Here is a 57,356-nt window from a genome sequence, read left to right as displayed (position 1 = left end):
ACGCCCCACGGACGTCGGCAGGCGTCGGGCGGGTCACCGGAGCAGGGCGGGGCACCGGGGGTCGAGCGGCACGGCGACGCCTCCGCCCGGCGCACGCTGCGGATCGCGGCGCGGGGAGACGTGCCCCGGGTGCCCAAGGGGCGGCGCGTGTCGCAGCCGGGGCCCGCCGGGGGCGAGACGCACACGGGCCGCGGTCACCTCGACGAGGGGTTCGGCGTCGGCCCCGTCCCCCCGGGACACCGCGCTCCCGACACGACCCACGGCGACTCCCTGGACGAGGCCCCCACGGCCGCCCAGGGCCGGGCACCCCACGGTGCCACGCGCGACGGCCACCACGGCAGGTCACCCGGCCCCGGATCCGTCCGCGCGCCCGGAGCCCCCACCCCGGACACCACCGGCGCGCCCGGGGGCCCCGCGGACCCCACCGGCCGTACGACCGGCACCGCTCGCGACGGTCGCTACGGCGGTTCCGCCGGCCCCGAAGGGCCCACCGTCGGCACGACCGGTGACGCACGCGACCCGCACTACGGCCACGCACCCAACGGAACCGGCGCCGAAGCCGCCCCCGGCTCCCGCAAAGGCACCCCCGTCCGCGGCACCGAACCACCCCAGCCGTCCGGCGGGCGCAAGCGGGGCGGCATCGGGGCCTGGGCCCGGCGGCTGGCCGGGGGACGGCAGGAGCGGGATGCGGCAGCGGACGCGCGGGGTGGCTACGGCGACGATCCGGGCGGGCGCGCGCCCGAGTCCGCCCTGGCCGCCCCCGTGCTCCCCGAGACCTGGCCGGACCCGGCCACGCTGCTGCTGACCGCGCTCGGCCCGGGCCCCCGGCTGTGGGAGCGCGGGCCGGGTCACCCGGAGGCGCTCGCGGTGCGGCTCGGCACCACGGACCGGACCGCGCCGGACGGCTCGGGTCTGCTGCCCGCCGTACCGGTCACCTCGGGGCTGCGCGAGGTCGGCTCGCTGGGACTGGCGGGCCCGCGCGCACGCCTCGCCGGGCTGGCCCGCGCGGTGCTGGCCCAGCTCGCGGCGCTGCACTCCCCCGACTCCCTGGAGATCGTCCTGATCGCGGCGGACCACTCCCGCCCCCTGGAGGAGCGCACCGCGGAGTGGTCCTGGCTCGGCTGGCTGCCGCACGTACGCCCGGGGCACGGCCAGGACTGCCGCCTACTGCTCGCGCACGACCGGGAACAGGCCACGGCCCGTACCGAGGAACTGCTACGCCGCCTGGCGGACCACGACCACGCGGCCGCGGCCGGCCCGGCCGACGCCGTACCGGCGGGCGACGGCCCGTACACCGTGGTCGTCGTGGACGGCGACCCCGGCGGCGCGGACCTCCGCGAGGCGGTCGCCCGGCTGGCCCAGGACGGCGCGCGGGCGGGCATCCATCTCCTGTGTCTCGCCGAGACGGCCGCCGCCTCGCCCGCGTCCCCGGTGACGGAGACGTACGAGGCGGCCTGCGCGGTGGCGCCGACGTTCCGGGAGTGCGGGGCCGTCGCCCTGCTCAGCGGTGACGTGGCGACCGCCCTGCGGCTGCTCCGGGTGGCCGCGACCGGCTCCGGGACGCCCCCGGGCCCCGTCGGCCACGGCACCCTCGCCACCGTCGACGCGGTCTCCCGGGCCTGGGCCGAGCGGTTCGCCCGGGCGCTCGCGCCGCTGCGCACCGACGGCACCGCGGGCGAAGGGCACGCGCGCGTGTCCGCGCCGCTGCCCCAGTCGGCGCGGCTGCTGGACGAGCTGGGCCTGGCCCGAGCCACCCCGGCCTCGCTGATGGCCCGCTGGGCGGACGCGGCCGACGACACCCAGGCGCTCGGCGGACGCGTCACCGCCATACTGGGCGCCGGACCGCGTGGCCCGGTCGTCGCCGACCTCGCCGCCGAAGGGCCGCATCTGGTGATCGAGGGGCCGCCGGGCAGCGGCCGTTCGGAGCTGCTGCGGGCGGTCGTGGCCTCGCTTGCCGCTGCCGAGCGCCCCGACCGGCTGGGCATCGTGCTGGTCGACGGCCGGGGGGACCCCGCGACCTCCGCCGGGCACGGCGAGGGCCTGCGGGTGTGCACGGACGTGCCCCATGTCACGACGCATCTCGGGGCCAACGACCCGGTGCGGATGCGGGAGTTCGCGCAGTCCCTGAGCGCCGAGCTGAAGCGGCGTGCGGAGCTGCTGGGCCGCTCCGACTTCGCCGAGTGGCACACCGGACGCGAGCTGTCGGACCGCATGGTCGCCCAGCGCACGGCCGCCTCCCGCGCGGGGGCGGGCGCCGGTGAGCAGAACGGCGACCTGGACGCCCCGCCCAGTTCGACGCTGCGACTGCGGCCGGGCGCGGACCGGCGCAGGACGGAGGCCGCGCCGCCGCTGCCCCGCCTTGTGGTGGTCGTGGACGACCTGGACACGCTGGTCTCCCCCGCACTCGGCTCGCCGGGGCGGCCCGCCGCGGGATCGGTGATGCGGGCGTTGGAGGCCGTGGCCCGGGACGGCGAGCGTCTGGGGGTGCACCTGGTGACGGCCACCGGCCCCTGCCCCCGGACCGCGCAGACCGAGCCGGTGCGGCAGGCGTCGCTGCGCGTCACGCTGGACGCCCCCGTGCCGGGCGGCGGCCCCGAAGACCCGGCGCCGGGCCGTGGCCGGCTGGCCCGCCCCGACGGTCGGGAGACGGCGTTCCAGGGCGGCCGGGTCACGGGCCGCATCCCACGGACGGCGACCCTGCGCCCGACGGTCGTCCACCTGGAGTGGCACCGGATGGGCGACCCCCCGGCCCGCCGCCAAGTACGCGAACTAGGCAACGGCCCCACCGACCTGGCCCTGCTCGCCAGCGCGCTGGAACGAGCGGCCCGGCAGGTCTCGGCGGCCGAAGTGCCCTCGCTCCTATGACCCGGGCCCGGGAAGGCCGGTCAGTGACCTCCCCGGTTCTCAACGCACGGCCCGCAACCGGGCTGCGGCTCGGCACCAGCCCGGCAGGTCTCGGCGGCCGAAGTGCCCTCGCTCCTGTGACCCGGGCCGGGCAGGCCGGTCAGTGGCCTCCCCGGTTTTCGACGCAGGGGCCGGTGCCGGGCTGGGGTTCGGCGTAGGCGCCGTGTACCCGGACCGTCAGGTCGTCCTCCGTCACTCGGCCGGACACACAGGCGTCCCCCGTGTGCACGCTGTAGAAGCCGTTGCCGATGTAGACCCCGTGCTTCTCGCCGCAGCCGAGCCGGGCCAGGGCCGCCGCGATCCGCTTCTCGTCGTAGACGCCGTACGCGCCGGCCCCGCCCTCCTCGCGCACCCTCTCCAGCTCCGCGCGGATGAGCCCCGCCGATGCTTCTCCCCAGGCCCGGCTCTCCGGGGTCAGCGACCCCTGCATCCGATAGGCGTGGTTCTCGGCGTGGTGCGGTGCGCCGTCCCCCTCCTGCTCCCTGCCGGCGGAGGCCGGGGCAGAGGGTGACGGGGGCACCGTGGGTGCCTCGGCGGGCTGCGCGCACTTCGGCCGGGGGCTCTCCGACGGCCGGGCGCTTCCCGCCCCCGCCGCCTGCCGGCCGCTCGGCTCGGTCCCGCACGCGGTCAGGGTGGCCGTGAGGAGAGCTACCGCGGTGACTGATCGTCTGATGAACATGTCCTCAGCATTCCGCCCCGTGCCAGGGGGCGTCATGAGCCCGGGTACTCAGGCCGCCGGTGACGCCTGGTCACGACGGGGTCACGATCCCGGACTTGACACGGGACGCGCTCTTGCCACCCCCATCCCCCGGGCGTAGACCAGAGCGCACGGGACAGCGCTCGAACGTTCGGCCAAGTACGACGGAGTACGACGGAGTACGAAGAACGGGGCAGTGATGCGCAGGACGAGCAGGTTCATCCGAGTACGCAGGTCGCCCGACAACCATGTGACAACTCCCCACACCCGCAAGGCCACAAGAGCGGCCGCCGCGATCGCCGCGGGTGTGCTCGCGGTGTCGCTCACCGCCTGCGGAGGCGACGACGACAGCGGCGGCGACAAGGACAAGGACGGCGGCAACGGCGACACCGGCACCACCGTCACGCTCCCCGAGCTGGACGGCGAGAGCCTGGAGGTCGCCGCCGTCTGGACCGGCGCCGAACAGGCCAACTTCAAGAAGGTCCTCGCGGAGTTCGAGAAGCGCACCGGCGCCAAGGTGACCTTCGTCCCCGCCCAGGACCCCATCATCAACTTCCTCGGTTCGAAGGTCGCGGGCGGCGCCCCGCCGGACGTGGCGATGCTGCCGCAGCCGGGCGCCATCAAACAGGCCGTGGAGAAGGGCTGGGCAAAGCCGCTGGGCGCCAAGGCGCGGGCGGAGCTCGCCAAGAACTACTCGCAGGGCTGGCAGGACATCGGCACGGTCGACGGCAAGCAGTACGGCGTCTACTACAAGGCCGCCAACAAGTCGCTGGTCTGGTACAACGCCCAGGTCTTCGAGAACGCCGGCGCGGCCGAGCCGAAGACATGGGACGAACTGCTCACGGCCGCGCAGACGGTGTACGACTCGGGTGTCACCCCGTTCTCGGTCGGCGGCGCCGACGGCTGGACGCTGACCGACTGGTTCGAGAACGTCTATCTGTCCCAGGCGGGTCCGGAGAAGTACGACCAGCTCGCCCGGCACGAGATCAAGTGGACGGACCCCTCCGTCAAGGAGGCGCTGACCACGCTCGCCGAGATTTGGGGCAAGAAGGACTACGTGGCGGGCGGCGCGTCCGGGGCCCTCCAGACCGACTTCCCGACATCGGTGACGCAGACCTTCACGGGCGGCGACCAGCCCAAGGCCGGCATGGTCTACGAGGGCGACTTCGTGCAGGTCAACATCGGCGAGACCAAGGCGAAGGTGGGCACCGACGCCAAGGTGTTCCCGTTCCCGGCGGTCGGTGACGCCCCGCCGGTGGTGTCCGGCGGTGACGCGGCGGTGATCCTGGAGGACTCCGAGGCCTCCCAGGCGCTGGCGACCTTCCTCGCCTCACCGGACGCGGCGAGCATCCACGCCGGGCTGGGCGGCTACCTCTCGCCGAACAAGAACGTGCCGAACTCGGCGTACCCGAACGAGGTCCAGCAGAGGATGGCGAAGGCGCTGATCGACGCCGGGGACGACTTCCGCTTCGACATGTCCGACCAGGCCCCGCAGGCCTTCGGCGGCACGCCCGGCAAGGGCGAGTGGAAGGCGCTGCAGGACTTCCTGAAGAAACCCGGGGACATCGCGGGGACCCAGGCGAAGCTGGAGGCCGAAGCGGCCGCGGCGTACGGGAACTGATCCGGCCATGGCGTCGGACACGGCGGCAGGGGCGCTCAAGCCGGCCCCTGCCGCTCCCAAGTCGCGCGGAAGCGTCACCGGCACACGCAGAACGGTGGCGGCGCTGTTCCTGTTGCCCGCGCTCGTGCTGCTCGGTGCGCTCGTGGTCTACCCGATCGGGTACTCCGTCGTCCGCAGTTTCTACGACCAGTCCGGTGACGGCTTCGCCGGATTCGACAACTACCAGGCGCTGTTCACCGACGACGGCATCCGCGCCGCCCTGAAGAACAACATCATCTGGGTGGTGTTCGCGCCGACCGTCGCGACCGCGCTCGGTCTGATCTTCGCGGTGCTGACCGAACGGGTGCGCTGGGGCACGGCGTTCAAGCTGGTCGTCTTCATGCCGATGGCGATCTCCATGCTGGCGGCCGGGATCATCTTCCGTCTGGTGTACGACCAGGACCCGGACAAGGGCGTGGCGAACGCGGTGTGGGTGGGGGTGCACGACACCTTCGCCCAGTCCTCGGCGCTCCCGAAGGCGCACCCGGGCCGTGAGTCGCCGCTGGAGCCGGCCGGCGGCGGCGCGTTCATCACCAGGTCGCCCGTGAGCACGGGTGACACGGTGACGCTGCCGCTGGTCGGGGTGGCCCCGGATCTGATGCCGGACGACGCCGCGCGGGCAGCGGCACCCGAGCCCGAGGGCGACCGGATCACCGGGACGACCTGGCAGGACTTCACCCGGGGCAAGGGGGTCGGCACGCTCAACGAGGTCGACCCCTCCGAGCTGGGATATCCGGGGATGCGGATCGAGGCCGTCAAGGACGGCAAGGTCGTCGAGACGGCCACAGCGGGCGACGACGGCACGTTCTCCCTGTCGTCGAAGGCCGACGGTGCGCATCTGCGGCTCCCGGCGAGCAACTTCGCGGCGCCGTACAACGGCATCGACTGGCTCGGCCCGTCGCTGGTCACGCCGGCCATCATCGGCTCGTACATCTGGATGTGGGCGGGCTTCGCGATGGTGCTGATCGCGGCGGGGCTCGCGGGCATGCCCCGGGAGCTGCTGGAGGCCGCGCGGGTGGACGGCGCCAACGAGTGGCAGGTGTTCCGGCGGGTCACGGTGCCCCTGCTGGCGCCGGTCCTCGCGGTGGTCACCGTCACCCTGATGATCAACGTGCTGAAGGTGTTCGACCTGGTCTTCATCATCGCGCCGGGCTCCTCCCAGGACGACGCCAACGTCCTGGCGCTGGAGCTCTACCGCAAGGGCTTCTCCGAGGACCAGCCGGGCATCGCCAGCGCGATCGCGGTGTTCCTGCTGCTGCTGGTGATCCCGGTGATGTGGTTCAACGTACGACGGCTGCGGCGGGAGGTGCGGCGATGAGCGCGGGCGCCGGGAGTGTCACCACCAGGGCGGGCGCTCCGCCCGTTCCCGCCACCCGGGCGGAGCGGTCGCTCGGCTCCCGGCTCAGCCAGTGGGTGAGCGGTGGTCTGGTCCGCGTGTTCCTGATCGTGGTGGGCCTGTTCTGGCTGGTCCCGACGCTGGGGCTGCTGCTGGCCAGTCTGCGCACCCCGGAGGACATGGCCGCCGACGGCTGGTGGACGGTGTTCACCGAGCCCTCCCAGCTCACCTTCGACGCCTACGAGACGCTGCTGAAGAACGACGACATCACCGGATCACTGCTGAACACGGCGTACATCACGGTCCCGGCGACCGTGCTGGTCGTGGTGATCGGCTCGCTCGCGGGATACGCCTTCGCCTGGATGGAGTTCCCGGGCCGCGACTGGTGGTTCCTGGCGGTCGTGGGGCTGCTGGTGGTGCCGGTGCAGGTGGCGCTGATCCCGATCGCCGAACTCTTCGGCAGCCTGGGCATCTTCGGCTCGGTGACGGGCGTGGTCCTCTTCCACGTCGGTTTCGGTCTGCCGTTCGCGGTGTTCCTGCTGCGGAACTTCTTCGCGGAGATCCCGAGGGAGCTGCTGGAGGCGGCCCGGCTGGACGGAGCGGGCGAACTCCGGCTGTTCGTGCGGGTCGTGATGCCGCTGGCCGGGCCGGCCATCGCCGCGCTCGGCATCTTCCAGTTCCTGTGGGTGTGGAACGACATGCTGGTCGCGCTGATCTTCACCGACTCGGGGAGCCAGCCGATCACGGTCGCCCTGCAGACGCAGGTACGGCAGTTCGGCAACAACATCGACGTACTGGCGCCGGGCGCTTTCATCTCGATGGTGGTCCCGCTGGTCGTGTTCTTCGCGTTCCAGCGGCAGTTCGTCTCCGGTGTGATGGCGGGCGCGGTCAAGTAGCAGAAGCGGTCACCGAGTTGAAGGGGCGGACCGGTCAGGTCCGCCCCTTCGTGTGACGGCGGTCCCCCGGATGCCGCAGGAGGCGTAACCAAGTCGGCCCAGCGGCCGTTGCCGGGCAGAACGCCCGCACCGACCGTTGGATGCCCCTTGCCCAGGTTCAGTGTCATTGTCCCCGCGTACCAGGTTCAGGCGTATCTGCACGAGTGCCTGGAATCGGTGCTGTCCCAGTCGTATCCCGATCTCGAACTGATCGCCGTCGACGACTGCTCGCCGGACGCCTGCGGTGCGGTGATCGACGAGTTCGCGGCCCGCGACCCGCGCGTACGGGTGGTGCATCTGCCGGAGAACACCGGCCTCGGGCCGGCCCGTAACGCGGGGATCGACCGGGCCACCGGCGACTACCTGGTCTTCCTGGACGGCGACGACACCCTCACCCCCGGCACACTCCACGCCGTCGCCGACCGGCTGAAGGAGACCGGCGACCCGGACGTGCTGGTCTACGACTACGCGCGCACGTACTGGTCGGGCGAGGCCGTGCGCAATCGGGTCGCCGCCGAGCTCACCGAGCGCGGCCCGGCGCCGTTCCGGCTCGACGACCGGCCGGGGCTGCTGAACCTGCTGATGGTGGCCTGGAACAAGGCCTACCGCCGGGAGTTCGTCCAGCGCGCGGGGCTCGCCTTCCCGCCCGGCTACTACGAGGACACCCCGTGGACGTACCCGGCCCTGATGACGGCGGAGACGATCGCCACGCTGGACCGGGTGTGCGTGCACTACCGGCAGCGACGGTCCGGCTGCATCCTGCGCACCACCAGTGAGCGGCACTTCGACGTCTTCGACCAGTACGACCGCGTGTTCGCGTTCGTCGACGAGCGGCCCGAACTGGCCCGCTGGCGGCCGGTGCTGTACCGGCGCATGGTCGACCATCTGGTGACGGTGTACACGCGGCGGGAACGGCTGCCGCGCGGTTCGCGGGCCGCGTTCCTGCGCCGGGCCCGCGCCCACTGCCGGCGCCATTGGACACCGGGCGCGCCCGTCCCCCCGCGCGCCCGCGTCCACCACGCGCTGGTCCGCTTCGGTCTGCACCGCACCTACCGGGCGCTCCGTCTCACGGCGGCCCTGTGCCGCAGAACGGCCCGGCTCACCGGGAGGCTGCTGCGCGCCCTGCGCCTCGCCGCCCTGCGCGGGCACTACCGCTTCCAGCGGCTGCTCCCGCTCCGCACCGACCGGGCCCTCTTCACGGCCCACGCGGGCCGCGGGGGCGACGCGGGCGCCCTGGAGTCGGCGGTGCGCGACCTCGCCCCGCACATCCGCACCGCCTGGGTGGCCGGCCCGGAACACCATCACACCCTCGCTCCGGGCACCCGCCGCCTCGTCCCCGGTACGGCGGCCCACTGGACCGCGCTCGCCCGGTCCGCCTATCTGGTGACCGACACGGAGACCGAGCCCGGTCTGGTGAAGCGGCGGGGCCAGATCCTCGTACGGGCCCAGCGCGGCACCCCGCTCGGGCACGAGGGCCTGGACCTCCGGGAGCGGCCGGCGGCGGCCCGGGACACAGACATCGCCCGGCTGCTCAAGGACGTCGACCGCTGGGACTACGTCGTCTCCGCCGACCGCCACTCCACCCTGACCTGGGAGCGGGTGTACCCCGGCAGCTACACCACCCTGGAGTACGGCAGGCCGCGCACCGACCGCTTCCAGCGGGCGAGTGGTGCGCAGGTGGCCGCGCTGCGGGAGTCGCTGGGCGTCCCGAAGGGGGCGGTGGCGATCCTGTACGCGCCGGCCCACCGCGACTACCTGCGCACCCAGCCCCGGCTGCTCGATCTCGAGCGCGTGGTGCGCCGGCTCGGACCGCGGTTCGTCGTCCTGGCCCTGGGGCCCGCCCGCGGCCCGCACGACGGTCCGCGCGGGGCCGTCTCCGGCCGGGTCCTGGACGTCACCGGGCACCCGGACGTGACGTCCCTCTGCCTCGCCTCGGACGCCCTGGTCACGGACTTCTCGCCGCTGATGTTCGACTACGCGGGCCTGGACCGGCCGGTGGTCCTGCACACCGAGGGCCGGGAGGCGTACGAGGCGGCCCGCGGCCTCTACTTCGACCCGCGGACCTTCCCACCGGGCGCGCTCGCCTGCGACGAGGACGAACTGATCGACATCTTCGCGTCCGGCCACTGGTGCGGGGCGCGCTCCGCCCGGCTGCGGGCGGCGTTCCGCGACCGCTTCTGCCCGCACGACGACGGCCGGGCCGCCGAGCGCGTCGTACGGCGGGTCGTGCTCGGCGAGACCGCCGTGCCCCCGGTCCTCCCCCTGGACGAGCGCCGTCCGGCGCCGCCGGCGGCGGCAGCCGTGCCCGACGCGCCGCCGCTCGTGTCGCTGCCGCCCCGGCAGACCGCCGGCCTGGTGACCGTCACCGACGGCGGCTGACCGTCGTTTCCCCTTCGGGAGTTCCCATGCCCCCCGGCTCGTCGCGGCCCACCCCGGCCCGGCCGTCCACCCGGCGGCCGGCGGGGCGGCCCGGCCGGCGTTCCGCACGCCGACACGGCCGGCGCCACGACATCCCTACGGAAAGAGCAGCATGCCCCGCTTCAGCATCATCGTCCCGTCCCATGGGGTCGCCGGCCGGCTGGGCCAGGCGCTGGACTCGGTCCTCGCCCAGTCCTTCGGTGACTTCGAGCTGATCCCGGTCTGTGACGCGCCCGGTTCCCCGGCGGCCGACGTGGCCGGCGAGCACGCCGAGCGGGACTCCCGGGTGGCGCCCGTGCACGCACCGCCGTCGGAGGGGCTGGCGGGGGCGCGCAACGCGGGGATGCGGGCGGCGACCGGGACGTATCTGCTGTTCCTGGACGGCGACGACGTCCTGGTCCCGGGCGCGCTGGCCGCCCTGGACGCGCGGCTGGCGGCAACCGGACCGGTAGACGTGCTGCACTTCGAGCACGAGCGGGTGCCCTGGTGGGAGGGCGAGACCGGCAACCCGGCCGCACCCCTGCTGGCGGGCACCCCGGACGGCGCGTTCGCCCCCGAACGCGCCCCGCACCTCACCGGAGTGGGCCTGCCGGCGTGGAGCGCGGCCTGGCGCCGTACCTTCGCCGCCGAGCAGTGCCTGGTCTTCCCCCGGGGCCACTTCACGGACATCGGCTGGGGCGGCCTGGCGATGCTCGGCGCCGAGCGCGTGGCCGTGCTCCGCGCGGTGGTCGTACGGCATCTGGTGCGCCGCCAGGGCAACCGGCTGAACCTGCCCGGTGAGCACCAGGCCGAACTGCTGGACCAGGTGGCGCTGGTGCTCGGCCGGGCCGCCGACCTGGAGGTCTCCGCCGTCCGGTCGGGGCCGCTGTTCGAGCAGCTGTTCGCGGCCGTCCTGAAGACGGCCGCCCACCCCCGGCGGCTCCCCTCGGGCCGCCGGGCGTTCTTCCGACGCGCGAGCGCCCTGTACCGCCGTCACCGCCCCGCCGGGTTCCGGCCGCCGGGTGGCAGCCTGGGCGTGCAGCACCGGCTGCTGGCGGCCGGCTCCTACGCGGCCTTCGCCGCCGTGCGCGGCACCCGCCGCGCGGCGGGCCGTGCGGCGGCGCTCCCACGTCCGCGGGGCCTGCGCACCCGGCTGCGGTACCGGATGCAGCTGCGCCGCCCGCTGGATCCGAACCTCGCCGTGTACTGCGCGTACTGGGGCCGCGGCTACGCCTGCAACCCGGCCGCGATCCACGCCAAGGCCCGCGAACTCGCCCCGCACATCCGCTCGGTGTTCCTGGTGGAGGCCGACCAGGCGCACACCGTGCCGAAGGGCGTGGAGTACGCGGTCATCGGCAGCCACCGCTCCTGGGAGCTGCTCGCCCGCGCCACGTACCTCATCAACAACGCCAACTTCGCGGAGGGCGTCGTCAAGCGCCCCGGCAGCGTCCACCTCCAGACCCAGCACGGCACCCCGCTGAAGACCATGGGCGTCGACCAGTCGGTGTACCCGGTGGTGGCCGCCGCCACCGGCAGCTTCGGCAAGCTGCTGGGCCGGGTGGACCGCTGGGACTACAACCTCTCCTCCAACCCGCACTCCACCCGCGTGTGGGAGCGCGCCTTCCCCGGCTCCTACGAGCACCTGGAGTACGGCTATCCGCGCAACGACGTCTATCTGACGGCCGGCGCCGACGACGTGGCCCGGATCCGCGCGGAGCTGGGCGTCCCCGAGGGGGCGCGGGCCGTGCTGTACGCGCCCACCCACCGCGACCACCACACCGGCTTCGAACCCGGCCTGGATCTGGAGGCGTTCTGCGAGGCGGCCGGCGAGGACGTCGTGGTGCTGCTGCGCGCCCACTACTTCTACGACCGAGGCGGGCGCGGCACCACGGGCCGGGTCATCGACGTCACCGCTCACCGCTCCTCCGAGGACGTGTGCCTGGCCGCCGACGCGCTGATCACCGACTACTCGTCCATCATGTTCGACTACGCCAACCTGGACCGTCCGATCGTCGTGTACGCAGATGACTGGGACGTCTACCGGGAGACCCGGGGCGTCTGCTTCGACCTGATGGCCGGTCCGCCGGGGCCGGTGGTCCGCACCCCCGACGAGCTGGCCCGGGTGTTCCGCGACGGGTCGTACGCGGGCGCGGAGTCGGCCGCGCTGCGGGCCCGGTTCCGTGAGCGGTTCTGCGCCTTCGACGACGGGCGGGCCGCCGAACGGGTCGTACGCCGGGTGCTGCTCGGCGAGCCGCCCGAGGCCCTGCCGCCCGTGATCCCGCTCGCGGAGCGTGCCCCCGCCCCCGCGGCCGCCACCCTGGTGAGGAGCTGACGTGCCCCGCTTCACCATCATCGTCCCCGTCCACAAGGTGCAGGGGTACCTGCACGCCTGCCTCGACTCGGTGCTCGGGCAGTCGTACCGCGACCTCGAGGTGATCGCCGTCGACGACCGCTCGCCCGACGGCTGCGGAGAGATCCTCGACGGGTACGCGGCCCGCGACGAGCGGGTCCGGGTGCTGCATCTGCCGGAGAACGTGGGCCTCGGGCGGGCCCGCAACGCCGGGATGCCGCACGCGACGGGCGACTACCTGTTCTTCCTGGACAGCGACGACACGCTCACGCCGGGCGCGCTGCGCGCCCTGGCCGACCGCCTCGACGAGACCGGCGACCCGGACGTGCTGGTCTTCGACTACGCGCGCACCCACTGGTGGGGCGGCACCCGCCGCAACGCGCTGGCCCATGTGCTGGCGGAGGCGGGCGAGGGGACCTTCACGGCCGCCGAGCGGCCCGGGATCCTCGATCTGCTGATGGTGGTGTGGAACAAGGTCTACCGCCGCGACTTCGTCGACCGGGAGGGCTTCACCTTCCCGCCCGGCTACTACGAGGACACGCCTTGGACGTTCCCGGTGCTGCTCAGCGCCGAGCGCATCGCCACCCTGGACCGGATCTGCCTGTACTACCGGCAGCGCCGCCAGGGCAACATCCTGTCCACCACCAGCCGCAAGCACTTCGACGTCCACGAGCAGTACGCGCGGGTGTTCCGGTTCGTCGACGCCCGCCCTGCGCTGGCGCACTGGCGGCCCTTCCTGCACACCAAGATGGGCGAGCACTGTCTCGACATCCTCTCCAAGCCGGACCGGCTGCCCCCGACCGACCGGGGCGAGTTCTTCCGCCGTACGTCCGAGATGTTCCGGGCGCACCGTCCCGAGGGCGTCCGGGTCCCCGCCGAGCTGCGGGTGCTCGAGGGCGGCTACGCCGGCTATGTGCTGCGGCGGCAGGCCGGGCGGGCCGGCCGGGAGCTGGAGCGGCGGGCCCGGCAGGCCCGCGCGGCAACGGCGGCCCGGGCGGCCCGGGCCCGGTCCGTTCTGCGCCGCCCGCTGGATCCGCGGCTCGCCGTGTACTCGGCCTTCTCGCACCGGGGGGTGCTCGGCGACCCGGCGGCGGTCTACCGCGCGGCGCGTGAACTCGCCCCGCACATCCGGGGCGTGTGGGTGCTGGCCGACGAGGAGACGGCGGCCGGGCTGCCCCCTGACACCGAGTACGTGCTCCTGAACTCGCCCGGCTACCGGAGAGCGACCGAGCGGGCCACGTACTTCGTCAACAACGTCAACTGGTCGGGTGCGCTGGTCAAACGCCCGGGGAGCGTGCACATCCACACCCATCAGGGCACCCCGCTGAAGTGCATGGGCGCCGATCTGCTGGACAAGCCCGGCGCCCGGCTCGGCTTCGACGTGCCGCAGATGCTGCGCCGGGCCGACCGCTGGGACTACAGCCTGGTCGCCAACCGGCACTCCGAGCTGGTGTGGGAGCGGGCCTACCCCTGTCACTTCACCTCCCTGCGCAGCGGCAGCCCCCGTAACGACGTCCTGGCCGGCGCGGGCCCGGACAGCGGCCGTGAGGTCCGTGCGCGGCTCGGCGTCCCGGACGGCCACACGGTGGTGCTGTACGCGCCGACCCGCCGGGACTACCGCAGGGACGGGCTGGTGGAGCGGATCGACCTGGCCCGGTTCGCCGCAGACCTGGGTGAGGGCCGCACCCTCGTGGTCCGGCTGCACCCCTCGCTCGCCGACGGTCCGGCGCGCGGTCTGGGCCTCGCGGAGCTGCACCGGCGGGGCGTGCTGATCGACGCGACGGACGAGCCGGAGGTACAGGACGTGCTGCTCGCCGCGGACGTCCTGGTCACCGACTACTCGGCCCTGATGTTCGACTACGCCCTGCTGGACCGGCCGATCGTGATCCACGCCGACGACTGGGACGCGTACCGGGCGAGCCGGGGCGTCTACATCGACATCACCGCCGGGGCGCCAGGCCATGTGGCGCGCTCCTACCGGGAGCTGGCGTGGCTGTTCGAGTCCGGGACATGGCGGGACGAGGAGGCGGCGCGGCTGCGGTCCGCCTTCCGGGACCGGTACGGCGAGTTCGACGACGGCCGGGCCGCCGAACGGGTGGTGCGGGCGCTGATGCTGGGCGAGCCGATGCCGGAACACACCGCGCGCGGTGGCCGGGTTCCCGCCCAGGCCGGGAACCGTGACCTGCTGACCCCGTCGTGAGGCCGCGCACCTGGGTGCTGCTGCTGGCCGCGGTCTTCGCGGTGCTGCAACTCGCGAACGTCACCGGCCGGGACACCCCCGACAGCAAGAACTACCTGTCGTACGCCCTGAGCCTGAGCGGCGCGGGCAAGCGGGAGGCAGCGGCGGTCACCATCGACCACTACTGCGCGGGGCGGGCGGCGATCGCACACCGCCGGCAGAACGTGGACGTGGTGCGCTTCCACGCCCCGGACCCGGCGCCCCGGGTGAGGGAGGAGTGCCGGGAGCGGGAGTGGCGGGCGGTGGAGGCGCGGCTGGCGGCCGGCGAGACCGGCGGGCACACGGTGCCGTTCATGCCGGAGCGGTTCATGCGGATCTTCGAGGTGCGTCCCGGCTATCCGGTGTTCCTGGTGCCGTTCGTCGGACTGCTCGGGGCGGCCTGGGGCCTGTGGGCGGCCGGCGTGGTGATCACCTGCGGGGGTGGGGTGCTGGCGTTCCTGGTGCTGCGCACCCTGTCGGTGCCGGTGCCACTCGCGCTCACCGGGATGGCGCTGTTCTGTGTGCTGCCGTGCGGGACGACCGCGATGCGCCCGATGACCGAGGGGCTGCTGCTGGCCCTCACCCTGGCCGCGCTGTGGGGCTGTGCGCTGGTGCTGGAAGGGCGCAGGACGCGGGCGGGCGTGGCGCTGGTGTGCGCCGCGCTGTTCGCCCTGTTCACCGTGAAGCACTCGCAGGCGCTGTTCCTCGGGTCGGGCCTGGCGGCCGCGGGCGCGGCGATCGCGGTGCGGCGCCGGTGGCGGGGTGCGGCTCCGGGACGCGGGGTGGCGGCGCTCGCCGCCGCGGGGTGTGCGGGGGTGCTGGGTACGGTGCTGCTGGCCCGGCTGCTGCACTACCCGTCGGTGTCGGACAGCGTGCAGGACCTGCTCACCGATCATTTCGCCCGCCCCGACCGGGAGCGTCCGTGGGCGGAGTTCTTCCAGCTCCAGGGGAACTTCTGGATGGAGTGGCTGCGGCGGCAGCTGTGGGAGCCGCTGTTCGTGGCGGCCCTGGCGGCCGGTGCGGCGGGCGCGCGGCGGCGGCCGGCGTTCGGCGCGTTCCTGGCCGCGGCGGCCGCCACAGGAATCCTCAACCAGGCCGGGCATCCGGACATCAACATCTGGGGCGACCGCCTGATCACGCTGGCCTGGCTGCTGCCGGTGCTGGGGGTGCCGCTGCTGCTGGAGCCGGTGGTACGGCGGGCGGTGGTGCCGACGCAGGGGACTCCGGTGGAACTCGCCCGCTGAACACCGAGGATCACTCGTTGAGGTGACGCGAGGTCATGCCGCTGACGGCGCCGGGAACATACGACAAATGTCTGAAATGCCCCCCTTCCTCGTCACCCGATGAGCGCCGGAGTCCTCGTACGGCGGACCGTGGGCGGTGCCACGGCGCTGCGCGGCGGCGGGGCCTGGCGTCCCACTCCGTACCAGCTGTTCGGCTTCCTGTTCTGGCTCGTGATGTCGCTGGCGTACTGGAGGGTGCCGCTCTGCTGCGACGCCGGGCAGCACGCCGCGGTCGTGGAGCGGCTCAGGGACGATCTGCTGCACCCGCGGCATCCGATGGCGGACCTGCCGGGCGCGGGCAGCCCCTACTACTCGCCGTTCGCCTGGGCGCAGGCCGTGTTCGCCCGGCTGACCGGGCTGGGCGGCTGGGAGGTGCTGAGGCTCACCGGGCCGCTGAACCTGCTGGTGCTGCTCACCGGGATCGGCCGCTTCACCCGGGCCCTCACCCCGCGCCCCTGGGCGCCGGTGCTGGCGCTCGCCGCGATGACGCTGCTGTGGGGGGTGGAGCGGGCCTGGTGGAGCGGCTATCTGAACCTGATGTCGATGACAGGCAACCTCGCCTACCCGTCGACGTTCGCGATCGGACTGGCCTTCTGGGCCTGGGCCCTGACGGGGGCACGGGCCCGGGACACGGGGGCCGTGCGGTACGTGGGGCCGGGCGGGCTGCGTCCGCTGTCCGGGTATGCGGCGCTGGGCACGCTGTACGGGCTGCTGCTGCTCGTGCATCCGATCACGGCGGTCGCGGCGGCGCTGGGCGCGGTGGCGCTGGTCGCCGGGTGGCAGCGCGGAGGGGCGGCGGCGATCGCCGGACGGTGGGCGCTGACGGGCGGGGTGGCCCTGCTGGTGGCCGCCTGCTGGCCGTACTTCGACGTGTTCGCCCTGGCGGGCGACTCCAGCGTGGACGCGATGCACCGGCGGCTGTACCGGGATCTGGGCGGTCAGTTCGGGCTGGCACTGCTCGGACTGCCGGTGCTGTGGCTGCGGGCGCGGCGCACCTCGTGGCGCGACCCGCTGGTGCTGATGTTCGTCCTGGACTGCCTGATGGTGGCGTACGGCTGGGTCAGCGGCCACTACACCTACGGCAGGGTGCTCGGGCTCACGCTGGTGCCGTTGCAGTTCGCGCTCGCGGTGGAGCTGGCCGCGCCCCGGCCCTGGCCGGTGTGGCGGCGGGTGCTGGGCGGGGCGACGGCGGCGGGGGCCTGCGCCGGCTTTCTGACCGTGCACGCCGGGGCGGTGGTGCCGCCCGCGGCGGACCCGGTCGGCTTTGAACAGCCGCCGCACTGGCCTACGTACGACTGGGCCGCGCGGCACATCGGCCCGGGCGAGGTGGTGATCACCGACGGCTACCACGCCGTCCACGCCATCGCGGGGTACGGCCCGAACCTCGCCGCGCCGGCCTGGCCGGACGCCGCGCTGGACGAACGGGAGCGCCTGCGGCGGGTGGCCGATGTGCACGCGTACCTGGATACCCGTTCGACCCGCGCGGAGCGGGCCACGATCGTCCGCCGGTACCACGCGCGCTGGCTGCTGCTGACGCGCTGGCAGCGGGTGCCCGAGGAGGCGGTGGTGGTGGCGTGGAGCCGGCGGACGGGAGAGGTGCTGGCGCGCGTCGGGGGGTGAGCGGCGCGGTTACTCGATGACGATGTCGACCGGGACGTTGCCGCGGGTGGCGTTCGAGTAGGGGCAGACCTGGTGGGCCTGCTCGACCAGCTTGCGGCCGGTCGCCTCGTCCAGGCCGTCGGGCAGCTCCACCCGCAGCGTCACCGCGAGCGCGAAGCCCTCGCCCTGCTTGCCGAGGACCACCTCGGCGGTCACCGCGGCCTCGCTGACGTCGACCTTGGCCGCGCGGCCGACCAGGCCGAGGGCGCTGCCGAAGCAGGCCGCGTACCCGGCGGCGAACAGCTGCTCGGGGTTGGTGCCCTGGCCGTTGCCGCCCAGCTCCACGGGCATGCTCAGACCGACGTCCAACTTGCCGTCGGAGGTGGCGGCGCGGCCCTCGCGGCCGTGGGTGGCGGTGGCGACAGCGGTGTAGAGCGCGTCCATGGGAGACCTTTCCTCGTCGAATGTCGGGCCGGAACCTCTGGGGTTCCGGCCGCCTCACGAGGAGTAGAGCACACAATTAAGTTGCGCACAACCAAATGGCGCAAGAGCTACCCTGGAGGCATGAGCACCACTCCGAGCCCCCTCCCCGCGACGCCCGCGCTGCCGGACGCCTCGGACGAGTGGCTCCGCCTCGACCAGCAGATCTGCTTCCGCCTGCACGCCGCCTCCCGCGCCTTCAACGGCGTCTACCGGGTGGTCCTGAAGGACCTCGGGCTCACCTATCCGCAGTACCTGGTGATGCTGGCGCTGTGGGAGCACGGCACCCTGCCGGTGAAGAAGCTCGGCGAGCATCTCCGGCTGGACTCCGGCACCCTGTCCCCGCTGCTCAAGCGCCTGGAGACGGCCGGCCTGGTGCGCCGGGAGCGCAGCGCCCGCGACGAGCGGTCGGTGGAGGTCCGGCCCACCGAGGAGGGCGAGGCGATGCGGCGGCGGGCCGTCGAGGTACCCCGCCGGGTCCTCGCGGCGACCGGCTTCGAGATCGACGAGGTCCGGGCGCTGAGCGCCCGCCTCGACGCACTGACCGCGGCACTGGACAGGGCGGCGACCGAAGGCGCCTGAGGGCAGTGACACGGGTGTACGGCGTGGTGTACGGAACACCCTCATCCGGGCAAAGGGTATGAACAGCCCATTACATGCCCGAGGACGCCATGCACCCCCAGCACCCCCGGCCCGCCGCCGACGTCGCCGTCGTCGTCATCGGCCACGACGACGCCGCCCATGTGACCGACGCCGTGCGCTCGGCGCTCGCGCAGGGCCCCGCCGTACGCGAGGTCGTCGCCGTGGACGACTGCTCGACGGACGGCAGCGCCGGCCTGCTGGAGCGGCTGGCCGCCGAGGAGCCCCGGGTGCGGGTGATCCGGCTCCCCGCCAACAGCGGCGGCTGCGGCACCCCGCGCAACGCCGGGCTGGACGCGGTGACCGCGCCGTATGTGATGTTCCTGGACAGCGACGACGTACTGCCGCCCGGCGCGGCGGACGCACTGCTCACGGCCGCGACGGGGACGGACGCCCAGGTCACGGGCGGTCTGTGCGTACGCCGTGAGCTGCCGTCGGGCCGCGAGGTGCCGTGGGAGCCGGGCCTGTACGCCGCGCCCGCCGTCCTCGCCCGCCCGGCGGACCGCCCGCGCCTGATCCACGACACCCTCTGCGTCAACAAGCTCTACGCCACGGCCTTCCTGCGCGAGCACGGCATCCGCTTCCCCGACGGCCGCTTCCCCTACGAGGACATCGTCTTCACCGCGCGGGTGTGGGCCGCCGCCCCGCGCGTCGCCCTGGCCCCGGACCGCGTGTACGTCTGGCACGTACGGCGCACCGCGCGGCGGCTGTCGATCTCACTGGACCGCGCGGGCGTCGCCAACTGGCGCGCCCGCACGCACGCGTGCCGCACCGCGTACGCGATCCTGCTGGACGCCGGGGAGAAACGGCTGGCGCGCCGGGCACGGGCCAAGTTCCTCGACCACGACCTGCGCATGTACGCGCGCGAGCTGACGCTGCGGGACGAGGAACACCGGCGGGAGTGGTGGGCGCACACCCGGGCCTTCCTCGCGGACTACGACGCCGCCGACCGGTCCCGCGACCCGGTGGCCCCCGGACCGCTGATCGCGCGGGTCGTCCTGGCCTCCCCCGAGCCGCGCGACCTGCCCCGGCTGCGGGAACTGGCGGCCCAGCCGGCCCGGCTGAACCCGCCGTACGCCCGCACACCGGACGGCACCCCGTGCTGGTCGGACGACCTGCCCGGCGTCACCCTGGAGGGCCTGCTGACCCGTCCCACCGCAAGGCTCCCGCTCGCCGTGGACGCGGAACTGCGCCCCCGCGCGCGCCGCCTGCGGCTGCGCCTGCACGACCTGTACGGCCGGGCGGCACAGGCGGGCCCGGCGGAGGTCGAGGTGGAGTGGCGGCACCGGGACGGCGACGGGCCGGCCCTGCGCCGTACGGTGCCGCTGCGGGCGTCCGCCGAGGGCACCTGGTCCGCGGAGACACCGGTACACCTGGAGCGGCTCGCCGCACTCGGCACCGGAGCCTGGGACCTGCGGCTGCGCCTGCGCTTCCGGGACGGCTCGACCCGCCGCGTCACGGCCCACGCCCTGGCCGGACCGGGCCTGCTCCGCCGCCACGCCCTGGCGAGCCCCCGGCACGGCCTGATCCTCGTCCACCCGTACGCCACCCACTCGGGCTCCCTGGCACTCCGCGTCGCCACGGGCGTACGCGGCATGACCATGGCCCTGCGGAGCCGGCTGCGGCGCTTCCTCAGATGATCCTCAGAACTTCACGCGGGCGCTGGCCGTGTCCGTCCCCTTACCCCTAGTGTCCGGATCAGTGGTCATCGCGGACTTGGGGGAAACCGGATGAGCGTGCGTCGCGGGACAGCGGCCTGGATCCTCGCCCTGGTGGCGGCGGCGGGCTGCACCTCGGGCAACGGCACGGGCGGCAGCGCGGCACCCCCGGCGCGTCCCACCGCGACCGAGCGGCCGGCCACCGAGCGGCCGCCCGTCGTGGTCACGGTCCCGGAGCTCTGGGACGGTGAGGTCCTGGCCGGCCGGCAGGGCCCCGCCCGGGGCGACGGCGGTTTCTCCTACCGGGCCGGTGCAGCGGGCAAGGCGCTCGCCGTCGCCGTGAACTGCCAGGGCTCCGGCACCGTCGATGTGGCGCTGCCCGCGATGGTCGCGGGCTTCCGCTTCGAGTGCGGCGCGGACGAGCCCACCCTCACGCGCAACGAACTCGCCGTGGAGGCCGCCCGCAAGCCGGGCACCGTGAAAGTGACGGCACCCTCGACCGCCACCTGGGCCGTCACCGTCAGCCGTGGCGACCCCACCGAGGAGGACCCGCTCGCCGCCGACTGACCGCTCGCCACGTCAGAGCGCCTCAGAGCCGCGGTCAACGCGGCACCCCCTCCCGGACGTCGAGGTCGTCGTCGCGCCGTCGGCGACCGGGCCCAGGAGACGACAGAGCGGCACGCCCCGTCAGCCCTGGCGACCCCACCGAAGAGGATCCCCTCGCCGCCCCCTGACCGCTCGCCACGTCAGAGCGCCTTCAGCGCCGCGGTCGTCGCCCCGGTCAGCGCGGTCAGGTAGCCCTTCGGGAGCTTCGGGCTGCGGATGACCACCGAGCGCCAGTACAGGGGGCCCGAGATGAGGTCCAGGGCCAGGGCGTGGTCGATGCCCGCGCGGAGTTCGCCGCGGGCCTGGGCAGCGGTGACGATGCCCTTGGCCACGCCGTCCTGGCCTTCGCGCAGGGCCTTCTGCAGGGCCTCGGCGATATCGGGGTTGCGGGCCGCCTCGGCCTGGAGGTCGGGCAGGATCTGCGAGGCGACGGGGTGGCGCAGGGCGCGGGAGCTGACCTCGTAGAGGAGGCGCAGATCGCTCTCCAGGGAGCCGGTGTCCGGGGCGGGCAGGCCCTGGACGGCGATCGCGGACACCAGGTCGAGGACCAGGTGCAGCTTGGAACGCCAGCGGCGGTACACCGCGGTCTTGCCGACGCCCGCGCGACGCGCGATCCCCTCGATCGACATCCGCGCGTAGCCGACCGCGGCGAGTTCCTCGAAGACGGCCGCCCGGATCGCCTCCGTCACGTCCTCGCGCAGTACGGCGGCCCCGGCCGGGGCGCGGCGGCGCGGACGCGGCTGGGGCTCCTCTGCGTTCGTCGTCATGCGGACCAGCATAGGCCGCCACCGTAGCGACGATACGGTTGCGTTCCGACGCGTATTCGACCTACGCTCCGTCACGACGATACGGTTCCGTCCCGACGTCGAAACCCGTTGCCCTCCCCTCCCTCTAGCCTCCCTCTAGCGAAAGCAGCGGATGTGAGTCAGGTCCTCCACACACCGCCCCCCGCACCGGCCGGCCCGACACCGGCCGAGGACGACCTCGCGGCCCTCGCCGCCCGGCACGGCCTCACGGTCAGCGGCGCCCGGCCGTCCCTCATCGAGTACGTCCGTCAGCTCTGGGGCCGGCGGCACTTCATCCTCGCCTTCTCCCAGGCGAAGCTCACCGCCCAGTACAGCCAGGCCAAGCTCGGCCAGCTGTGGCAGGTGGCGACCCCGCTACTCAACGCCGCCGTGTACTTCTTCATCTTCGGGCTGCTGCTGGGCGCCAACCGGGGCATCCCGAAGGACGTCTACGTGCCGTTCCTGGTGACGGGCGTGTTCGTGTTCACGTTCACCCAGAGCTCGGTGCTGGCCGGGGTGCGGGCGATCTCCGGCAACCTGGGCCTGGTGCGGGCGCTGCACTTCCCCCGGGCCTCGCTGCCGATCTCGTTCGCGCTCCAGCAGCTCCAGCAGCTGCTGGCGTCGATGATCGTGCTGGTCGTCATCATGCTGGCGTTCGGCAGCTTCCCGGACCTGTCGTGGCTGCTGATCGTGCCCGCGCTGGCGCTGCAGTTCGTGTTCAACACCGGGCTGGCGCTGATCTTCGCGCGGATGGGCAGCAAGACGCCCGACCTGGCCCAGCTGATGCCGTTCGTGCTGCGCACCTGGATGTACGCCTCGGGCGTGATGTTCAGCATCCCGGCGATGCTGCACGGCAAGGACGTCCCCGGCTGGCTGGCCGACGTCCTGCAGTGGAACCCGGCCGCCGTCTACATGGACCTGGTCCGTTTCGCGATGATCGACGAGTACGGGTCCTCGTACCTGCCCCCGCATGTGTGGGCGTTCGCGCTGGGCTGGGCCCTGCTGACCGGCGTGGCCGGCTTCGTCTACTTCTGGAAGTCCGAGGAGAGGTACGGCCGTGGCTGACACCACCGACCAGAAGGTCCCCACCGTCATCGCCGACGGCGTCGACATCGTCTACCGGGTCAACGGAACCGGCGCCGGACGCGGCTCCGCCACCGCCGCCCTCAACCGCATCCTGCGCCGCAAGCAGACCGAGAAGGCGTCCGGCGTCCGCCGGGTGCACGCGGTGCGCAACGTGTCCTTCGTCGCCTACCGCGGCGAGGCCATCGGCCTCATCGGCACCAACGGCTCCGGCAAGTCGACCCTGCTCAAGGCCGTCGCCGGGCTGCTCCCGGTCGAGAACGGCCGCATCTACACCGACGGTCAGCCCTCCCTGCTCGGCGTCAACGCCGCACTGATGAGCGACCTGACCGGTGAGCGCAACGTCCACCTCGGCGGGCTCGCCATGGGAATGTCCCGCGACGAGATCAGGGCCCGCTACCAGGAGATCGTCGACTTCTCCGGCATCAACGACAAGGGCGACTTCATCACCCTGCCGATGCGCACCTACTCCTCCGGCATGGCGGCCCGGCTGCGCTTCTCCATCGCCGCCGCCAAGGACCACGACGTCCTCCTCGTCGATGAGGCGCTGGCCACCGGGGACCGCTCCTTCCAGAAGCGCTCCGAGGCCCGCATCCGGGAGCTGCGCAAGCACGCCGGCACAGTGTTCCTGGTCAGCCACAACAACAAGTCCATCCGCGACACCTGCGACCGCGTGCTGTGGCTGGAGCGGGGCGAGCTGCGCATGGACGGGCCGACCGACGAGGTCCTCAAGGAGTACGAGAAGTTCACGGGGGACAAGGTCGCCAAGCCGAAGCCCAAGCCCAGGCCGACACCCCAGGCGGCTGCCGCCGTGTCGTGAGGCCGTAGGGCGGTACGGCCGGAGGGCTGACGTCCGCGCGTCCCCGCATCCGCTTCGTCACATTGGTGTCAATATGACCGAAGAGGACCGTCCGGAGCGACGCGTAGCGGAAGGAGCCCCTCGATGCCCGAGCTCAGCGTCATCGTCCACGGGCCGAACACCCAGGACCACCTGACCGGCCTCCTCGACTCGCTCGCCGCCCGTCCTCTCCCGGACGTCGAGGTCGTCGTCGCCGCCGTCGGGGACTGGGCCCGGGAGACGGCGGAGCGGCACGCCGCCCGCGTCCAGGTGCTGCCGCTGCCCGACGGCACGTCAGACGCGGTGGCCCGGGCGGCGGGGGCCGCCCGGGCCACCGGCCGCTGGCTGCACTTCGTCCGCTCCAAGGACGGCCTGCCGCCCGGTAGTTCGCGCACCGTCGCCGAGCGGGCCGCCGGGCTCCCCGGCACCGTCGACGTCCTGCTCGTCGACCACCTCCGCAGCACCTGGCGCAGCTCCGGGCTGCCCTCCGCGGACGGCCCCCTCCTGACCCGCGCGCGCCGCACCGAACTCACCCTCGACGACAGCGCCTACCTGCTGCGGCTGAACCCGCTGCTCGGCACCCGCGTCCTGCGCACCGGCTTCTGGCGGGCCCACGAGGAGCGGCTCACCACCGACAACGAGCCGGAGGCCGCCCTCGCCGCCCTGCTGCTCGCCGACCGCGTCGCCTGCCTGCCGCACATCGCCCACGAGGACCGCAGGCTGCGCCCCGCGAGCCTCCCCCCGGCCACCCCCGAGCAGCACTTCGCGATCGTCGACCGCTACGAGCGCCTCCTCGACCTCGCGCGGGAACGCCCCGCCGTCTACACCGTGCTCTACGAGATCATGGTCCGGGACTGTCTGCGCACCTTCGCCCGCGGTCACATGCCCGACGACGTGGCCGAGGAGTTCTTCCACCGTGCGTCGCTCGCCGCACTGCGCCGCCGCCCCGAAGGCCACCGCCGCCCCGCCGGCCCGGAGGGCATCCGCCGCTCGCTGCTCGAGGAGGACGCCTACACCAAGTACCGCGCCTTCCAGACCGCCAACCGCGCCCGTCGCGCCGTACTGTCCACGGTGCGCGCGGGAAAGCGCGAGGCCGGCGCCCGGGTCCGCTACGCCCAGTACCGCAGGGCCCTGCGCCGCCCCGTCGACCCCCGCCTCGCGGTGTTCTCCGCCTACTGGAACCGGGGGGTCGCCTGCAATCCCGCCGCGATCGCCGCCGAACTCGCCCGGCTCGCCCCGGACATCCACCCCGTGTGGGTGGTGACCGAGCGGAACGCGGCCCTCCTCCCGCCCCGCACCGACCACGTGATCCCCGGCACCCGCCGCTACTGGGAGGTGATGGCCACCGCGAAGTACCTCGTCAACAATGTGAACTTCCCGAACGCGGTGGTCAAACGCCCCGACGCCGTGCACCTCCAGACCCACCACGGCACCCCGCTCAAGCGCATGGGCCTGGACCAGATGCCGTTCCCCGCCGCCGCGCAGGGGCTGGACTTCGACGCCCTGCTGGAGCGCGTCGACAAATGGGACTACAGCGTCTCCAGCAACAGCCACACCACCCGCATGTGGGAGAGGGCCTACCCGGCCCGGTTCGTCTCGCTCGACTACGGCTATCCGCGCAACGACGTCTTCTACACGGCCGGGGCCGGCGACATCCGCGCGGTCCGCGAACGCCTCGGCATCGCGCCCGGCCGCCGGGCCGTCCTGTACGCGCCCACGCACCGCGACTACGAGGCCGGCTGGACGCCGCGCCTGGACCTCGCCGCCCTCGCCGACCGCCTCGGCGAGGACACCGTCCTGCTGGTGCGCGCCCACTACTTCTACGACGACGCCTGCGCCTCCCCGCTCACCGGGCTGCGCCGCTCCGGCCGCATCGTGGACGTCTCGGCCTACGACCCGGTCGAGGAGCTGTGCCTGGCCGCCGACGCCCTCGTCACCGACTACTCGTCGATCATGTTCGACTACGCCAACCTGGACCGCCCGATCGTCATCCACGCGGACGACTGGGAGACGTACCGCACCACGCGCGGTGTCTACTTCGACCTCATGGCCGAGGCGCCCGGACCCGTCGCCCGCACCCAGGAGGAACTGACCGAGATCCTCACCACCGACGCCTGGCACGACGAGAGCGCGGCGAAGGCGCGGGCGGCCTGCCGCCGCCGGTTCTGCGAGTACGACGACGGCCGCGCCGCCGAACGCGTCGTACGCCGTGTCTTCCTCGGCCAGGACGAGGCATCGCTGCCGCCGGTGCTGCCGGTCGAGGAACGCACCCCGGCGCCCGCCCCCGAGGAGGCGACCGCGTCATGAGCACCGCGCGGATCCCCGACGTCACCGTCACGGTGATCGTGCACAACGACGCCCAACGGCTCCCCCGCGCGGTGGAGTCCGTACGCCGCCAGACCCACCGCAACCTCGAGATCATCGTCAGCGACGACCACTCGACGGACGACACACCCCGGGTGGCCCGGGCACTGGCGGCCGGGGACCCGCGCATCCGGTACCTGCGGCTGCCGCAGAACAGCGGCGGATGCAGCGTGCCGCGCAACCGCGCCCTGGAGATCGCGCGGGCGCCCTACCTGATGTTCCTGGACAGCGACGACGAGCTCCCCCCGGACGCGGTCGCCTCCCTGCTCGCCGCGCACCGCCAACGCGACATCGACTTCGCGATGGGCGCGGTACGGCGGATCCGGGTGGACACCGGCCGCCGCTCCACCTGGATGCCGCACCTCGTGGAGGAGCGCCGCACCCTGGACGGCATCGAGGACGACCCGCGCCTGTTCTTCGAGCACCTGTCGACCAGCAAGATGTACGCCCGCGCCTTCCTCGACCGGTACGACCTGCGCTTCCCCGAGGGCATCCACTACGAGGACCAGCTGTTCACGGCGCAGGCCTACTGCCTGGCGAAACGGTTCACGATCATCCCCGAGCCCGTGTACCACTGGTACGTCGCCCCGTACGCGGGCTCCGACGCGGCGTCCATCTCCAATCAGCGGCATCTGCTCACCAACGTCCGCGACCGGATCCATGTGCAGCGGCTGATCGACGCGTTCCTGGTGGAGAGCGGGCACGAGGCGCTGCGCGAGGACAAGGACCACAAGTTCCTGAAGCACGACTTCCGGATGTACGCGGGCGACCTCCCCTACCGGGACGAGGAGTGGCTCGCCGCCTTCGCGGACCTGGTGAACCCCTATCTGGAGACCCTGTCCCCCGGCGCGTACGCCCGGCTCCCCCGCTGCGAACGGGTGGTACTCCAACTGATCCGCGACCGCCGCTTCGCCGACGCCCGGCTCGCCGCCCGGGGCCTGGCCCACTCCGTCGCCCCGAGGCGGCTGACCACCGACGCGGACGGCCGCACCTACTGGGGCGACCGCGTCCCCGAGTCCGCCGGGGCCCGCCGCGAACTGGACCTCACGGAATTCGAACCGGCCACCCGCCCGTTCTTCGGCGCCCAGTTCCGCCATGAGATCACGGAGATCGTCCGGGGCCCCGGCATCTCCGTCGACCTGGCCGTACGCACCTACGACCCCTCCCTGCGCCTCCCCGTCGGCCCCCAGCGCGCGAGCCTCCTCATCTCCCCCGGCCGGCACCGTCTCACCGTGCCCTTCCGGCTCTCACCGGTACGGCCCGGCGTCTTCGAGGGCCGGGTCCGGCTCGACCCGGCGACGGCACGCCTCCCGCTGCACGGCTTCGCGGGGGTGCGTCACCCCGTGGTCCGGCTCACCTGCGGCGGCCACAGCAACCGCGGCGTGCTACTGGCCCCCCTCGACTTCCCGCCCCTCACGGCCCGCGTCCCCTACCATTCCCGCGCAACCCCGCACCACGTCACGATCGAACCAGAGGGCCACGGCCCCGGCCGCCTCCAAATCCGCTGGACCCCCACCGGCCTCACAGCAACCCTCCGCCCCCTAGCCACCCGCCTATCCCACCCCAAGGCCCGCCAAGCAGCCCACCTCGTGTCCAGCGCCCTGCGCTGACCACCCCCACAGCCCACCCGGCGCTTGAGAACGAGACCCGCCCCCACAGCCCACCCGGCGCTTGAGAACGACGCCCGCCCCCACAGCCCGTCCCGCGCTTGAGGACGACGCCCGCCCCCCACAGCCCGTCCGGCGTTTGAGGACGAGGCCCGTCAGGGCCGAAAGGGGGTCCGGGGGCCTGCCCCCGGGGACGGGACGGGAAGGGGCGGCGGGGGCGAAAAACCCACAACACCACCCCACCACCCCACCCCCACCTCACGGCACCGCATACAGCACCTCCCCCTCCGGCCCCCGCGCCACCACCCGCAACGCCGTACCGCCCAGCACCCCCCGCCGATCCACCACCCACCGCACCCCGAACTCCCGCTCCACCTCCCGCCGCACAGACTCCGGCGTCCGCTCCGCGAAGTACACATCCGTGAGCGCGGCCCGCCGCCCCTCATCCGACAGGAAGAAGTCGGGATACCCAGGGGCGACCGTATACGCCCCGTACGCCGGAACCTGCCGCGCCGACCGCCCCTCGGCCATGACCACGTCCCCGTACCGCACCCACGGAGTGATCCACCGGTACCCCGCCCACGGCACCCGATACCGCTCCTCCACCACCTCCGGCAGGCCATCCCGCGGAACCACGTACCCGAGCGTCCCCACCTGCGCCCACCCGCCGACCAGCAGCGCCCCGCCCACCAGAACCGCCCACCCACCCCGCACCCACCGCCGCCGCCCCACCCCCGAAGCCCCCACCGACCCCGAGCCCGCCACCGCAGCCCCCACAGACCGCTCCGCCCCCACCACCGCCAGCGCCGCCCCCAACTGCGCCGGCACCAACGCCGCAGACAACGCCCGCCCCCACGAGTAGTGCCCGGTCAACCACCCCGCCGAGACAACCAGCGCTCCCAGCCCAAAGAAGACCACCAGCGGATCCCTGCGATCGCGCAGCCACCGCGGTACCAACGCCGCCACCCCGACCAGCACCAGCCCGTACCGCGCGACCGGTTCCGCGTACAACACGCGATGCACCGACTCCAGCCCCTCCCCTGCGCGGAGCAGCGCGAAGAAGTCGTAGTAGGGCCACGCCCACAACACCACCACCCCGGCCGCCACGGCGACCCCCAGCCGGAGCCACACACCCCGCCCGGAAGCCCGCGCCGCGACCACCGTGGCAACTGCCCCCACCGAGGCCACAACCCCCGAGAACTGGTGGCAGAGCAGGATCACCCCCCACAGCACCCCGAGGCCGAGCCACACCCCCCACCCACCGCCCGCGTTCCCGCGCAATGCCCCGGTCAGCCACGCCCAGAAGTGAAAGGCGAGCCCAAGGGTGAACGTGCTCGGGTACGCCACCGTGAGCGCCAGCGAGTTGAGCCCCAGGAAGCCGCTCCACAGGAACGGTGTCGTCCCCCACAGGAGCAGCAGGCTCAGAAGGGCGAGCGCGGGCGCGGCCGGATGCGCGCTCAGCGTGCGTATGTACCGCCATATGCCAGTCACCAGCAGCACCAGCCCGGCCGCGCCAGCAAGCCGCAGCACCGTGAACACGTCCAGCCCCGTCACCCGGGCTGTCCCGCCGAGCACCAGCATCCATGGCGAGTAGTAGGGGCTCGGTGTGTCCGCGTCGACGAGCGGATTGCCGGGGTCGAGCAGGCTGTGCCGCAGCCGCTGCACGGTCGCCGCGTGTATACCCAGGTCACCGGCCCAGGGAAGCCGTACGACCAGCAGGACCAGCAGGACCAGCACGAGTGCGGCGGCGGCCTGGGCTATGGTCCGGCCGATGGCCGCCGGATGAGCCGGGGCACGGCGCGCACCAGCCCTCCCCGAACCAGCAGACGATAGGAATCGGACATTCACACATCAGGCATAACCCACAAATGCCCTGACCCCACCCATTAGCCACCCAACCACGCACCAAACAACCCCGAGGGGCGCCCCGGACCCAAGATCCGAAGCGCCCCTCGACCACACGCGACCCACACGCGCCCCGCGCGCGTAAGCCGCCTACGTGTGCGACCGCAGCAGCGTCCGCATAGTCCGCATCGCCACCGACAGGTTGGCAAGATCGAACGCGTCGGACCCGTGGATCTCCTCGAGGGTGGTCCGCGCCCGCCCCAGCAGCGCCGCGTTGTGCCGCTCCCACACCTCGAACCGCTGCTGCGGCGTCGACGACCCGTTGCCCACCGCCAGCACATCCGAGGCCACCGCCGCGTGTACCGCGTACAGGTCCTCGCGGATCGCCGCGCGGGCCATGGACTGCCAGCGGTCGGCGCGCGGCAGCTCGATGATGCGGTCCATCAACTGGGTGATGCGCAGCCGGTCACCGAGGTCGTAGTACACCTCGGCGACGTCCAGCGGCTCCTTGCCCATCCGGTCGGCCACCGACACGATGTCGAGCGTCGGGAAGGCGGAGGAGAACCCGGCGACCCGGGTGGCCAGCTCGTCGGGGACACCGGCGCCGCTCAGCTCGTCGTAGATCTTCTGGTACCAGTCCAGATCCGCGCCGCGCAGCAGCTTCGGCAGCTGGGACCAGACCTGCTCCACGCGCTCGGCGAAGAACTCCACCGTCTCCGCGAGCTCGAGCGGCTGCGGCCGGTTGTTGAGCAGCCAGCGCGTACCGCGCTCCACCAGCCGGCGCGAGTGCAGGCGGATCCGGGTCTGGACCTCCGCGTCGACCTTGTTGTCGAGGGCCTCGACCGCGTCCCACACCTGTGAGGAGCGGAAGATCGCACGGGCCGCCGTCTGCGCCCGGACGATCTCCTCCAGCGACGCGCCGGTCTCCTCGCGCATCCGGTGCAGATACGTCGTACCGCCCGTGTTGACCGTGTCGTTGACCAGCACCGTCGTGGTGATCTCACGGCGCAGCGGGTGGCTGTCGATCCGGTCGGGGAACTGCTCGCGCAGCGCCGCCGGGAAGTAGGCGTGCAGCAGCACCTTCAGATACGGGTCGTCGGGCAGCGAGGTGTGCAGCAGCTCCTCGGCGACCGTGATCTTGGTGTAGGCGAGCAGGACGGCCGTCTCCGGTCCGGTCAGGCCCTGCCCGGAGGCGAGCCGCTCGCGGATCTGGCGGTCGGTGGGCAGGAACTCCAGAGCCCGGTCGAGGTGGCCCTCGCGCACCAGGTGCTTCAGGAAGCGCTGCTGGGCGTGGAGCATGTCCTTGGACTGGGCCAGCGCGTTGGCGATGGCGGTGTTCTGCGCGTAGTTGGCGCGCAGCACCATCCGGCCGACGTCGTCGGTCATCTCGGCGAGCAGCTTGTTGCGCTGCTTGACGGTCATGTCGCCGTCCTTGACCAGACCGTTCAGCAGGATCTTGATGTTCACCTCGTGGTCGGAGGTGTCGACGCCCGCGCTGTTGTCGATGGCGTCGGTGTTGAGCCGGCCGCCGTGCAGCGCGAACTCGATCCGGCCGAGCTGGGTCATGCCCAGGTTGCCGCCCTCGCCGACGACCGCGACCCGCAGGTCCCTGCCGTCCACGCGGATGGCGTCGTTGCCCTTGTCGCCGACGTCGGCGTTGGACTCCGTGGACGCCTTGACGTACGTGCCGATGCCGCCGTTCCACAGCAGGTCCACCGGCGAGGTCAGGATCGCCTTCATCAGATCCGCCGGGGTCATCTTGGTGACCTCGGGGTCGATGCCGAGGGCCTCGCGGATCTGGGCGTTGAGCGGGATGGACTTGGCGCTGCGCGGGAAGATCCCGCCGCCGGCCGAGAGCAGCTCGGTGTTGTAGTCGGCCCAGGAGCTGCGCGGCAGCTCGAACAGGCGGCGGCGCTCGGCGTAGGAGACGGCCGCGTCGGGGTTCGGGTCGATGAAGATGTGCCGGTGGTCGAAGGCGGCGACCAGCCGGATGTGCTCGCTGAGCAGCATGCCGTTGCCGAACACGTCACCGGACATGTCGCCGATGCCGACGACCGTGAAGTCCTGGGTCTGGGTGTCCACGCCCAGCTCCCGGAAGTGCCGCTTGACGGACTCCCAGGCACCGCGGGCGGTGATGCCCATGCCCTTGTGGTCGTAGCCCGCGCTGCCGCCGGAGGCGAAGGCGTCGCCGAGCCAGAAGTTGTAGGACTCGGCGACCTCGTTGGCGATGTCGGAGAACTTGGCGGTGCCCTTGTCGGCGGCGACGACGAGGTAGGTGTCGTCCTCGTCGTGCCGGACGACGTCCGCCGGGGGCACGACCTCGCCGGCCACCATGTTGTCGGTGATGTCGAGCAGCGCCGAGATGAACGTCCGGTAGCTGGCGATGCCCTCCGCCATCCAGGCGTCCCGGTCGACGTTCGGGTCGGGCAGCTGCTTGGCGACGAAGCCGCCCTTGGCGCCGACCGGCACGATGACCGTGTTCTTCACCATCTGCGCCTTGACCAGGCCGAGGATCTCCGTACGGAAGTCCTCACGGCGGTCCGACCAGCGCAGGCCGCCGCGCGCGACCTTGCCGAAGCGCAGGTGCACGCCCTCGACGCGCGGCGAGTACACCCAGATCTCGAACGCCGGACGCGGCGCCGGGAGGTCCGGGATGGCCTGCGGGTCGAACTTCATGGAGACGTAGTCGTGCGGCACCCCGCCGCTCGCCTCCTGGAAGAAGTTGGTGCGCAGCGTCGCCTTGATGACGGTGAGGAAGGAGCGCAGGATGCGGTCCTCGTCCAGCGAGGCCACCTGGTCGAGGGCGGCGTCGACCTCTTCCAGCAGGGCGTCCACCAGCTCGTACCCGGCGCGCTGCCGGTCCGGCGACATCCGCGCCTCGAACAGGGAGACGAGCAGCCGGGTGGTGTGGACGTTGTGGCGGAGGGTGTCCTCCATGTAGTCCTGGCTGAAGGTGGAACCCGCCTGGCGCAGGTACTTCGCGTACGCCCGCAGCACCATGGCCTGCCGCCAGGTCAGCCCGGCGCTGAGGACCAGGGCGTTGAAGCCGTCGTTCTCCGCCTGGCCGGTCCAGGTCGCCGCGAAGGCCTCCTGGAAGCGCTCGCGGGCGTCGTCACCGAGGTAGTCCAGCCCGCCGCCGGGCGCCTTGGGCATGCGCAGACCGAAGTCGTAGATCCAGGCCACGCTCCGGTCCGAGCAGCGCAGCTCGTACGGCCGCTCGTCGACGACCTCGACGCCGAGCCGCTGGAGCACGGGCAGCACCGCGGACAGGGAGACGGCCTCCCCCTTGCGGTAGATCTTGAAGCGGCGCTCCTCGGGGGCGGCGCCGACCGGCTCGTACAGGCTGAGCTCGAAGTCCCGCTGTTCGTCGAGCAGCTCGACTCTGGCCAGGTCGGCGACCGCGCTGCGCGGGGTGTGGTCGGCCTTGTAGCCCTCGGGGAAGGCGCCCGCGTAGCGGCGCAGCAGCTCGGCGGCGCGCTCCTCGCCGAACTCGGCGTTCAGCGCCTCGCTGAAGCCGTCGGCCCAGGAGCGGGCGGCCTCCACCAGCCGCGCCTCGATGCGCTCCTTGTCGGCGTCGGACAGCTCCGGCAGTTCGGTGCCCTGCGGGACGCGGACCACGAAGTGCAGCCGGGAGAGGACCGACTCGGTGTTCCAGGCGGTGAAGTCGACGCTGATGCCGCCGAGCTCCTCCTTGAGGATGTCGATGATCCGCAGGCGCACACCGGTGGTGTAGCGGTCGCGCGGCAAGTAGACGAGGGCCGAGTAGTAGCGCCCGTACTCGTCCTGGCGCAGGTAGAGCCGCAGCCGGCGGCGCTCCTGGAGGTAGAGCACCGAGGTCACGATGGACTGGAGCTCGTCCGCCGGGGTCTGGAACAGCTCGTCGCGCGGGTAGGTCTCCAGGATCTGGAGCAGGTCGCGCCCGTCGTGGCTGTGCGGGGAGAAACCGGCCCGCTCCAGGACCTCCTCGACCTTGCGCCGGATCACCGGCACCCGGCGCACGGACTCGGTGTAGGCAGCCGACGAGAACAGTCCGAGGAAGCGCCGCTCACCGACGACGTTGCCGTCCGCGTCGAACTTCTTGACGCCGATGTAGTCCAGGTACGACGGCCGGTGCACGGTGGCCCGGCTGTTGGCCTTGGTCAGCACCAGCAGGTTGTGCTCGCGCGCCTTGGCGCGGGCGTCGGCGGGCAGCCGCTCGAAGGACGGGCTGACCGGGTGGTCCTCGTCGGTGGCGTGGTGCGGGTCGGAGCGCAGGATGCCGAGGCCGGTGCCGGGGACGGCGGCGAGCGAGTCGTCCTCGCGCAGCTCGTACTCCCGGTAGCCGAGGAAGGTGAAGTGGTCGTCGGCGAGCCAGCGCAGCAGCTCGCGGGCCTCCTCGACCTGCTGCTCGGGCAGGTCGCCGGGGAGGGGCTCGTCGGGCAGCGCCTCGGCCAGCGCGGTCGCGGCCTGGCGCATCTTGCCCCAGTCCTCGACGGCCTCACGGACGTCGGACAGGACCCGCAGCAGATCGGCGGTGATCTGCTTGAGGTCGCCGCGGTCCGTCTCGCGGTCGATCTCCACGTGGATCCAGGACTCGACGTGCGCGTCGTGCGGCAGGTCGTGGCTGTCCTGGGGGAGGTCGCCGCCGGCCGGAGCGGTGAGCACCTCGATCAGCTTGCCGGTGACGTCCCGGCGCACCACGATCTGCGGGTGGATGACGACGTGGATGCCGCGGCCCTGGCGGGTCAGCTCGTTGGTGACGGAGTCGACCAGGAAGGGCATGTCGTCGGTGACCACCTCGACGACGGAGTGGCTGCACGTCCAGCCGTTCTCCTCGACGGTCGGGGTGTGCACCCGGACGTTGGCGGTGCCCTGGGGCCGGCTCTCGGCGAGCCGGAAGTGCGAGACGGCTGCTCCGAAGAGGTCGACCGGGTCGCGGTCGGTCAGGTCCTCCGGGGCGGTGTGCAGGTAGTAGCGCTGGAGAAACTCGAGCACGGTGTCCCGGTCGGGCATGCCCTTGTCCGTCGTCCCAGTCGGCAGTTTCCCCCCGGCCGGGCTGTTCTCAGCTACCCGGGCGGCCCTGTCGAGCAGCTCGGCCTTGGCTTCGTCCAGCTTGGTCTGCATGGTCCTCTGGCTCCTGTCGCGCGCCGTTGCGTGACGTAGAAGGATGTACGGTCTCCGACCTCGACGGTATGCCGCGAGATGAAGTGAGCGGGGGCTTCTCGGCCGAATTCGGTGCGCCGGACGGGTGTGACTCTGCTCTCCGTGACGCCTGCCCCCCTGGAGTGCGCCGCGTCCCATGCCGCCCGCGAAGACCAGCGGCTGCCACCCGGTCACGGATGTCGTCCGTGCTCGCCGGGCGCACAACGGGGACGTACAGGCCCCCGCGAGCTATCGCGCTGATCACGCCACTAAGGCTATCGCCCCCTACAGGTACCCCGTCATGAGCCGTATGTGTACAAAACCAGCCCCCAAACTTTGACGTTCTGCACAGTGCACACCACCACAACCGCGCGCAGCCGTCACCGCCACAGGCTGCGCGCAGCCGTCACCACCGCAGCTGCGGGCAGTCGTGCCGCTGGGGCGGCACGGGTGGGCGCAGCGGCACCCCGCCAACGCCGGGCTGCGCACACCCCCCCGGCCCCGGGCGGGCGCACTGCACACCACCGCAGCTGCGGGCAGTCGTGCCGCTGGGGCGGCACGGGTGGGCGCAGCGGCACCCCGCCAACGCCGGGCTGCGCACACCCCCCGGCCCCGGGCGGGCGCACTGCACACCACTGCAGCTGCGGGCAGTCGTGCCGCTGGGGCGGCACGGGTGGGCGCAGCGGCACCCCGCCAACGCCGGGCTGCGCACACTCCCCGGCCCCGGGCAGCCCCGCCCACGCCGGGCTGCGCAACACCCCCCGGCCCCCCGTCCCAGCCGAACCCCGGGCCCCGCTGCACGCGCCCCAGCCTCACCTCACGCCGCCACCACCAACCGCTCCGCCACCACAACCGCCTCCCGCAACGAATCCACCACCGGCACCCCCACCGCCTCCAGACTCGCCCGCCCATGCGACCCCCCGGTGTACAGAACCGCCCGCGCCCCCGCATGCGCCGCAGCCACCGCATCATCCGCCGCGTCCCCGATCACCACCGTCCGCGAAGGCTCCACCCCCGTCAGCGCAGCGAGGTGCCGCACCATGTGCTCCGCCTTGCTGCCGCCCGACGGCCCGGTCCGCCCGTCCACCCGTACGAAGTGCGGCTCGATCCCGAAGCCCCTCACCAGCGGCACCAGGTCCTCATGCCCGTACATGCTGAGAATCGACTGGCTGCGGCCGGCCCCCGCCCACTCCGCCAGCAGCTCCACCACACCCTCGGCAAGCCCGCAGCGCACCCGGTGCTCCGTGTAGTACCGGTGGAAGGTGCTGTCCATCAGCTCCCACTCGGCCTCACTCGGCACCCGCCCCATCAGCCGCTCGTAGAACTTCGGCACCGGTACGCAGTACAGCTCCCGGTACCGCTCCAGGGTGAGCGGCTCCAGTCCCAGCTCGGCGAAGGCCGCGTTCGTCGCGCCGATGACCGCGTCGACGTCGTGGAACAGCGTGCCGTTCCAGTCCCAGACGATGTGTGCGTCCGTGTGCATCCCCATGCCGGAAAACGTACCCGCCCCCACCGACATCCGGCAGGAGCCGCAGCTCAGCCCACGAGGCGGGGGATCTCCTGGGTGGCGTACCACAGCAGCTCGTGGTCCTCCGCCCCGTCCACCGCGAACTGCGCGTCGTCGTCACCGGCATCCGCCGCGGGCAGCGCGTCCACCGCGGCCGCCACGTCCGCCTCCGCGTCCGCCGCGTCCACGTGCACCGCGGCCGCCTCTGCCAGCCGTACGGTCCCGGAGACCCGCACCTCGCCGAGCGCGGCCGGGTCCAGGCCCCGGTCCGGGTCGTACTGGGCCGCGCCGTCGGGCACATCCACCGCGACCACGACCCGGCGCCGCGGCGCATCGGGGTCCGCCGCCAGCAGCCGCAGGGAGGCCAGCGCGGCGCGGCTCAGCGCGGCGTACTCCAGTTCCTCGATGTCGTCGGAGAGGTACCACTCGCGCAGCGCGGGTGTGACGGCGTAGGCGAGCAGCGGCCCGTCCGCCAGCTGACCCGTCTTGTACGCCTCGGCGAGCCCGGGGAGGGTCAGGGGGACGTAGACGCGCATGATCAGCCGCTTTCGTGTGGGTCGGAGTGGCTCCGCAAGGGCCATCAGGATACGTCCCGGCGTCCCCCATCGAGTCCCTGCCCACACCCCCGGACGCGTCAACTCCGGTCCTGGAAGTCACCCGGTGCACCCGCCAGGACACGGGGCGGAGACGACGCCGATCACCCTGATAAGTGAATTGCACGACCGCCCCGGCCCACCTCACCCCTGCTTGCTCCCGTCCGTCACCGCGCCGTACAAGGTCTCCAACCGCGAAGTTACTGCCCGGTATCACCGGCTCCCCGGCCGGCCCGGGCCCGTCGAACGGGGTCCCCCATGCGCAAGGTCATGACCAGACACCGCCCCACCCTCACGCCACCCCCCACCACAAGCCACCCGCTGCCCATCCGGACGGCCCCGGCCCGGCCCACGCCGTCCGCGGCCGCCGAACCGCCTCTCCCGTCCCCGACAAGGCCCGCCCCTCCCCCCACCGAGAACCGACCGCTCCCACCAGCAAGGACCGCCCCCGCCCCCTCCCCCGACGCAGTGCCGTCCCCCACCCTCCCCGCCACCGGGACCACCCCTCCCCGCACCCCCACCGTCAGGCGCGCGTCCGCGCCCTCTCCCGGCGGGCGCCGGCCCGCCGCCGTCGGTCGTTCCACCCGGCCCGCCGACAACCGTCCGCCCGCCCGGGCAGCCCGGGTGCGGCGGACCGGGGCCCCGGGACGGGGCTCCGGGAACGCCGCAGGAGCCGTCGTCGTACCGCGGGCGGCCGACCGGGACCGGCCCACCCGGCGGCCCGTCGTTCCTCAGCCCCGCCCCACCGACCGCTTCGCCGAACTCCTCCTCGCCGTTCTGAGCGGGCAGCGGCCCGTGCACGCGATGCTGCGGCATACCGCCGGCCCGGCCTATGACGAGCTGATCCGGCTCGCCGAGCGCGGGCCGCTGCGCACCCGCGGTACCCGCCCGGTCGTCCGCGACATCGGCTATTTCGAGCCCCGCGAGGGCGCCATCGAGGCGTTCGCCCGGATCGGCGCCGGGGACAGGCTGCGCGCCATGGCCTTCCGGCTGGAGCGCGGACGCGACCTGCGCTGGCGCTGCACCGCCGTGGAGCTGGGCGTCCCCCGCCAACGCCGCGCGGACGCCCGCTGAGCGACCCGGAGAGGCCCTCCGAGCGCCCGGACACGCCCTCCCGAGCGCCCGGACACGCCGAGGGCCGGGCACCAGCAAGGTGCCCGGCCCTCGGCCCGTCCCACGGCCGCTCCGTCACCGGAGCGGCACGGCTCACTTCTTGCGGCGACGCCCGCCCCGCGCCTGCTTGCGGCGCTCCGCGCGGGTGAGGCCGTCCGCCTCGGAACGCACCGGCTCGTCGCCGGTGGCGAAGTCACCCTCGATGGTGCCACCCTCGCCGTCCACCGTCGGCGCCGAGAAGTGCAGGTTCCGCCGCTGCGGGGCGTCCAGCCCCTTCGCGCGGATCTCCGGACGGGGTCCCGCCTGCGCGGGCACCGCCTCCTTCTTCTCCAGGTCGGCGACCGGCTTGACCTCCTCGGCCTCCTCGACCGGGACCTCCTCGACCTGCTGCTCGACCTGGACCTCCAGGTTGAACAGATAGCCGACGGACTCCTCCTTGATGCCGTCCATCATGGCCTGGAACATGTCGAAGCCCTCACGCTGGTACTCGACCAGCGGGTCCTTCTGCGCCATCGCGCGCAGGCCGATGCCCTCCTGGAGGTAGTCCATCTCGTAGAGGTGCTCGCGCCACTTGCGGTCCAGGACCGACAGCACGACCCGCCGCTCCAGCTCACGCATGATCTCGGAGCCGAGCTGCGCCTCGCGGGCCTCGTACTGGGCGCGGATGTCGTCCTTGATGGACTCGGCGATGAACTCGGCCGTCAGCCCGGCCCGGTCGCCGGCCTCCTCCTCCAGCTCCTCGATGGTGACGCTCACCGGGTAGAGCTGCTTGAAGGCGCCCCACAGCCGGTCCAGGTCCCAGTCCTCGGGGAAGCCCTCGGCGGTCTCCGCCTTGACGTAGTCGTCGATGGTGTCGTCCATGAAGTGGTGGATCTGCTCCTGCAGGTCCTCGCCCTCCAGGACGCGGCGGCGCTCGCCGTAGATGACCTCACGCTGCCGGTTGAGCACCTCGTCGTACTTCAGGACGTTCTTACGCGTCTCGAAGTTCTGCGTCTCCACCTGCGACTGGGCTGACGCGATGGCGCGCGTCACCATCTTGTTCTCGATCGGCACGTCGTCCGGCACGTTCGCCATGGACATCACGCGCTCGACCATCTGGGCCTTGAACAGACGCATCAGGTCGTCGCCGAGCGAGAGGTAGAAACGGGACTCGCCGGGGTCGCCCTGACGGCCGGAACGACCGCGCAGCTGGTTGTCGATGCGCCGCGACTCGTGCCGCTCGGTGCCGAGGACGTACAGGCCGCCGATCTTCTCGACCTCGTCCTTCTCGGCCTTGACCGCCTCCTCGGCCCGCGCGAGCGCCTCGGGCAGGGCGTGCGCCCATTCCTCGATGTGCTCCTCGGGGTCGAGGCCGCGCTGGCGCAGCTCCGCCTCGGCGAGGTCCTCGGGGTTGCCGCCGAGCTTGATGTCGGTACCACGGCCGGCCATGTTGGTCGCCACCGTGACGCTGCCCTTGCGGCCCGCCTGGGCGACGATCTGCGCCTCGCGCTCATGGTGCTTGGCGTTCAGCACCTCGTGCTGGATGCCGCGCTTGCTGAGCTGCTGCGAGAGGTACTCGGACTTCTCCACCGACGTCGTGCCGACGAGGATCGGCTGCCCCTTGCGGTGCTTCTCCTGGATGTCGTCGACGACCGCCTCGAACTTGGCGACCTCGGTGCGGTAGATCAGGTCGGACTGGTCCTTGCGGACCATCGGCCGGTTGGTCGGGATGGGCACCACGCCGAGCTTGTAGATCTGGTGGAACTCGGCGGCCTCGGTCATCGCCGTACCGGTCATGCCGGACAGGCCGGGGATCTCCTTGCCGTTGTGGTCGTGGCGCTTGTAGAGGCGGAAGAAGTTCTGCAGCGTGATCGTGGCGAGCGTCTGGTTCTCGTCCTTGATCGGCACCCCTTCCTTCGCCTCGATGGCCTGGTGCATGCCCTCGTTGTAGCGGCGGCCGGCCAGGATACGGCCGGTGTGCTCGTCCACGATCATGACTTCGTCGTCGATGATGACGTAGTCCTTGTCGCGCTTGAAGAGCTCCTTGGCCTTGATGGCGTTGTTCAGGTAGCCCACGAGCGGGGTGTTCACCGACTCGTACAGGTTGTCGATGCCCAGCCAGTCCTCGACCTTGGCCACACCGGACTCGTGGATGGCGACCGTGCGCTTCTTCTCGTCGACCTCGTAGTCGCCGGTCTCCTCGATGCCCTTGAGCGGCTGGCCGGGCTCACCGCGCTTGAGCCGCTTGACCAGCTTGGCGAAGTCGCCGTACCACTTGGTGGCCTGGTCGGCCGGGCCGGAGATGATCAGCGGCGTACGGGCCTCGTCGATGAGGATCGAGTCGACCTCGTCGACGATGGCGAAGTTGTGGCCGCGCTGGACGAGCTCCTCCTTCGACCACGCCATGTTGTCGCGCAGGTAGTCGAAGCCGAACTCGTTGTTCGTGCCGTAGGTGATGTCGCACGCGTACTGCTCGCGGCGCTGGGCCGGCGTCATGTTGGCCAGGATGCAGCCGACGCTCAGGCCCAGGAACCGGTGGACGCGGCCCATCATCTCGGAGTCGCGCTCGGCCAGGTAGTCGTTGACCGTGATGATGTGGACGCCCTCGCCCGACAGCGCGTTCAGATACGCCGGCAGGGTGCCGACGAGGGTCTTGCCCTCACCGGTCTTCATCTCCGCGACATAGCCCATGTGGAGCGCGGCGCCGCCCATGATCTGGACGTCGTAGTGCCGCTGGCCCAGCACGCGCCGGGCGGCCTCGCGGACGGTGGCGTACGCCTCGGGCAGCAGGTCGTCCAGGCTCTCACCGTCGGCGTACCGCTGCTTGTACTCATCGGTGAGGGCCCGCAGCTCGGCGTCGGAGAGGCCTTCGAAGTCCTCTTCGATGGAGTTGACCTGGTCCGCGATGCGGTGCAGCTTGCGCAGGATTTTGCCTTCGCCTGCACGCATGATCTTCGAGAGGACGGACACGGGGGTTGGTCTCCTTGCCGGTCGGGCCTGGGACGGTCGGTTTCCAATTTCACTGACGGAGCAACGGCCATCGTATGCGAGGACCCCGTCACGCCGGGAGGCCTGCCGTGCGGTGACCGTCGGCTGCTTCCTATCCGTTTCACGGCTGCCTCACAAGGACAACGTCCCGGGGCCCGGGATGGTGCCGCGCCGCACCGGGGAATTGCGCGAAGGGTGATCATCGCCTCACGCACGGCGAAAGCGATGGCGCCGTCCACCGCCGCATGAGCAGAATCGGCCGATGGAACCCGTCACACTCACCACCGACCGCCTTCTGCTGCGCACGGTCGGCCCGCAGGACACCGACACCGTGTACGCCATCTGCCAGGACCCGGACATCCAGCGCTGGACCACGATCCCCTCCCCGTACCTTCCCGAGCACGCGCGGGGGTTCACGGAGCAGATGGCCCCGGACGGGTGGGCGAACGGTTCGATGTTCACCTTCGGTGTGTTCCTGCCCACCGGCGAGCTCACCGGCATGCTCGGCATCACCATGCGCTCCATCGGAACGGGTGAGATCGGCTTCTGGGGGGCGAAGGAGCACCGGGGCAACGGCTACATCACCGAGGCCGCCCTCGCCGCCTCCCGCTGGGCCTTCACCCGGATGTCGGTCGACCGGGTGGAGTGGCGCGCGGAAGTGGGCAACGTCGCCTCCCGCGCGGTTGCCGAACGCGCGGGCTTCACCATCGAGGGCACCCTTCGCTCCTCGCTGAACAACAAGGGAGTGCTGCGGGACTGCTGGGTGGGTTCCCTGCTCCCGTCCGACCTGGGGCTTGCGTCCACGGCGCCCTATGTGCCCGGCAGGGGATGACGTCCGGGCCCTCCGCCGGTGTCAGTGGCGCCCTCTATCGTGCTCACGTATGACGACCCTCCCGCGTCCGACCACGGAACTCTCGGCCGACGAGGCCCGCCGCATCGCGCTGCGCGCCCAGGGCTTCCTCGGCGCCCCGGACCGCCGCTCCGGCGTGCGGGGTGTCCTCCGCCACCTGGGCGCGGTGCAGCTCGACACGATCTCCGTCCTGGCCCGCTCCCACGAGCTCATCCCGTACGCCCGGCTGGGCGCCGTGGGGCGCCGGACCGTCGAGGAGGCGTACTGGACGGAGGGCTCCCGGCCGCCGCACGCGTTCGAGTACTGGTCGCACGCGGCGTGCATACTCCCCGTGGAGGAGTGGCCGCACTTCGCCTTCCGCCGCCGCGCCTACCGCGCCCGGCCGCACTGGAACCACGAGCTCCCCGACGGCACCTACGAGCAGGTGATCAAGCAGCTCCGCGCGGAAGGCCCCCTGACGGCGACGGAGCTGGGCGGCGCAAAGCGCACGAGTGAGTGGTGGGACTGGTCCGGGACCAAGGTCGCCGTCGAGCGCGCGCTGATGTACGGCGAGGTGGTGTGCGTCGAGCGTCGCGGCTGGAAGCGGGTCTACGACCTCGCCGAGCGGGCGATCCCGGCGGAACTGCTGCACGACGAGCTGGACGACACCGAGTGCCTGCGCCGCCTGGTGCGGCTGGCCGGCCGGTCTCTGGGCGTCGGCACACGCGCGGACATCGCCGACTACCACCGCTTGAAGGGTGAGCAGGTCGACGCGGTGATCGCCGATTCGGGCCTGGTCCCGGTCACGGTGGCGGGCTGGCCGAAGCCGGCCTGGGCGGATCCGGACGCCCTGGCGACGGCGCCCCGCGGCCGGCACCGTACGACGCTGCTGTCCCCGTTCGACTCCCTGGTCTGGGAACGGGCGCGCACGGAGCGGATCTTCGGCTTCACCCACCGCCTGGAGGCCTACGTTCCCAAGCCCAAGCGGGTCCACGGCTATTTCGCGATGCCCGTCCTCGCGGGCGGCCGGCTGGTCGGCCGGGTCGACCCGGCCCGGGAGGGACGCACGCTGGTGGCCAAGCAGGTCACGCTGGAGGGCCGTAAGGCGGTCCCGGCCGTGGCCCGGGCGCTGGTGGAGGCGGCGGGCTGGGTCGACTGCGCCGACGTCCGCGTGGAGCGGGTCGACGCGCCGGAACTGCGCGAGGCCCTCGTTCTGGAGCTCGCCCGGGCCGTGGCCTGAATCGGCCGTCAGCGGATCTCGAGGATCTTCTCCCTCATCGCGTAGACCACCGCTTCCATCCTGGAGTGCAGCTGAAGCTTCTCCAGGATGTTGCGCACATGGTTCTTCACGGTGTTCTCGGAGATGAACAGTTCCTTCGCGATGTCGCGGTTGTTCATTCCCGTGGCCACCAGCTTGAGAACTTCGAGTTCGCGGTCGGTCAGCCGGGGCGCGGGAACGAGCCGGCGCTCGTCGGTCCGCTGAATCATCGACTTGAACTCGGTGAGCAGTTTCGACGCCATGGACGGGCTGATCTGGGACTGTCCGTCGGCCACCGCCCGAATGGCGGTCGCCACCTCGTCCGTGGAGATCTCCTTGAGGAGATAGCCGGTCGCGCCCGCCTTGATGGCGTCGTAGAGATCGGCTTCCTCGTCACTGATCGTCAGCATGATGATCTTCGCGCTGGGGGCGACCTCCTTGATGGAGGTGCACGCCTCGATCCCGCCGCGCCTGGGCATCCGCACGTCCATCAGGATGATGTCCGGCAGCAGGTCGGCCGCCTTCTCCACGGCCTCCGCGCCGTCCCCCGCCTCACCGACGACCTGGATGTCCTCCTCGGCCGCGAGCACGATCTCCAGTCCGCGGCGGAACAGCGCGTGATCGTCCACCACAAGGACTCTGATCGGCTCCTTGCGTGGAGTGTCCGCGTCCGGGCCCATGCCGACGACGCCGCCGTCGGCATCCTCGTCCTGCATCGGTCCGAAGCTGTCCGCCATCGTTCCTCCCCCTGAAGGCTGTGGCCTGTGGTCCTGAGCCATCGCCAACCCAAGGCAACGGCCCACCGGTTGAGCCGTTGCCGCCATGATTCCATGCCCGGACGACACCGGGGTGCGGACGGGCGCGCGAAGCGGGCGCACACCGGTGCCCCTGGGGGCGCACACGCGCACCAGGGGCACCGGATGTGCTGTCGCCCGGCAGATCAGCCGCCGAGTGTCCCACCGGCCTCGGGGGAGGTGGTCTGGGTGACCATCGTGTCGGTGCTGAGGTGGATCACGCCGTAGTCATAGGCATGGCGCCGGTAGACGACGCTGGGTTCCTTGGTCTCGGAGTCGACGAACAGATAGAAGTCGTGCCCGACCAGCTCCATCTCGTAGAGCGCCTGGTCGAGGGTCATGGGCGCGGCCACATGGGTCTTCTCGCGGACGACGAGGGGGCCGTCACCCTGTACTTCCAGCGAGCCGATCTTCTTGGTGGGGACGGCTTCCCGCTCCTTTTCTTCGCCGGAACTCGCGCCGGTCCCGTTGAGTGTCGCCACGCCCGGGACGTGCTCCGGGACCTCGGCCGCCGAGATCCTGCGCGAGCCGCGCCGCGAGAAACGCTTGTCGTGCTGCTTGCGCAGCCGGGCGTCCAGCTTTTCCGCTGCCAGGTCGAGCGCCGCGTACGGGTCGCTCGCCGCCGCCTCCGCCCGGATCACCGGACCGCGGGTGCGCAGGGTGATCTCCACCCGGTCACTGCGGTCGGCCTGTCGGGGGTTGGGCTCCTTGGACACCTCGACGTCGAGGCTGATCACCTTGCCATCGAGCTTCTGGATCTTCTCCAGGTTCAGCTTCTCGGCCACGTGCTTCCGGAACCGCTCGGGCACCTCGGTCTTGCGGCCCTTGACGACGATGTCCACGCAGAACTCCGTTCCCGGATCACTCCGCCTCGGTGCGGAGTGTCTCCCTTTCGCACCAGGCCCCGGCGACGTCCGGAGCCTCGGACTCGGTGACGTCCACCTCCTCCCCCATGAGCGAGATCTCCAGTCCACCGGCGCGGGTGATTACGAGAAACCCACAGCACGGCAAATCGGATTCGAGAGGTGTGGCCTGCGGCTTTACCTCACAACCGAACATATCTCGCCCGGACGGATGTCGTCACCCTCTACCGCGCCATACCTCCATTCCGGGGAATTGCCCCTCCTATAACCTGCAACGACGCTCGTACTCAGTCAGTTCCGGTGCAATTCGAAAGCATCCGGTGATGCCGCGACGACGGCCGCGCACACCACGCCGGCGATGCCGTCGGCCCGGTCCCCGGCCGCCGTTCCCGGTGGCCCGCCGGACCGCCGACGCGCCCTCTGTCGATCGGGTCCGTCCCGCTGTTCTCCTCTCCTTTCCCGTGTCTCACCCAGGTACACGAACGCGTGCCCCGAAATACTCGATCCGGCCCCCGGCTCCGCTCGCACCGCGCGCGCCGCCTCGGTCAGCGACGCCCCTGTCGTCATCAGGTCGTCGACCAGGACGACCCGGGCACCGGCCAGCAGCCGGCCACAGCCCGGGGCCACCGTCAGCGCACCCTCGAGATTGGCCATCCGCTGCCGGGAGCCGAGCCCCGACTGGTCGGCCACCGCCCGCCGTTGCCTCAGTGCGGGAAGCACGCGGGCGGCTACCCCCGCCCGCCGTAGCTCACCCGCCGCCGCGTACGCGATCCGCCGGGCGGGATCATGCCCGCGGGCCCGCACGGCCCGCCGCGCGGACGGCACGGGAACGAGCAGCACCGAGCCGTCCCGGTCCCCGCGGTCTCCGGGCGGCTGAGCACCCGGCGGCGTTTCCCGGGCCCGGGGAACGGCCGCCCGCAGCCCTGCCCGCACCGCTCCCGCCAGGGCCTCGCCGAGCGGCCCGGAGAGGGCCAGGGCGCCCCGCTCCTTGTGTGCGAGCAGCGCGGCGCGCACCTCGTCCGCGTACCGGGCCGCCGCGTGCACCGGTGGCAGCCCGGCCGGCGCGGGCACCGGCCGCACCTCGCGCGGCGCGGACCCGCTCAGCGCCGTACGGCATGCGGCGCAGAGCACCGTACGAGACCTGCCGCATCCGCCGCACTCGGCCGGGAGCACGAGGTCGGTGAGGTCCTGCCACCAGTCCCGCATGGGCCCACTGTGCCAACCCCCGCCGCAGGCGGCCACCCCTGTGGATAACTCGGGGGACGGGGTCGGGGCGGGCCCGGCTCACCCCGGATAGACCGGTGCCGTCCCCTCCGTCACCTTCTGCCACTGCGCCCCCGCGGGCAGCCGTACGATCCCGTCGACGGAGTACGCCACCAGCGGCGCCAGTTCGTCCTCTGAGGCGGTGACGGCCTTGACGCCGGTCAGGGCCGCGGGCAGCGGCACGTCCGGCGTGGAGCCGTCGACGTCGACGTACTTCATCTGCTCCACACCCCCCTGCTCGCGCCCCACCACCACGAGCCGGCTGTCCCCGGCCCACGACATGGCCGTGACCTGCTCCAGCTCGGGCGTGGCCTCGCGCAGCTCCAGCACGGTCACCGTCGGGCGCTCCTGCGTCCCGCCGTCCGGCCTGCTCCGTTCGATCCGGCCGACCTGCAGGGACAGCCGGTCGCCCTTCTCCACGACGAGCGCGATCCGCACCCCGTCGGCGGCCACCCGGACCGCCCGCACCCGGCCGTCCAGCCCCGGCGTCCGCACCTCCAGCGGCTCGCCCGCGCCCTTCTCCAGCAGGTACAGCCGCGGTTTCGCGGGGTCACGGTCGGCCACCCACAGTCCCCCCTGGGCGTCCCAGCTGGGCGGGGTCAGCCTGTCCTGCTCGGTCTTGCCCGCGCTGCGCAGCACCGGGTCCCCGAGAGAGCTGCCCGACACCAGCGACGAGACGAACAGCGCCTTGCCGTCGATGGCCACGCCCGCCGCGGTGCGCTCGTCCCGTGCGACCGCCACCGAACGCAGCGCCTTCTCGCCGTCGCCCAGCGCCCCGGGCACCGGGTCCGGGTCGGTGTCGCTGTTGCCCGCGGCGATCCGCACGAGTCGGCGCTCCTCGTCGACGTAGTACAGATAGTCGGGCTCGTTCAGCGCCCCCCGCGTGGCGACGGTCTCGGCACCGTCCTTGAGCAGACACATCTGCCCCCCGTCGGCCCGCAGCTCGACCTCCTCCACGGCGGGGCTGAGACCGCGCAGCGTGAACAGCAGTTGCGCCGCCATCTCCTCGCAGCGGCCGGTGCCGACCTCGGCCGCCTTGTCGTTCAGCGGCACGGCGAGCCTGCCCCGGTCGTCCGGCGTCAGAGGGCCGGCGCCCTTCCGCAGCGCCGTCCCGGCGGGGAAGCTCGACCGGACGACCGGGTCCAGCCAGGTCGTGGGCCCGTCGATGAGGGAACGCACCATCCGGGTCGTGGGGTCGACGTTCCTGCGCACATAGACCGGGTCGGCGACCGCTATGGGCAGGTCCGTGGCGGCGGTCTCCACGTTGTTCGAGGCGAAGTAGTACTTGTTGACGGACATGTAGTTGCGCTGGAAGTCCGACTTGCCCATCACGACGCCCTGCGGCACGGCGTCGATGCGCCACTGGCCGCTCTTCTCGTCCTTGGTGAGATGGACGATCTTGCTGTAGGGCCCGGAGGCGGGCGTGTACGCCTGCTCCGCGTCCACGGTGGCGACCTGGGTGCCGGTCAGGGTGTAGGAGAGGGCTCTCGTGTTCTCCCTGGCCGGGCGGTCGGCCAGGGCGCCCGGCCCGTTCGCCAGCACGGTGGTGGACAGCTCCGGCCGCCAGGTTTCCGACGCCTCCCGGGTCAGATACTGGCGCGCGGTCCTGTACTCGGGGTCGTCACTGGTCAGCGCCTCCAGGAAGCCCTGGACGATCTGTGTGGGGGTGGCGTCCTCACTCGGCGGCATGGCAAACACCCGCACCTGGGCCTCCTGCCGCGGTGTGGACTCCACGCCCCGCAGACCTCCGCTGTCGGGCATCGAGGCGCACCCGGCCAGCAGGACGACCCCGCCGGCGGCGTACGTCGCCGTCCGCACCGATGACCCCCGGCCGCGCCCCCTGCGCTCACCGCCCACGCGAAGCCTCCCCGTCCCTCTCCGCATCACGCGTCGCACCGCCACCGTCGGGTCCCTCGGCCGTCCGCTCCGGGTCCCCGGCATCGTCCGCCGGCCGCCACGCGGCCGCGTCGTCCCCGCCCGCGCCGAGCGGCGAAGGACCCTCGCCCGGCGCGCCGGGCGCCATGCGCGTACTCCCGGAAGTCCCGGAAGCGCTCCCGGGCCGTGCCACCACGCGCGCGCCGTTGCCGGGCAGCGCCGTGGGGTCGGCCGTGGGGGTCGCGGCCGTGGGCGGCAGGGGGAACGGGTCCCTGGCCGGGCTCTCGGCGCCCGGCTGCCGTACCGGCACCGTGGCGCTCTTCTCGCCGTCTCCGCCGCGCGGCAGACCGGCGTCGTCGAGCCCGCTGTTGCGCCGCGAGTCCTTCGGCTCCAGGGGTATCGGAGACCCCCGCAGCGGCTCGTCCGCGGTCCTGGGCAGCGTCAGCCGGAACTGCGAGCCGCCGCCCGGCTCGCCCCATGCCTGCAGCCAGCCGCCGTGCAGCCGCGCGTCCTCCAGGGCGATGGACAGCCCCAGTCCCGTACCGCCGGTGGTACGCGCGCGTGCCGGGTCGGCCCGCCAGAAGCGGCTGAAGACCCGGGTCGCCTCGCCGGGCTTGAGCCCGACGCCGTAGTCGCGCACGGCCACCGCGACCGCGCCGCCGGCCGCGGCCAGTTTGACCACGACGTCCCGGCCCTCGCCGTGCTCCACCGCGTTGACGACGAGGTTGCGCAGCACGCGCTCCACGCGGCGCGCGTCGGCCTCGGCGACGACGGGCTGCTGGTCGCCGACGATCTTGATGTGTGTGCCCTTGCGCTCGGCGAGCGGCTCCGCCCCGCTGACCACCCGCCGTACCACCTCGCGCAGGTCGATCGGTTCCGCCTCCAGTGCCGCCGCGCCCGCGTCGAAGCGGCTGATCTCCAGCAGGTCGGCCAGCAGCGACTCGAAGCGGTCCAGCTGGTCGGCGAGCAGCTCGGCCGACCGCGCGGTCACCGGGTCGAAGTCCTCGCGCGCCTCATGGATGACGTCGGCCGCCATGCGCACGGTCGTCAGCGGTGTCCGCAGCTCGTGCGACACGTCCGACACGAACCGGCGCTGCATCCGCGACAGGTCCTCGAGCTGGTTGATCTTCAGCTGGAGGTTCTGCGCCATCTTGTTGAAGGCCTCGCCCAGGCGCGCGATGTCGTCCTCGCCGGTGACCTTCATCCGTTCCTGGAGCCGCCCGGCGGACAGCCGCTCGGCGATCCCGGCCGCCATCCGTACGGGGGTGACGACCTGGCGCACGACGAGCCAGGCGATCGCCCCGAGGAGTACGACCACGAACAGCCCGGCGGTCGCCAGGGTGCCCTTGACCAGGCTCAGCGACTTCTCCTCCTGGGTGAGCGGGAAGAGGTAGTAGAGCTGGTACGGGTCGCCGTTGGGGTCGTTGACCTGCTTGCCGATGACCAGGGCCGGCTGGGACTCCCTGTCGTCGTTGTAGACGACGCGGGTGTAGCTCTGGGCGGCCGCGGTGCCGGAGTCGATCCGCTCCCGCAGGTCCGCGGGCACACTGACCGTCGGATTGACCTCACCGGAGGCCCGCGGTCCGCGCCCGCTGCCGCTCTCGCCGCCCGCGGGCAGGGTGACCACGTCGAAGGCGCCCTGACCGCCGCTGGAGAGCGAGGCCACGAGATCGCTCATCCACTGGATGACGCTCTGCGAGGGACGACCGTCCGGCGCGGTGTCCTCGTCGCCCGTGACGCTCACGTCCTCCTCGGCATGCTGTTTGGCCACGGCGAAACCGCCGGTGGCCTGGCTCTGCGACGCCCTCACCTTGGCGTCCAGCAGACCGTTGCGCACCTGGCCGATGACGACGAAGCCCAGCAGAAGGACCACGCCCAGGGACATCAGCAGGGTGGTGACGACGACCTTGAGCTGGATGTTGCGCCGCCACAGCCGCATGACGGGCAGCAGCGGCCGGCGCACCCAGCGCATGAACAGCCGAATGACCGGGCTGCCCTGGACGCCGCCCTCGAGCAAGCCGCCCTCGAACAAGCGTGCCCAGCCGGAGCCGGTCGCCTTCCGGCCGACAGGCCGCCCCGGACGGCCCCGGGACCGGCCGGGCGCCGAAGCGGCACTGTCACCGGACATGTCAGCTCGGTCCTGCCTTGTACCCGACACCACGGACGGTCACCACGATCTCCGGCTTCTCCGGGTCCTTCTCGACCTTGGAGCGCAGCCGCTGCACATGCACGTTCACCAGCCGGGTGTCCGCCGCGTGACGGTAGCCCCAGACCTGCTCCAGCAGCACTTCGCGCGTGAACACCTGCCACGGCTTGCGTGCCAGCGCGACCAGCAGGTCGAACTCCAGCGGCGTCAGCGCGATCGACTGCCCGTCCCGCTTCACGGAGTGTCCGGCCACGTCGATCACCAGATCGCCGATGGCGAGCTGCTCCGGCGCCGGCTCCTCCGACCTGCGCAGCCGCGCCCGGATACGGGCCACCAGCTCCTTGGGCTTGAACGGCTTCACGATGTAGTCGTCGGCCCCGGACTCCAGGCCCACCACGACATCGACGGTGTCGCTCTTCGCCGTGAGCATCACGATCGGCACCCCGGACTCCGCCCTGATCAGGCGGCACACCTCGATGCCGTCCCGGCCGGGCAGCATCAGATCCAGGAGCACAAGATCGGGTTTGGCCTCACGGAAGGCGGCCAGCGCCTTGTCGCCGTCGGCTACGAAAGACGGCTCAAAACCTTCACCGCGCAGCACGATGCCGAGCATCTCGGCCAGTGCGCTGTCGTCATCGACGACAAGGACTCGTCCCTTCATAAACGACATCATCCCATTAGCTAATCGTTACCTGGCGTGACCTGGCACACAACGCCGCCAAAGCCTCGTTTGTCACGGGCGAAACAGCGCCTTCCTCGGTGACGATCGCCGTCACCAGCTCGGGCGGTGTCACGTCGAACGCCGGGTTGTACGCCTGGGTCCCCAGGGGTGCCACCGGAATCCCGCCTCCCGCTTCCGTTCCGGCCACCGGCACCTGCGGTGCCGTGACCTCCGTCACCTCATGGCCGGGGCGTTGCTCCACCTCGATCGACGCCCCGTCCGGCGTCTCCGGATCCACCGTCGTCACCGGTGCCACCACGATGAACGGCACATGGTGGTACCGGGCGAGCACCGCGAGCGGATAGCTCCCCACCTTGTTCGCCACCGAACCGTCGGCCGCGATGCGGTCCGCCCCGATGAGCACCGCGTCCACCTCACCCGCCGCGAACAGCGATCCCGCCGCGTTGTCGGTGAGCAACGTGTACGCCATGCCGTTGCGGGCCGCCTCGTATGCCGTCAGCCGAGCACCTTGCAGCAACGGACGCGTTTCGTCCACCCACAGACGCCTGAGCCGCCCCGCGCGGTGCGCCGCCAGCGCCACCGCGAACGCCGTCCCCTCACCGCCCGACACCAGCGAACCGGTGTTGCAGTGCGTGAGGATCCGGTGCCCGCCGCCGGGCAGCAGCTCGTCCAGCAGCGCCAGCCCGTGCCCGGCCATCCGGCTACTGGCCTCGGCGTCCTCCCGGTGCAGCTGCTGCGCCGCGGCCAGCGCGGCCCCGGCCGCCTGCCGGGAATCGCCGCCACGGGCGAGCACCGCCTGGTACGCGCAGTGCGCACGGCGCACCCCTACGCCGAGGTTCACCGCGGTGGGCCGGGCGCTCTCCAGCGCCGCCGCCGCGTCGTCCACGTCGAAGCCCCGGATGGCCGCGAGCGCGACACCGTAGGCGCCCGCGATGCCCAGCAGCGGGGCACCGCGCACGGCGAGCGAGCGGATCGCCTCCACCAGCGCGGGCGCGTCCGTACAGACGAGTTCCACCTCCTCAGCCGGCAGCCGCGTCTGGTCGAGCAGGACCAGGACGGGGCCTTCGGGTGGCTCGTCCCAGCGCAGTGCCGGGATCTCTGTCGGCCGCTTGTCGTCGCCGCTGTCCGCGTACTGATCAGCCATGCGGCCAGTCTGCCCGCTGTCGCACCGACAATTGAAGGTACACAGCCCTCACCTCGGCCGGTCCCTTGATGACCACCCCATGGCACGATGGCTGCGAAGCTGCCGCCGCGACCGCGGACGGGCACCGTGAAGGAGCGACGATGAAAGACACTCCGGGCTGGGCCTCGCCCGGATCCGCCCCGTCCGAAGGGCAGGAACCGGGCGCGTCCGGACCTGCCGAGCCCGCCGGCCGCCCGGACCCCGAGCAGCCCGCCGACCAGCCCCAGCAGCCGGGACAGGCCCCGCAGGACCAGGGCGTGAAGTGGTCCAAGGACCAGCCACCGGCCGGCCAGTGGTCCGCCCCCACCGGCGGCACCGGCCCCACCGGCCCGGGCCAGGCTCCCCCGCCGCCCGGCGGCCCCGGCTGGGGCACCCCGCCCCCCGGCGGCCCCGGCGGCTACGGAGGCGGACCCGGAGGTCACGGTGCCTGGGGAGGCGGCTGGGGCGGCCCTCCGCCCGCGGCCAAGCCCGGCGTCATCCCGCTGCGCCCCCTCGGCGTGGGCGAGATCCTCGACGGCGCCGTCTCCACCATGCGCACCTACTGGCGCACCGTTCTCGGCATCGCCCTGACCGTCGCCGTCCTCACCGAGATCGTCGTCGTCCTGCTCCAGGGCCTGGTCCTCGACAACTCCAGCACCGAGGCGCTCAACGACCCCAGCGCCACGCTCAGCGAGCTGACCGACGCCATGGGCGACGCCCTGTTCAATACGGGCGTGGTCCTCCTGGTCACGCTGGTCGGCACGGTCGCCGCCACCGCCCTGCTCACCACGGTCACCAGCCGCGCGGTGCTCGGCAAGCCGGTCACCACCGCGGACGCCTGGCGGGATGCCTGCCCCCAGGTCGTCAAACTGTTCGGCCTGATCTGCCTGCTGCTGCTCATCACCGCCGGCATCATCACCGCGGGCGCGCTGCCCGGCATCCTCGTGTCCGTGGCGGCGGGCGGCGAGGTGGGCATCGCACTCACCGTCCTCGGCGTCATCTGCGCCGGTGTGCTCGCCCTGTGGCTGATGATCCGCTTCTCGCTGGCCTCGCCCGCGCTCATGCTGGAGAAGCAGGGCATCGTGAAGGCGATGAGTCGCTCCGCCAAACTGGTCCGTGGCTCGTGGTGGCGGGTGTTCGGCATCCAGCTGCTCGCGGGGATCATCGCCAACGTCGTCGCGTCGATCATCGTCATCCCGTTCACCTTCCTCGCCTCCGCCCTCAGCGGGGACGGCGTCACCGGCTTTCTCAACAGCGCCGGCGGCGACCTCGGCTGGACGTTCCTCATCGTGAGCGGCATCGGCTCCGTCATCGGCGCCACGATCACGTTCCCGATCACGGCCGGCGTCACCGTGCTCCTCTACATCGACCAGCGCATCCGCCGCGAGGCACTCGACCTCGAACTGGCCCGCGCCGCCGGCGTCCAGGCCCACGGCCCCGGCACCACCCCGGGGAGCTGACGGGGTGACCGCCACGGGGGGAGTTCTCACATCAGCGCAGGCCCTGCCCACGGCCGCCGACACGGCCGTACGCCTGCTGCTGCGCGGCGACGACGAACCGCCCATCACCCTCCCGCGCGACCCCGCGCGGGAGGCGGCCCGGCGCGAGCTGTCCAAACGCATGTACCACGAGAACGACCCCAGTTGGTTCCAACGCGCCCTCGACGCCTTCTGGGGGTGGATCGGCAAACTGTTCGACGCCGCCTCCACCGCGACCCCCGGCGGCACCCTTGGCCTGGTCGTCATCACCGCCGCCGTGATCGCCGTCCTGGGCGCCCTGTGGTGGCGCCTGGGCACCCCGCGCCGCCAACCGTCCTCGGCCCCCGCCCTGTTCGACGACCGCCCCCGCAGCGCCGCCGAACACCGCGCGGCCGCCGAGGCACACGCCGCCCAGGGCCACTGGAACCAGGCCGTCCAGGAACGCATGCGGGCCATCGTCCGCGCCCTGGAAGAGCGGGCCCGGCTCGACTCCCGCCCCGGCCGCACCGCCGACGAGGCCGCCGCGGAAGCCGGCCGCGCCCTGCCCGCCCACACCGACGGCCTGCGCGCCGCCGCCCGCGACTTCGACGACGTGACATACGGCGGCAGGGCCGCGACGCAGCAGTCGTACCGGCGGATCGCCGAACTCGACCGCGACCTGGAGCGCACCAAGCCGCAGCTCGCGAGCAGCAGCACCCGGAACACGGACACCACCACCCGCCAGGGAGCCGCCGGATGACGACCGAGGTCACGCTCCCATCCACCTCGGCCTCGCCCACCGCCCGCCAGGTGTGGATCCGCGGGCGAGGCATCGCCCTCGGGCTGGTACTGCTGCTCGCGGCGGCCGTCGCGATCGCCGTCATCCGCTCCGACGCCCGCCACGGCGAACTCGACCCCCGCTCCGCCGACCCCTACGGCAGCCGCGCCGTCGCCGCACTCCTGGCCGACCGGGGCGTGGACACCCGCGTGGTCGCCACCCTCGACGAGGCCGCCGACGCGGCCGGCCCCGACACCACCCTCCTGGTGGCGATCCCCGATCTGCTGACCCCCAGCCAGCAGACCCGGCTGCACTCCGCCTCCGTCCAGTCCGGCGGCCGCACCGTCCTGGTCTCGGCCGGCAGCTCCTCCGTGGAACGCCTCGCCCCCGGCGTCACCGCCGACCCCGCCACCAGCTTCGACTCCACTCTCGCCCCCGACTGCGAGCTGCCCGCCGCCCGGCGCGCCGGCACCGCCGACACGGGCGGCATCCGCTACACCACCACCCACCTCGACGCCGACGAGTGCTACCCCAGCGAGCGCCTGGCCACCCTGCTGCGTCTCCCGGCGCCGTCCGGGGACGGCGACACCGTCGTCCTCGGCTCGCCTGACATTCTCCTCAACCAGGAACTGGACCGTCACGGCAACGCCTCGCTCGCCCTGCAACTCCTCGGCTCCCGCCCCCATCTGGTCTGGTACCTCCCCTCGCTCGCCGACACCACCGCCGCCACCGAAGAGGAGGAGCGAAGCCTCTTCGACCTGCTCCCCTCCGGCTGGCTGTGGGGCACACTGCAACTCTTCATCGCCGCCGCCCTGGCGGCCCTGTGGCGGGCACGCCGGCTGGGCCCCCTGGTCCCCGAGAAACTCCCCGTGGCGATCCGTGCCTCCGAGACCGTCGAAGGCCGCGCCCGCCTCTACCGCAAGGCGAACGCCCGCGACCGCGCGGCGACCGCTCTCCGCTCCACCACGCGCACCCGCCTCGCCCCTCTCGTAGGCATCCCGGCCCCCCAGGCGCACGCACCCGAGGCCCTGCTCCCCGCCCTGTCCGCCCACCTCCAGGGCGACGGACAGTCCCTGCACGCCCTCCTCTTCGGCCCGCCACCCGCCGACGACGCAGCACTCATCAAGCTCGCCGACCAACTCGACGCCCTCGAAAGAGAGGTACGCCGTCCATGATGGACCCGACCACTGACAACGCCGCGCACACCGGGGACCCGGCCGCCGCCCGGGCCTCCCTGGAAGCCCTGCGCGCCGAGATCGCCAAGGCCGTGGTCGGCCAGGACCCCGCGGTGACCGGCCTCGTCGTCGCCCTGCTCTGCCGCGGCCACGTCCTCCTCGAAGGCGTCCCCGGCGTCGCCAAGACCCTCCTCGTCCGCGCCCTCGCCGCCACCCTGGAACTCGACACCAAGCGGGTCCAGTTCACTCCCGACCTGATGCCGAGCGACGTCACCGGCTCCCTGGTGTACGACGCCCGCACCGCCGAGTTCTCGTTCCAGCCCGGCCCGGTCTTCACCAACCTCCTCCTCGCGGACGAGATCAACCGGACACCCCCGAAGACCCAGTCCTCCCTGCTGGAAGCCATGGAGGAACGCCAGGTCACCGTCGACGGCACCCCCCGCCCCCTCCCCGACCCCTTCCTGGTCGCCGCGACCCAGAACCCCGTCGAGTACGAGGGCACCTACCCCCTGCCCGAAGCACAGCTCGACCGCTTCCTCCTCAAGCTCACCATCCCCCTCCCCTCCCGCCAGGACGAGATCGACGTCCTCACCCGCCACGCCGAGGGCTTCAACCCGCGCGACCTGAGCGCCGCCGGCGTACGCCCCGTCGCGACCGCCGCGGACCTGGAAGCCGCCCGCCGCGCCGTCGCCTCGACGGCCATCTCCCCCGAGATCACCGCGTACGTCGTCGACATCTGCCGCGCCACCCGCGAATCGCCGTCCCTCACGCTCGGCGTCTCCCCCCGAGGCGCCACCGCGCTCCTCGCCACCGCCCGCGCCTGGGCCTGGCTGACGGGCCGCGACTACGTCATCCCCGACGATGTGAAGGCCCTCGCCCTCCCCACGCTCCGCCACCGCGTGCAGCTCCGCCCGGAGGCCGAGATGGAGGGCGTCACGACCGACTCGGTCATCAACGCGATCCTCTCCCACGTCCCCGTACCCCGCTGATGGCCCTCACCGGACGCGCCGCCCTGCTCGCGGCACTCGGCTCCCTCCCCGTCGGCATCTGGGAACCCGGCTGGACGGGGATCCTCGCCGTCAACGCCCCCCTCGCGGTGGCCTGCGCCTGCGACTTCGCCCTGGCAGCCCCGGTACGCCACCTCGGCCTGACCCGCTCCGGCGACACCTCCGTGCGCCTGGGCGACACCGCGGACGTCACCCTGACGATCACCAATCCGTCCCGTCGGCCGCTGCGCGCCCGGATCCGCGATGCCTGGCCCCCGAGCAGCTGGCAGCCCGGTACGGAGGTGGCGGCATCCCGCCAGCGCCTGCTGGTCCCCCCGGGCGAGCGTCGGCGCCTCACCACCCGCCTGAGCCCCACTCGCCGCGGAGACCGCCACGCCGACCGCGTCACGATCCGCTCCTACGGCCCTTTCGGCCTCTTCGCCCGCCAGGGCTCACACAAGGTCCCCTGGGCGGTACGCGTCCTGCCGCCCTTCACCAGCCGCAAGCACCTGCCGTCCAAGCTGGCGCGCCTGCGCGGACTGGACGGCCGCACCAGTGTGCTGACCCGGGGCGAGGGAACAGAGTTCGACAGCCTGCGCGAATACGTCCCCGGCGACGACACCCGTTCCATCGACTGGCGCGCCACCGCCCGCCAGTCCGCGGTCGCGGTACGCACCTGGCGTCCCGAACGCGATCGCCACATCCTGCTCGTCCTCGACACGGGCCGCACCTCCGCGGGCCGAGTCGATGACGCACCTCGCCTGGACGCCTCCATGGACGCGGCACTGCTCCTGGCCGCCCTCGCCTCCCGCGCCGGCGACCGAGTCGACCTCCTGGCCTACGACCGCCGCCTGCGTGCCCTCGTCCAGGGCCGCACGGCCGGCGACGTCCTTCCGTCCCTCGTCAACGCCATGGCCACACTGGAACCCGAGCTCGTCGAAACCGACGCCCGGGGGCTGACGGCGACGGCACTCCGTACGGCACCTCGACGCTCCCTGATCGTGCTGTTCACGACGCTCGACGCAGCCCCCATCGAGGAGGGCCTGCTTCCCGTCCTGGCCCAGCTCACGCAGCGCCACACGATCCTGCTGGCATCGGTGGCGGACCCGCACACCGCCAGAATGGCCGAGGCACGGGGCAATGCCGACGCCGTCTTCGAGGCCGCGGCAGCGGCCCAGGCCCATGCGGAACGCGAGCGCACGGCGCAACACCTCCGCCGCTACGGCGTCACGGTCGTGGACGCGACACCGGAGGAGTTGGCGCCGGCGCTGGCGGACGCGTATCTCGCTCTCAAGGCGGCGGGACGTCTGTAATCCCCCGGGTGTGGCGGGGCGTGGATGGTTTTCCTACGCCTCCGTCACCCCTGAAACGCAGAAAACCCCGCACCGTTACGGTGCGGGGTTTCCCCAATAATTGTTCGGCGGCGTCCTACTCTCCCACAGGGTCCCCCCTGCAGTACCATCGGCGCTGTAAGGCTTAGCTTCCGGGTTCGGAATGTAACCG

At 72.6% G+C, this 57,356-nt stretch carries 39 protein-coding genes and 1 rRNA gene; 24 read left to right on the top strand and 16 right to left on the bottom strand.

The window, feature by feature from the left end; all coding sequences use genetic code 11:
- On the top strand, positions 1 to 2,865 hold a 2,865-nt coding region (locus tag AB0L56_RS24895; protein WP_365426585.1), incomplete at its 5' end, for an FtsK/SpoIIIE domain-containing protein.
- 139 nt (positions 2,866 to 3,004) lie between these two features.
- Here the strand turns inward: AB0L56_RS24895 and AB0L56_RS24890 are convergent.
- A complete protein-coding gene (locus AB0L56_RS24890; RefSeq protein ID WP_365426582.1) occupies positions 3,005 to 3,583 on the bottom strand; it encodes a hypothetical protein in 579 nt (192 codons plus the stop codon).
- 217 nt (positions 3,584 to 3,800) lie between these two features.
- Here AB0L56_RS24890 and AB0L56_RS24885 point away from each other — a divergent pair, with 217 nt between their 5' ends.
- The 8 genes from AB0L56_RS24885 (at position 3,801) to AB0L56_RS24850 (ending at position 17,400) form a co-directional block, all read left to right on the top strand.
- Positions 3,801 to 5,222, top strand: coding sequence for an ABC transporter substrate-binding protein (locus AB0L56_RS24885; RefSeq protein ID WP_365426579.1), 1,422 nt, complete (start codon positions 3,801 to 3,803; stop codon positions 5,220 to 5,222).
- Positions 5,223 to 5,229: 7 nt separating this feature from the next.
- Positions 5,230 to 6,579: a sugar ABC transporter permease gene (locus AB0L56_RS24880; protein ID WP_365426576.1), complete on the top strand. Its 1,350-nt coding sequence runs from the start codon at positions 5,230 to 5,232 to the stop codon at positions 6,577 to 6,579.
- Positions 6,576 to 7,493 (top strand): carbohydrate ABC transporter permease, encoded by a 918-nt coding sequence (locus AB0L56_RS24875; RefSeq protein WP_365426573.1) that lies wholly within the window; start codon positions 6,576 to 6,578, stop codon positions 7,491 to 7,493. The genes AB0L56_RS24880 and AB0L56_RS24875 overlap by 4 nt, the downstream gene beginning before the upstream one ends.
- A 147-nt stretch (positions 7,494 to 7,640) precedes the next feature.
- On the top strand, positions 7,641 to 9,911 hold the full coding sequence (locus tag AB0L56_RS24870) for a bifunctional glycosyltransferase family 2 protein/CDP-glycerol:glycerophosphate glycerophosphotransferase (protein WP_365426570.1): 2,271 nt from the start codon (positions 7,641 to 7,643) through the stop codon (positions 9,909 to 9,911).
- 151 nt (positions 9,912 to 10,062) lie between these two features.
- Positions 10,063 to 12,261 carry a CDP-glycerol glycerophosphotransferase family protein gene (locus AB0L56_RS24865; protein WP_365426567.1) on the top strand — a complete coding sequence of 733 codons (2,199 nt, stop codon included), beginning with the start codon at positions 10,063 to 10,065 and terminating at the stop codon, positions 12,259 to 12,261.
- 1 nt (position 12,262) lies between these two features.
- Complete coding sequence (locus AB0L56_RS24860; RefSeq protein ID WP_365426564.1) at positions 12,263 to 14,479, top strand: bifunctional glycosyltransferase family 2 protein/CDP-glycerol:glycerophosphate glycerophosphotransferase; 2,217 nt, start codon at positions 12,263 to 12,265, stop codon at positions 14,477 to 14,479.
- Entirely contained in the window at positions 14,476 to 15,741 is a 1,266-nt protein-coding gene (locus tag AB0L56_RS24855; RefSeq protein ID WP_365426561.1) for a hypothetical protein, read from the top strand. The genes AB0L56_RS24860 and AB0L56_RS24855 overlap by 4 nt, the downstream gene beginning before the upstream one ends.
- Positions 15,742 to 15,840: 99 nt before the next feature.
- Positions 15,841 to 17,400, top strand: a complete 1,560-nt coding sequence (locus tag AB0L56_RS24850; protein WP_365426558.1) for a hypothetical protein — start codon at positions 15,841 to 15,843, stop codon at positions 17,398 to 17,400.
- Between the two features lie 9 nt (positions 17,401 to 17,409).
- Here AB0L56_RS24850 and AB0L56_RS24845 read toward each other — a convergent pair whose 3' ends face one another.
- Positions 17,410 to 17,823, bottom strand: a complete 414-nt coding sequence (locus tag AB0L56_RS24845) for an organic hydroperoxide resistance protein (protein WP_361030848.1) — start codon at positions 17,821 to 17,823, stop codon at positions 17,410 to 17,412.
- 120 nt (positions 17,824 to 17,943) lie between these two features.
- Here AB0L56_RS24845 and AB0L56_RS24840 point away from each other — a divergent pair, with 120 nt between their 5' ends.
- The 3 genes from AB0L56_RS24840 to AB0L56_RS24830 all read left to right on the top strand — a co-directional run bounded on the left by AB0L56_RS24840 (position 17,944) and on the right by AB0L56_RS24830 (position 20,723).
- A complete protein-coding gene (locus tag AB0L56_RS24840; RefSeq protein WP_365426555.1) occupies positions 17,944 to 18,441 on the top strand; it encodes a MarR family transcriptional regulator in 498 nt (165 codons plus the stop codon).
- An 89-nt stretch (positions 18,442 to 18,530) separates the two neighbouring features.
- Positions 18,531 to 20,138 carry a glycosyltransferase family 2 protein gene (locus tag AB0L56_RS24835; RefSeq protein ID WP_365426702.1) on the top strand — a complete coding sequence of 536 codons (1,608 nt, stop codon included), beginning with the start codon at positions 18,531 to 18,533 and terminating at the stop codon, positions 20,136 to 20,138.
- A 90-nt stretch (positions 20,139 to 20,228) separates the two neighbouring features.
- On the top strand, positions 20,229 to 20,723 hold the full coding sequence (locus AB0L56_RS24830) for a hypothetical protein (RefSeq protein ID WP_365426552.1): 495 nt from the start codon (positions 20,229 to 20,231) through the stop codon (positions 20,721 to 20,723).
- 179 nt (positions 20,724 to 20,902) lie between these two features.
- Here AB0L56_RS24830 and AB0L56_RS24825 read toward each other — a convergent pair whose 3' ends face one another.
- Positions 20,903 to 21,541, bottom strand: coding sequence for a TetR/AcrR family transcriptional regulator (locus tag AB0L56_RS24825; RefSeq protein ID WP_365426549.1), 639 nt, complete (start codon positions 21,539 to 21,541; stop codon positions 20,903 to 20,905).
- A gap of 141 nt (positions 21,542 to 21,682) precedes the next feature.
- On the opposite strand from AB0L56_RS24825, the gene AB0L56_RS24820 reads away from it, so the two are divergent.
- The 4 genes from AB0L56_RS24820 (at position 21,683) to AB0L56_RS24805 (ending at position 27,442) form a co-directional block, all read left to right on the top strand.
- The gene (locus AB0L56_RS24820) at positions 21,683 to 22,612 is read left to right on the top strand and encodes an ABC transporter permease (RefSeq protein ID WP_365426546.1); all 930 of its coding nucleotides are present in this window, start codon (positions 21,683 to 21,685) and stop codon (positions 22,610 to 22,612) included.
- Positions 22,605 to 23,450, top strand: a complete 846-nt coding sequence (locus AB0L56_RS24815; RefSeq protein ID WP_365426543.1) for an ABC transporter ATP-binding protein — start codon at positions 22,605 to 22,607, stop codon at positions 23,448 to 23,450. The genes AB0L56_RS24820 and AB0L56_RS24815 overlap by 8 nt, the downstream gene beginning before the upstream one ends.
- A 123-nt stretch (positions 23,451 to 23,573) precedes the next feature.
- Positions 23,574 to 25,775, top strand: a complete 2,202-nt coding sequence (locus AB0L56_RS24810) for a CDP-glycerol glycerophosphotransferase family protein (protein WP_365426540.1) — start codon at positions 23,574 to 23,576, stop codon at positions 25,773 to 25,775.
- Positions 25,772 to 27,442, top strand: coding sequence for a glycosyltransferase family 2 protein (locus tag AB0L56_RS24805; protein ID WP_365426537.1), 1,671 nt, complete (start codon positions 25,772 to 25,774; stop codon positions 27,440 to 27,442). The genes AB0L56_RS24810 and AB0L56_RS24805 overlap by 4 nt, the downstream gene beginning before the upstream one ends.
- 255 nt (positions 27,443 to 27,697) lie before the next feature.
- Here AB0L56_RS24805 and AB0L56_RS24800 read toward each other — a convergent pair whose 3' ends face one another.
- The 4 genes from AB0L56_RS24800 to AB0L56_RS24785 form a co-directional block, all read right to left on the bottom strand.
- Positions 27,698 to 29,212 carry a hypothetical protein gene (locus tag AB0L56_RS24800; RefSeq protein WP_365426699.1) on the bottom strand — a complete coding sequence of 505 codons (1,515 nt, stop codon included), beginning with the start codon at positions 29,210 to 29,212 and terminating at the stop codon, positions 27,698 to 27,700.
- A gap of 222 nt (positions 29,213 to 29,434) precedes the next feature.
- Positions 29,435 to 34,387 (bottom strand): NAD-glutamate dehydrogenase, encoded by a 4,953-nt coding sequence (locus tag AB0L56_RS24795; RefSeq protein ID WP_365426534.1) that lies wholly within the window; start codon positions 34,385 to 34,387, stop codon positions 29,435 to 29,437.
- 835 nt (positions 34,388 to 35,222) lie between these two features.
- A complete protein-coding gene (locus tag AB0L56_RS24790; protein ID WP_365426531.1) occupies positions 35,223 to 35,894 on the bottom strand; it encodes an HAD hydrolase-like protein in 672 nt (223 codons plus the stop codon).
- A 47-nt stretch (positions 35,895 to 35,941) separates the two neighbouring features.
- Positions 35,942 to 36,448, bottom strand: coding sequence for a hypothetical protein (locus AB0L56_RS24785; protein ID WP_365426528.1), 507 nt, complete (start codon positions 36,446 to 36,448; stop codon positions 35,942 to 35,944).
- A 525-nt stretch (positions 36,449 to 36,973) separates the two neighbouring features.
- Here AB0L56_RS24785 and AB0L56_RS24780 point away from each other — a divergent pair.
- The gene (locus tag AB0L56_RS24780) at positions 36,974 to 37,579 is read left to right on the top strand and encodes an Rv3235 family protein (RefSeq protein WP_365426525.1); all 606 of its coding nucleotides are present in this window, start codon (positions 36,974 to 36,976) and stop codon (positions 37,577 to 37,579) included.
- A 132-nt stretch (positions 37,580 to 37,711) separates the two neighbouring features.
- Here AB0L56_RS24780 and secA read toward each other — a convergent pair whose 3' ends face one another.
- A complete protein-coding gene (gene secA, locus AB0L56_RS24775) occupies positions 37,712 to 40,567 on the bottom strand; it encodes a preprotein translocase subunit SecA (RefSeq protein WP_365426522.1) in 2,856 nt (951 codons plus the stop codon).
- A gap of 280 nt (positions 40,568 to 40,847) precedes the next feature.
- On the opposite strand from secA, the gene AB0L56_RS24770 reads away from it, so the two are divergent.
- Both AB0L56_RS24770 and AB0L56_RS24765 read left to right on the top strand, forming a co-directional pair.
- Positions 40,848 to 41,417 carry a GNAT family N-acetyltransferase gene (locus AB0L56_RS24770; protein ID WP_365426519.1) on the top strand — a complete coding sequence of 190 codons (570 nt, stop codon included), beginning with the start codon at positions 40,848 to 40,850 and terminating at the stop codon, positions 41,415 to 41,417.
- Between the two features lie 49 nt (positions 41,418 to 41,466).
- Positions 41,467 to 42,654: a crosslink repair DNA glycosylase YcaQ family protein gene (locus AB0L56_RS24765; RefSeq protein ID WP_361037653.1), complete on the top strand. Its 1,188-nt coding sequence runs from the start codon at positions 41,467 to 41,469 to the stop codon at positions 42,652 to 42,654.
- 8 nt (positions 42,655 to 42,662) lie between these two features.
- Here AB0L56_RS24765 and AB0L56_RS24760 read toward each other — a convergent pair whose 3' ends face one another.
- The 7 genes from AB0L56_RS24760 to mtnA form a co-directional block, all read right to left on the bottom strand.
- Positions 42,663 to 43,409: a response regulator transcription factor gene (locus AB0L56_RS24760; protein ID WP_365426515.1), complete on the bottom strand. Its 747-nt coding sequence runs from the start codon at positions 43,407 to 43,409 to the stop codon at positions 42,663 to 42,665.
- Between the two features lie 203 nt (positions 43,410 to 43,612).
- Complete coding sequence (gene raiA / locus AB0L56_RS24755; protein WP_361037651.1) at positions 43,613 to 44,308, bottom strand: ribosome-associated translation inhibitor RaiA; 696 nt, start codon at positions 44,306 to 44,308, stop codon at positions 43,613 to 43,615.
- 312 nt (positions 44,309 to 44,620) lie between these two features.
- On the bottom strand, positions 44,621 to 45,535 hold the full coding sequence (locus AB0L56_RS24750; RefSeq protein WP_365426511.1) for a ComF family protein: 915 nt from the start codon (positions 45,533 to 45,535) through the stop codon (positions 44,621 to 44,623).
- Positions 45,536 to 45,613: 78 nt separating this feature from the next.
- Positions 45,614 to 47,449 (bottom strand): LpqB family beta-propeller domain-containing protein, encoded by a 1,836-nt coding sequence (locus AB0L56_RS24745; RefSeq protein ID WP_365426508.1) that lies wholly within the window; start codon positions 47,447 to 47,449, stop codon positions 45,614 to 45,616.
- Positions 47,439 to 49,595, bottom strand: coding sequence for an MtrAB system histidine kinase MtrB (gene mtrB, locus AB0L56_RS24740; RefSeq protein ID WP_365426505.1), 2,157 nt, complete (start codon positions 49,593 to 49,595; stop codon positions 47,439 to 47,441). Before mtrB ends, AB0L56_RS24745 begins: the two co-directional genes overlap by 11 nt.
- A 1-nt stretch (position 49,596) precedes the next feature.
- Entirely contained in the window at positions 49,597 to 50,286 is a 690-nt protein-coding gene (mtrA, locus tag AB0L56_RS24735) for a two-component system response regulator MtrA (protein ID WP_004930665.1), read from the bottom strand.
- A gap of 4 nt (positions 50,287 to 50,290) precedes the next feature.
- Positions 50,291 to 51,439, bottom strand: coding sequence for an S-methyl-5-thioribose-1-phosphate isomerase (gene mtnA, locus AB0L56_RS24730; protein WP_365426501.1), 1,149 nt, complete (start codon positions 51,437 to 51,439; stop codon positions 50,291 to 50,293).
- 140 nt (positions 51,440 to 51,579) lie between these two features.
- Here mtnA and AB0L56_RS24725 point away from each other — a divergent pair, with 140 nt between their 5' ends.
- The 5 genes from AB0L56_RS24725 to AB0L56_RS24705 are packed head-to-tail and all read left to right on the top strand — an operon-like array spanning position 51,580 to position 57,166.
- On the top strand, positions 51,580 to 52,917 hold the full coding sequence (locus tag AB0L56_RS24725) for a glycerophosphoryl diester phosphodiesterase membrane domain-containing protein (protein WP_365426498.1): 1,338 nt from the start codon (positions 51,580 to 51,582) through the stop codon (positions 52,915 to 52,917).
- A 4-nt stretch (positions 52,918 to 52,921) separates the two neighbouring features.
- On the top strand, positions 52,922 to 53,674 hold the full coding sequence (locus AB0L56_RS24720) for a DUF4129 domain-containing protein (RefSeq protein ID WP_365426495.1): 753 nt from the start codon (positions 52,922 to 52,924) through the stop codon (positions 53,672 to 53,674).
- Positions 53,671 to 54,867: a DUF4350 domain-containing protein gene (locus tag AB0L56_RS24715; protein ID WP_365426492.1), complete on the top strand. Its 1,197-nt coding sequence runs from the start codon at positions 53,671 to 53,673 to the stop codon at positions 54,865 to 54,867. Before AB0L56_RS24720 ends, AB0L56_RS24715 begins: the two co-directional genes overlap by 4 nt.
- Entirely contained in the window at positions 54,867 to 55,856 is a 990-nt protein-coding gene (locus tag AB0L56_RS24710; protein WP_365426696.1) for a MoxR family ATPase, read from the top strand. Before AB0L56_RS24715 ends, AB0L56_RS24710 begins: the two co-directional genes overlap by 1 nt.
- Entirely contained in the window at positions 55,856 to 57,166 is a 1,311-nt protein-coding gene (locus tag AB0L56_RS24705) for a DUF58 domain-containing protein (protein ID WP_365426489.1), read from the top strand. The genes AB0L56_RS24710 and AB0L56_RS24705 overlap by 1 nt, the downstream gene beginning before the upstream one ends.
- Positions 57,167 to 57,268: 102 nt before the next feature.
- Here the strand turns inward: AB0L56_RS24705 and rrf are convergent.
- A 5S ribosomal RNA gene (gene rrf, locus AB0L56_RS24700) occupies positions 57,269 to 57,356 on the bottom strand; the annotation flags it as partial.

It is taken from the genome of Streptomyces sp. NPDC052079, assembly GCF_040680275.1.
GTDB lineage: Bacteria > Actinomycetota > Actinomycetes > Streptomycetales > Streptomycetaceae > Streptomyces.
The sequence above is the reverse complement of the archived record's forward strand: the minus strand, read 5'-3'. Positions and strand labels throughout refer to the sequence as shown.

What these genes read in the sequence shown, in the direction of transcription:
- AB0L56_RS24890 (WP_365426582.1), bottom strand. Translation starts at nt 3,583, where the DNA reads ATGTTCATCAGACGATCAGTCACCGCGGTAGCTCTCCTCACGGCCACC.
- AB0L56_RS24885 (WP_365426579.1), top strand. Translation starts at nt 3,801, where the DNA reads ATGCGCAGGACGAGCAGGTTCATCCGAGTACGCAGGTCGCCCGACAAC.
- AB0L56_RS24880 (WP_365426576.1), top strand. Translation starts at nt 5,230, where the DNA reads ATGGCGTCGGACACGGCGGCAGGGGCGCTCAAGCCGGCCCCTGCCGCT.
- AB0L56_RS24875 (WP_365426573.1), top strand. Translation starts at nt 6,576, where the DNA reads ATGAGCGCGGGCGCCGGGAGTGTCACCACCAGGGCGGGCGCTCCGCCC.
- AB0L56_RS24865 (WP_365426567.1), top strand. Translation starts at nt 10,063, where the DNA reads ATGCCCCGCTTCAGCATCATCGTCCCGTCCCATGGGGTCGCCGGCCGG.
- AB0L56_RS24850 (WP_365426558.1), top strand. Translation starts at nt 15,841, where the DNA reads ATGAGCGCCGGAGTCCTCGTACGGCGGACCGTGGGCGGTGCCACGGCG.
- AB0L56_RS24845 (WP_361030848.1), bottom strand. Translation starts at nt 17,823, where the DNA reads ATGGACGCGCTCTACACCGCTGTCGCCACCGCCACCCACGGCCGCGAG.
- AB0L56_RS24840 (WP_365426555.1), top strand. Translation starts at nt 17,944, where the DNA reads ATGAGCACCACTCCGAGCCCCCTCCCCGCGACGCCCGCGCTGCCGGAC.
- AB0L56_RS24835 (WP_365426702.1), top strand. Translation starts at nt 18,531, where the DNA reads ATGCACCCCCAGCACCCCCGGCCCGCCGCCGACGTCGCCGTCGTCGTC.
- AB0L56_RS24830 (WP_365426552.1), top strand. Translation starts at nt 20,229, where the DNA reads ATGAGCGTGCGTCGCGGGACAGCGGCCTGGATCCTCGCCCTGGTGGCG.
- AB0L56_RS24825 (WP_365426549.1), bottom strand. Translation starts at nt 21,541, where the DNA reads ATGCTGGTCCGCATGACGACGAACGCAGAGGAGCCCCAGCCGCGTCCG.
- AB0L56_RS24810 (WP_365426540.1), top strand. Translation starts at nt 23,574, where the DNA reads ATGCCCGAGCTCAGCGTCATCGTCCACGGGCCGAACACCCAGGACCAC.
- AB0L56_RS24805 (WP_365426537.1), top strand. Translation starts at nt 25,772, where the DNA reads ATGAGCACCGCGCGGATCCCCGACGTCACCGTCACGGTGATCGTGCAC.
- AB0L56_RS24795 (WP_365426534.1), bottom strand. Translation starts at nt 34,387, where the DNA reads ATGCAGACCAAGCTGGACGAAGCCAAGGCCGAGCTGCTCGACAGGGCC.
- AB0L56_RS24790 (WP_365426531.1), bottom strand. Translation starts at nt 35,894, where the DNA reads ATGGGGATGCACACGGACGCACACATCGTCTGGGACTGGAACGGCACG.
- AB0L56_RS24785 (WP_365426528.1), bottom strand. Translation starts at nt 36,448, where the DNA reads ATGCGCGTCTACGTCCCCCTGACCCTCCCCGGGCTCGCCGAGGCGTAC.
- AB0L56_RS24770 (WP_365426519.1), top strand. Translation starts at nt 40,848, where the DNA reads ATGGAACCCGTCACACTCACCACCGACCGCCTTCTGCTGCGCACGGTC.
- AB0L56_RS24765 (WP_361037653.1), top strand. Translation starts at nt 41,467, where the DNA reads ATGACGACCCTCCCGCGTCCGACCACGGAACTCTCGGCCGACGAGGCC.
- AB0L56_RS24760 (WP_365426515.1), bottom strand. Translation starts at nt 43,409, where the DNA reads ATGGCGGACAGCTTCGGACCGATGCAGGACGAGGATGCCGACGGCGGC.
- AB0L56_RS24750 (WP_365426511.1), bottom strand. Translation starts at nt 45,535, where the DNA reads ATGCGGGACTGGTGGCAGGACCTCACCGACCTCGTGCTCCCGGCCGAG.
- mtrB (WP_365426505.1), bottom strand. Translation starts at nt 49,595, where the DNA reads ATGTCCGGTGACAGTGCCGCTTCGGCGCCCGGCCGGTCCCGGGGCCGT.
- mtrA (WP_004930665.1), bottom strand. Translation starts at nt 50,286, where the DNA reads ATGATGTCGTTTATGAAGGGACGAGTCCTTGTCGTCGATGACGACAGC.
- mtnA (WP_365426501.1), bottom strand. Translation starts at nt 51,439, where the DNA reads ATGGCTGATCAGTACGCGGACAGCGGCGACGACAAGCGGCCGACAGAG.
- AB0L56_RS24725 (WP_365426498.1), top strand. Translation starts at nt 51,580, where the DNA reads ATGAAAGACACTCCGGGCTGGGCCTCGCCCGGATCCGCCCCGTCCGAA.
- AB0L56_RS24715 (WP_365426492.1), top strand. Translation starts at nt 53,671, where the DNA reads ATGACGACCGAGGTCACGCTCCCATCCACCTCGGCCTCGCCCACCGCC.
- AB0L56_RS24710 (WP_365426696.1), top strand. Translation starts at nt 54,867, where the DNA reads ATGGACCCGACCACTGACAACGCCGCGCACACCGGGGACCCGGCCGCC.
- AB0L56_RS24705 (WP_365426489.1), top strand. Translation starts at nt 55,856, where the DNA reads ATGGCCCTCACCGGACGCGCCGCCCTGCTCGCGGCACTCGGCTCCCTC.